This is a genomic window from Chromobacterium sp. IRSSSOUMB001 (assembly GCF_023507765.1).
Taxonomy (GTDB): domain Bacteria; phylum Pseudomonadota; class Gammaproteobacteria; order Burkholderiales; family Chromobacteriaceae; genus Chromobacterium; species Chromobacterium haemolyticum.
Genome location: NZ_JALCYU010000014.1, coordinates 113,799 through 163,128, shown reverse-complemented (window position 1 = coordinate 163,128; position 49,330 = coordinate 113,799). Strand labels below are relative to the sequence as shown.

43 protein-coding genes are annotated in these 49,330 nt (G+C 63.3%); 18 read left to right on the top strand and 25 right to left on the bottom strand.

All coding sequences use genetic code 11. The features are described from left to right. Window positions 1–131: 131 nt before the first annotated feature. The 5 genes from MOV80_RS18420 to rarD form a co-directional block, all read right to left on the bottom strand. Window positions 132–2,006, bottom strand: coding sequence for a M3 family metallopeptidase (locus tag MOV80_RS18420; protein ID WP_118268498.1), 1,875 nt, complete (start codon window positions 2,004–2,006; stop codon window positions 132–134). 254 nt (window positions 2,007–2,260) lie between these two features. After that, on the bottom strand, window positions 2,261–2,821 hold the full coding sequence (locus MOV80_RS18415) for a GNAT family N-acetyltransferase (RefSeq protein ID WP_052051843.1): 561 nt from the start codon (window positions 2,819–2,821) through the stop codon (window positions 2,261–2,263). After that, complete coding sequence (locus MOV80_RS18410) at window positions 2,815–3,006, bottom strand: hypothetical protein (RefSeq protein WP_019100418.1); 192 nt, start codon at window positions 3,004–3,006, stop codon at window positions 2,815–2,817. The genes MOV80_RS18415 and MOV80_RS18410 overlap by 7 nt, the downstream gene beginning before the upstream one ends. A gap of 223 nt (window positions 3,007–3,229) precedes the next feature. Further along, on the bottom strand, window positions 3,230–3,505 hold the full coding sequence (locus MOV80_RS18405) for a hypothetical protein (RefSeq protein ID WP_019100417.1): 276 nt from the start codon (window positions 3,503–3,505) through the stop codon (window positions 3,230–3,232). A 301-nt stretch (window positions 3,506–3,806) separates the two neighbouring features. Next, entirely contained in the window at window positions 3,807–4,721 is a 915-nt protein-coding gene (rarD, locus tag MOV80_RS18400) for an EamA family transporter RarD (protein WP_249605360.1), read from the bottom strand. Window positions 4,722–5,310: 589 nt separating this feature from the next. Here rarD and MOV80_RS18395 point away from each other — a divergent pair. The 3 genes from MOV80_RS18395 to MOV80_RS18385 all read left to right on the top strand — a co-directional run bounded on the left by MOV80_RS18395 (window position 5,311) and on the right by MOV80_RS18385 (window position 10,155). Further along, the gene (locus MOV80_RS18395; protein WP_249605359.1) at window positions 5,311–8,787 is read left to right on the top strand and encodes an indolepyruvate ferredoxin oxidoreductase family protein; all 3,477 of its coding nucleotides are present in this window, start codon (window positions 5,311–5,313) and stop codon (window positions 8,785–8,787) included. 208 nt (window positions 8,788–8,995) lie between these two features. After that, window positions 8,996–9,547: a hypothetical protein gene (locus MOV80_RS18390; protein ID WP_019100414.1), complete on the top strand. Its 552-nt coding sequence runs from the start codon at window positions 8,996–8,998 to the stop codon at window positions 9,545–9,547. A gap of 74 nt (window positions 9,548–9,621) precedes the next feature. Continuing rightward, complete coding sequence (locus tag MOV80_RS18385) at window positions 9,622–10,155, top strand: DUF2059 domain-containing protein (RefSeq protein WP_019100413.1); 534 nt, start codon at window positions 9,622–9,624, stop codon at window positions 10,153–10,155. A 61-nt stretch (window positions 10,156–10,216) separates the two neighbouring features. On the opposite strand, the gene MOV80_RS18380 is transcribed toward MOV80_RS18385, so the two are convergent. The 5 genes from MOV80_RS18380 to MOV80_RS18360 form a co-directional block, all read right to left on the bottom strand. Beyond that, window positions 10,217–11,020, bottom strand: coding sequence for a mechanosensitive ion channel family protein (locus MOV80_RS18380; protein ID WP_043589154.1), 804 nt, complete (start codon window positions 11,018–11,020; stop codon window positions 10,217–10,219). Between the two features lie 263 nt (window positions 11,021–11,283). Further along, window positions 11,284–12,012: an NAD-dependent protein deacylase gene (locus tag MOV80_RS18375; RefSeq protein ID WP_019100646.1), complete on the bottom strand. Its 729-nt coding sequence runs from the start codon at window positions 12,010–12,012 to the stop codon at window positions 11,284–11,286. A gap of 98 nt (window positions 12,013–12,110) precedes the next feature. Further along, window positions 12,111–12,449 (bottom strand): nucleotide pyrophosphohydrolase, encoded by a 339-nt coding sequence (locus MOV80_RS18370; protein WP_019100647.1) that lies wholly within the window; start codon window positions 12,447–12,449, stop codon window positions 12,111–12,113. Window positions 12,450–12,645: 196 nt separating this feature from the next. Next, a complete protein-coding gene (locus MOV80_RS18365) occupies window positions 12,646–14,553 on the bottom strand; it encodes a bifunctional 2',3'-cyclic-nucleotide 2'-phosphodiesterase/3'-nucleotidase (RefSeq protein WP_249605358.1) in 1,908 nt (635 codons plus the stop codon). Between the two features lie 34 nt (window positions 14,554–14,587). Then, the gene (locus MOV80_RS18360; protein ID WP_249605357.1) at window positions 14,588–14,911 is read right to left on the bottom strand and encodes a helix-turn-helix domain-containing protein; all 324 of its coding nucleotides are present in this window, start codon (window positions 14,909–14,911) and stop codon (window positions 14,588–14,590) included. Between the two features lie 103 nt (window positions 14,912–15,014). On the opposite strand from MOV80_RS18360, the gene MOV80_RS18355 reads away from it, so the two are divergent. After that, a complete protein-coding gene (locus tag MOV80_RS18355; RefSeq protein ID WP_081575068.1) occupies window positions 15,015–15,554 on the top strand; it encodes an NAD(P)H-dependent oxidoreductase in 540 nt (179 codons plus the stop codon). An 83-nt stretch (window positions 15,555–15,637) separates the two neighbouring features. Here MOV80_RS18355 and gstA read toward each other — a convergent pair whose 3' ends face one another. The 3 genes from gstA to MOV80_RS18340 all read right to left on the bottom strand — a co-directional run bounded on the left by gstA (window position 15,638) and on the right by MOV80_RS18340 (window position 18,992). Beyond that, window positions 15,638–16,249 carry a glutathione transferase GstA gene (gstA, locus tag MOV80_RS18350; protein WP_081575067.1) on the bottom strand — a complete coding sequence of 204 codons (612 nt, stop codon included), beginning with the start codon at window positions 16,247–16,249 and terminating at the stop codon, window positions 15,638–15,640. A 123-nt stretch (window positions 16,250–16,372) separates the two neighbouring features. Continuing rightward, window positions 16,373–16,657 (bottom strand): VF530 family protein, encoded by a 285-nt coding sequence (locus tag MOV80_RS18345; protein ID WP_081575066.1) that lies wholly within the window; start codon window positions 16,655–16,657, stop codon window positions 16,373–16,375. 64 nt (window positions 16,658–16,721) lie between these two features. After that, the gene (locus tag MOV80_RS18340; protein ID WP_107732188.1) at window positions 16,722–18,992 is read right to left on the bottom strand and encodes a TerB family tellurite resistance protein; all 2,271 of its coding nucleotides are present in this window, start codon (window positions 18,990–18,992) and stop codon (window positions 16,722–16,724) included. Between the two features lie 229 nt (window positions 18,993–19,221). Between MOV80_RS18340 and MOV80_RS18335 the strand changes: the two genes are divergently transcribed. After that, the gene (locus MOV80_RS18335; RefSeq protein ID WP_019102727.1) at window positions 19,222–19,701 is read left to right on the top strand and encodes a Spy/CpxP family protein refolding chaperone; all 480 of its coding nucleotides are present in this window, start codon (window positions 19,222–19,224) and stop codon (window positions 19,699–19,701) included. Between the two features lie 183 nt (window positions 19,702–19,884). Next, complete coding sequence (locus MOV80_RS18330) at window positions 19,885–20,358, top strand: Spy/CpxP family protein refolding chaperone (RefSeq protein ID WP_019102726.1); 474 nt, start codon at window positions 19,885–19,887, stop codon at window positions 20,356–20,358. A gap of 73 nt (window positions 20,359–20,431) precedes the next feature. Here the strand turns inward: MOV80_RS18330 and MOV80_RS18325 are convergent, their stop codons facing one another. The 3 genes from MOV80_RS18325 to MOV80_RS18315 form a co-directional block, all read right to left on the bottom strand. Further along, a complete protein-coding gene (locus tag MOV80_RS18325) occupies window positions 20,432–20,899 on the bottom strand; it encodes a DMT family transporter (protein WP_019102725.1) in 468 nt (155 codons plus the stop codon). A gap of 138 nt (window positions 20,900–21,037) precedes the next feature. Beyond that, entirely contained in the window at window positions 21,038–21,382 is a 345-nt protein-coding gene (locus tag MOV80_RS18320) for a YkgJ family cysteine cluster protein (protein ID WP_198001722.1), read from the bottom strand. Window positions 21,383–21,593: 211 nt separating this feature from the next. Beyond that, a complete protein-coding gene (locus tag MOV80_RS18315; protein ID WP_043589142.1) occupies window positions 21,594–23,573 on the bottom strand; it encodes a U32 family peptidase in 1,980 nt (659 codons plus the stop codon). A 224-nt stretch (window positions 23,574–23,797) separates the two neighbouring features. Here MOV80_RS18315 and MOV80_RS18310 point away from each other — a divergent pair, with 224 nt between their 5' ends. The 7 genes from MOV80_RS18310 (at window position 23,798) to ugpC (ending at window position 33,234) form a co-directional block, all read left to right on the top strand. Then, window positions 23,798–25,495: a methyl-accepting chemotaxis protein gene (locus MOV80_RS18310; protein WP_043589133.1), complete on the top strand. Its 1,698-nt coding sequence runs from the start codon at window positions 23,798–23,800 to the stop codon at window positions 25,493–25,495. A 446-nt stretch (window positions 25,496–25,941) separates the two neighbouring features. Beyond that, window positions 25,942–27,324 carry an OprD family outer membrane porin gene (locus MOV80_RS18305; protein WP_052051841.1) on the top strand — a complete coding sequence of 461 codons (1,383 nt, stop codon included), beginning with the start codon at window positions 25,942–25,944 and terminating at the stop codon, window positions 27,322–27,324. Between the two features lie 184 nt (window positions 27,325–27,508). Beyond that, window positions 27,509–28,768: an extracellular solute-binding protein gene (locus MOV80_RS18300; RefSeq protein WP_043589132.1), complete on the top strand. Its 1,260-nt coding sequence runs from the start codon at window positions 27,509–27,511 to the stop codon at window positions 28,766–28,768. A 103-nt stretch (window positions 28,769–28,871) separates the two neighbouring features. Continuing rightward, window positions 28,872–29,735 (top strand): sugar ABC transporter permease, encoded by an 864-nt coding sequence (locus tag MOV80_RS18295; protein WP_043589131.1) that lies wholly within the window; start codon window positions 28,872–28,874, stop codon window positions 29,733–29,735. 9 nt (window positions 29,736–29,744) lie between these two features. Then, window positions 29,745–30,614 carry a carbohydrate ABC transporter permease gene (locus tag MOV80_RS18290; RefSeq protein ID WP_019102572.1) on the top strand — a complete coding sequence of 290 codons (870 nt, stop codon included), beginning with the start codon at window positions 29,745–29,747 and terminating at the stop codon, window positions 30,612–30,614. Then, the gene (gene nagZ / locus MOV80_RS18285) at window positions 30,611–32,110 is read left to right on the top strand and encodes a beta-N-acetylhexosaminidase (protein WP_043589125.1); all 1,500 of its coding nucleotides are present in this window, start codon (window positions 30,611–30,613) and stop codon (window positions 32,108–32,110) included. Before MOV80_RS18290 ends, nagZ begins: the two co-directional genes overlap by 4 nt. Window positions 32,111–32,121: 11 nt before the next feature. Then, window positions 32,122–33,234: a sn-glycerol-3-phosphate ABC transporter ATP-binding protein UgpC gene (ugpC, locus tag MOV80_RS18280; RefSeq protein ID WP_043589122.1), complete on the top strand. Its 1,113-nt coding sequence runs from the start codon at window positions 32,122–32,124 to the stop codon at window positions 33,232–33,234. Window positions 33,235–33,391: 157 nt separating this feature from the next. Here the strand turns inward: ugpC and MOV80_RS18275 are convergent, their stop codons facing one another. The 7 genes from MOV80_RS18275 to glpK all read right to left on the bottom strand — a co-directional run bounded on the left by MOV80_RS18275 (window position 33,392) and on the right by glpK (window position 42,165). Then, the gene (locus tag MOV80_RS18275) at window positions 33,392–34,072 is read right to left on the bottom strand and encodes a phenylalanine--tRNA ligase beta subunit-related protein (protein WP_249605356.1); all 681 of its coding nucleotides are present in this window, start codon (window positions 34,070–34,072) and stop codon (window positions 33,392–33,394) included. 156 nt (window positions 34,073–34,228) lie between these two features. Further along, window positions 34,229–34,603 carry a hypothetical protein gene (locus tag MOV80_RS18270; RefSeq protein ID WP_043589121.1) on the bottom strand — a complete coding sequence of 125 codons (375 nt, stop codon included), beginning with the start codon at window positions 34,601–34,603 and terminating at the stop codon, window positions 34,229–34,231. A gap of 328 nt (window positions 34,604–34,931) precedes the next feature. Next, the gene (locus tag MOV80_RS18265; protein WP_324606824.1) at window positions 34,932–36,308 is read right to left on the bottom strand and encodes a citrate:proton symporter; all 1,377 of its coding nucleotides are present in this window, start codon (window positions 36,306–36,308) and stop codon (window positions 34,932–34,934) included. A 320-nt stretch (window positions 36,309–36,628) separates the two neighbouring features. Beyond that, window positions 36,629–38,146 carry a glycerol-3-phosphate dehydrogenase gene (gene glpD, locus MOV80_RS18260; RefSeq protein WP_249605355.1) on the bottom strand — a complete coding sequence of 506 codons (1,518 nt, stop codon included), beginning with the start codon at window positions 38,144–38,146 and terminating at the stop codon, window positions 36,629–36,631. A 254-nt stretch (window positions 38,147–38,400) separates the two neighbouring features. Continuing rightward, a complete protein-coding gene (gene glpT / locus MOV80_RS18255) occupies window positions 38,401–39,747 on the bottom strand; it encodes a glycerol-3-phosphate transporter (RefSeq protein ID WP_019100342.1) in 1,347 nt (448 codons plus the stop codon). 124 nt (window positions 39,748–39,871) lie between these two features. After that, window positions 39,872–40,573 carry an MIP/aquaporin family protein gene (locus tag MOV80_RS18250; RefSeq protein ID WP_039753674.1) on the bottom strand — a complete coding sequence of 234 codons (702 nt, stop codon included), beginning with the start codon at window positions 40,571–40,573 and terminating at the stop codon, window positions 39,872–39,874. Between the two features lie 86 nt (window positions 40,574–40,659). After that, on the bottom strand, window positions 40,660–42,165 hold the full coding sequence (gene glpK, locus MOV80_RS18245; RefSeq protein WP_019100340.1) for a glycerol kinase GlpK: 1,506 nt from the start codon (window positions 42,163–42,165) through the stop codon (window positions 40,660–40,662). A gap of 731 nt (window positions 42,166–42,896) precedes the next feature. Between glpK and pyk the strand changes: the two genes are divergently transcribed. The 3 genes from pyk (at window position 42,897) to MOV80_RS18230 (ending at window position 46,475) form a co-directional block, all read left to right on the top strand. Next, window positions 42,897–44,303, top strand: coding sequence for a pyruvate kinase (gene pyk / locus MOV80_RS18240; RefSeq protein ID WP_191186150.1), 1,407 nt, complete (start codon window positions 42,897–42,899; stop codon window positions 44,301–44,303). A gap of 114 nt (window positions 44,304–44,417) precedes the next feature. Then, the gene (locus MOV80_RS18235) at window positions 44,418–45,194 is read left to right on the top strand and encodes a transporter substrate-binding domain-containing protein (protein WP_019104643.1); all 777 of its coding nucleotides are present in this window, start codon (window positions 44,418–44,420) and stop codon (window positions 45,192–45,194) included. A 69-nt stretch (window positions 45,195–45,263) separates the two neighbouring features. After that, complete coding sequence (locus tag MOV80_RS18230; protein WP_043589096.1) at window positions 45,264–46,475, top strand: winged helix-turn-helix domain-containing protein; 1,212 nt, start codon at window positions 45,264–45,266, stop codon at window positions 46,473–46,475. 5 nt (window positions 46,476–46,480) lie between these two features. Here the strand turns inward: MOV80_RS18230 and MOV80_RS18225 are convergent, their stop codons facing one another. Beyond that, complete coding sequence (locus tag MOV80_RS18225; protein ID WP_043589093.1) at window positions 46,481–46,939, bottom strand: GNAT family N-acetyltransferase; 459 nt, start codon at window positions 46,937–46,939, stop codon at window positions 46,481–46,483. Here MOV80_RS18225 and MOV80_RS18220 point away from each other — a divergent pair. After that, window positions 46,938–47,429 (top strand): hypothetical protein, encoded by a 492-nt coding sequence (locus tag MOV80_RS18220; protein WP_249605354.1) that lies wholly within the window; start codon window positions 46,938–46,940, stop codon window positions 47,427–47,429. The two genes, MOV80_RS18225 and MOV80_RS18220, sit on opposite strands and share 2 nt — an antisense overlap. Before the next feature lie 109 nt (window positions 47,430–47,538). Continuing rightward, window positions 47,539–48,108: a PTS sugar transporter subunit IIA gene (locus tag MOV80_RS18215; protein ID WP_249605353.1), complete on the top strand. Its 570-nt coding sequence runs from the start codon at window positions 47,539–47,541 to the stop codon at window positions 48,106–48,108. 311 nt (window positions 48,109–48,419) lie between these two features. On the opposite strand, the gene MOV80_RS18210 is transcribed toward MOV80_RS18215, so the two are convergent. Next, on the bottom strand, window positions 48,420–48,944 hold the full coding sequence (locus MOV80_RS18210; protein ID WP_152596969.1) for a hypothetical protein: 525 nt from the start codon (window positions 48,942–48,944) through the stop codon (window positions 48,420–48,422). Window positions 48,945–49,330 lie beyond the last annotated feature (386 nt).

Genomic DNA, 49,330 nt, shown 5'->3' with positions numbered 1-49,330 from the left:
AGACTTTGAACAGGTTCTTAGAGCGGCTAACAAAAGTCAGTTTCACGTCTGAGGCAAGGCGCGCCGACGCAGGCAGTACTTGGGTACGGCAAGTCGGCGCAACGCAGCATCAGGAGTTTTGTTAGCCGCTCTTAGTGCGCGGCGGCCGGATAACGCTCCCTCACCCAGGCTTCGAAACGGCGGCACATTTCCGCCTCCCCCGCGGCGTTGTCGGCGATCAGTTCGGCGCCGTGCACCAGCCGTATCGTCGCGTCCAGCCGCTCCGGGTAATCCCGCGCGTAGTTCCGTTCCACGGCGGCGGCGATCAGCCGCTTCGCTTCACGCCAGGCCTCGTCCACGCTGAGGTCGCAGGCCTCCGCCAGGTATCGAGCGTTGAAATGCTCGCCGGTCAGGCTCAGCAAAGTGGCGTCGTGATCCAGGCTGTTGCCCGGGGCCCAGTAATGTTCGGCCAGCAGCGGGCCGATCGCCGGGTTGTCGGTCAGGTAGCCGTATTCGCGCAGGAAGTAGGCTCGGGTCTGATACACCGCCATATGCGCCAGCAAATAGCCGTGATAAGACGCCGCCGACTCCTGGTTCAACAAATGCGGAATCGCCAACAGCGGCCGCGGGCCGCATTCGACGCCCAGGATCTCGCGCTCGCAGCGGCGCGCCAGCGCCAACACCGTCTCCGGCGTCAGTTCCGCTTCCGGCAGCCGGTACAGCTCGCGCTCGAAGTAAGCGACCACGGCGATGGACCGCTCGGAGAAAGCGAAGAAAGGCTGGGTCGCCTCGATGCGCGCGCGGATCAGCGCGTCCGGCATCGCCTCGCCCGCGGCGTTGCGGGCGTAGCGCTTCAGCCAATCGGCGTCGTTCAGCAGGCTGTCGCAGAACATGCTCTGAGTTTCGGCGTACGCCATCGAAGTGGGCGCGAACTCCTGGGAGAAGCACGGCGCGTTCTGGATCACATTGGCGAAATGAGCGGCGTGACCGCCTTCGTGGAACAAGGTATTGATCGCCCGCGCGCCGCTGCCCACCTGATCCGGCGTGGCATCGGCGGTGAAATTGATCCGGCCCGGCACCCAGCGGCCGCCGTCGTAGAAGCTCGGCACCGGCCCGTGGCAGAAGCCGTTCTGATACTTGCCCTTGCGCTCCACCAGGTCCAGCTGCATGGTGGCCTGCCGATACTGCACGCCCAGCCGGCGAAAACTCAGCACCCAGCGTTCCACCGCTTTGGAGAACGGCAGATAGGGATCCATCTGCCGAGTCACGTCGCCGCTCATATGGAAGCGCAAATTGTACGGCAGCAGCGCGTCCGCGCCTTTGTCGTCGGCCAAGCGCCGCAGCGCCCGCTGATTGGCGTCGCGGGTGCGCGCTTCGAAATCGTCGAGCACGGCGAACAATTCATCCGACGTCATCTGCTCGTTCTTGCGCACCTTGTGCTCAAAATAATCGGCGCTGCCCAGGCTGCGCGCCAGCGCATTGCGCTGTTTGACGATGTCGAGAAAGCCGTTGTCCAGCACCCAGCGCTCCAGGTCGAGCAAGGCGTCGTGCGAGCTTTTACGCGCGGCGAGATCCGGGTTGGTGGCCATATTGATGGCCAGCGTGGTGAGCGTCGCCTCTTCGCGCTCGCCGCGCTCGTTGATGTGGCTGAGCGCGAGGTCGCGGCGCTTGGCGAACAACTCGGCCTCCATCTCGATCAGCCGGCGCATCTGCTCCTGCGCCGCCGCGCTGTCTATGATGTTGCTTTCAAACAGGGCCAACCAACCCTGATAGCCGTGCAGCAAGTCGTCGCGCTCCGCGCCGGCCGGCTGCGCCTGCAAACGCTCCAACGCCGCGCGCACCGCCGCCAGCCGTTCCGGGCTGGAGATAAAGGCCTTGTAGTCGGCTTCGGCGCGGGCGAAACCGTCGTGATCGTCGGACACCGCCATATAGGTGTCCCAGAACAGGTCTTCCTTGGTTTTATGCACCACCAGGTAATCGCGGTTGAGCTGGTCGAACTCCGCGCGCAGTTCGGCAATCGCTGTCATCTTGCTACTCTCCTTTGCGCTGTCCATCAGCCGCTTTTGGCAGGCCTGGACAGTCTGTTTATGAAATTTGCATTGAGTGTGCGCGCGCGTTCCACACGGGTCAAGTGCGAGCCGCTCCCATCGCTAAGAACCTGTTCAATGTCCGCTGAGCGTCGGCGAGACGGCGTTGAAAGCCCCTTCGAAATGCTCATGTACTCTATTTTCTCAGCCGCAACGCCTTGTCTCGCCTTAGCTCGCGAGATCGTGAACTGGCTCTAACAACTGGCGGCGGCCCATTGCAGCACTTCGCGCCGAGGGCCGGGGAACGGAGGCGGCACCGCGGACAACAGCAGGCTCAGCCGCGGCTCCGCGCCCAGCGGCTGAACCACGAAACCCAGCCGTCGCGCCAATTGCAACATGGCGATGTTGCCCGGCGCGCAATCGGCCCAGATCCGGTGCCAGCCCAGCTGGCGGTAGCCGAAGTCCAGCATCATCCGCGCCGCTTCCAGCGCGTAGCCCTGGCCCCAGGCCGATTCCGCCAGCTCGATGCCGAAGCCGGCTTCGCCGCCGCGCTCCAGCCCGCGCAAGCCCACCGAGCCCAGCAGCGCCTTGTCTTCGCCGCGCACAATGGCCAGCTGCCAGCCACGGCGGGGGGAGTCGCGCTGCTGTTCCAAAAAGCGCAGCAACAATTGCCCGCTGCGCGCCGGCGTCACTTCTTCAGGCGGGTAATGACGAGCGAACTCGCGGCCGCTGCGCGCCATCGTGTAGGCCGAGTGATCATCCGGGCGGAAATCGCGCAGCATCAGGCGCCGACTGTAGAGCAAGGGGCTCAACATAAGCCGCCCTTCTCCAGCCGCAGCCGGTGAATGCGCTGTTCCAGTTCCTGGCGCTGGTATTGCCTTTGTTGATCTTGGTGCTGAGCCTGGCTTTCTTGCCATGCCTTATCGGCCGACGCCGCGTGGTCGTCGCCGAGGATGTCGCGCAGCAAGTGACGCGACAGGGGAATAAAGAACAATGCCATGATGGCGTAACCTGTAAAGAACGATAAAGATCATGGACGGCTGGCCCGCGGGGAGCGGAAAGACGTCCGGCATGCGCCGTCAAGCTTGTGGGGCCTGGCGACGCTGCGCAGTCTGCTACCGGGCCGGCATGACGTCAAGCATAATCTGCGTGAAACATTCTAATGGCATTACAAAAAAACAGCAGCGGCCACGCCCTCCGACGCGGCCGTCCAGCCTAGTCGCTCAGCGCCACCAGCCCAGATAACGGGCAAGGCTCGTGGAAATGGCCGCGTCGGTCAGCCCCAGTTGCAGGCCCACCAGCGCCGCGTAAATCTGCATGCCGTGCTCGTCCGGCATATAGGGCAAGGCCCAATCGCTCAGCATCGGATACAGCATGCAAGCCAGCAACAAACCCGCCGCCAAGGCCGCGCCCACCCAGGCGCGGGAACGCGCGCGCAGGGCCAAGCGGATCAAAAGGTCCGAACCAAAGAAAACCACGCTAACCAGATAGAGCGCCATGACGCGCCTCCTTGCAAAATATTGACCATGTCACTCCGCCGCCGGCAGCACGAAGGCAGCTCGGTGCGAATGCTTGTTTTTGGGGCAATCAGGGCGGCAACGGCATCATAACGATGCATGGGCGGCGCGGTGCGGCCGCGCTCGGTGCTATGGAACTGCGGACACGGGCCGGATTCGGCTCGGCAATGGGCCGGAACCGGAAGTGCCCGGCGACGGCCCATTGAGTGGTTTATAGCAAACTCTCCTAATGAAAACAGCCCGCGTTTCTTGCGAAACGCGGGCTGCTCTGGCGGGGGAAAACTCAGGCCGCTGCGGCGCGCCGCCCCTGCCACATTTGCAGTAATCCGGCGATGGAGTACAACAGCAATGCCGCCCAGATCAGGCCGAAGCCGATGGCACGACCGCTATCGAACGCTTCACCGAACAACAACACGCCCAACGCCAATTGGATGCTGGGGCCGATGTACTGAATCACTCCCACCGTAGCCAGCTTGAGCCGGCGCGCGCCGGCGGCGAACAGCAACAAAGGCACCGCGGTCACCACGCCTGCGCCGATCAGCAAGCTGGTCTGCATGGCGGAACCATGACCGAAAGTCCCCTGTCCCTGCCATTCGAACCAGACCAAGGCTCCTGCCGCCAGCGGCGTCATCAGGAAGGTTTCCAACGCCAGCCCCTCCAGCGAAGCCAGCGGCGCTTTCTTACGCAATAGACCGTACAGGCCGAAGGTGGCCGCCAACGACAGCGCGATCCACGGCAAGGCGCCGGCGCTGTAGGTGATCCAGGCCACGCCGCCCGCCGCCAGCAGCAAGGCGGCGTTCTGCAAACCGCTCAGACGCTCGGACAGAAAGAGCCTGCCCAGCAGCACGTTGAACAACGGGTTGATGAAGTAGCCCAGGCTGCCCTCCACCACGTGGCCGGCGTTCACCGCCCAGATGTAGATCAGCCAGTTCAACGACAGCAACAAGGAAGACAGGCCGAAAATGCCCAGCTTGCGGGGTTCGCGCACCGCCGCCGGCAGCCAGCCCCAATGATTGCGCACGGTCAGCACCGCAGCGACGAACACCGCCGACCAAACAATGCGGTGGCACAGAATTTGCAAAGCCGGGACTTCGTGCAGCGGCTTCCAGTACAGCGGAAACAGACCCCAACAGATGAAGGCGGCAACGGTGAAAGCGACGCCGCGGCCGCTTTCGGAAGTAGAAGAATTTGAACTCATGGAATTTCACACAGCAAGGGAGGGGGTCAGGATGACAGCTTAACCAAATTGCCACAGCGGAAAAACCGCTATTCAATCAACAGATTGTTCATTATTCAAAACAATGACTTTCCAGATGGCAAGCATGCTGCGCTGGCACAATCGCCGCAGTCGACGTCCACATCAGTCAATCTCTTTGACGTTGACGTAAACGTAACTTATAGTCCGATCAAATAGAGAAAAGACTCTAGAATCCAGCCCCGGACCAGGGACCGCGCCGACATGCCAAGCAGCCGGCGATCAAAAACAACACCGGCTGGAGATGGAGCTCAACCGCTGACAACAAAGGAGAAGCCGTCGGCGCCGCACAGACCGCAACCATGCGGCGGGCGCAGACACACCGAGCCGCCGCCCAGGGTAGAAGCTGTTTACGATCGTAAATATGTTCTTAGGGGCGGTGGCGTCGGGCCAGCGGGTCTAAAACTTAAGGAGAAGGCCGGCCGCACGCGCCCACAAGGCGCAGGCCGGCCCATCGCCACAAGCGATGGGACGTCCACAGCGCGGCGCTGGCGCCCGCGGGACGCGCCCGAGAATGACAGGAGGAGAAATCATGTCGATCCGCCACGCAGACCTGGAAGAAAAATACACGGCCCCCACCGGCCAGGTGCTGATGACCGGGATTCAGGCGCTGGTGCGCCTGCCCATGCTGCAACAACAGCTGGACCGCGCCGCCGGGCTGAATACCGCCGGCTACGTCACCGGCTACCGCGGCTCGCCGCTGGGCAACGTAGACCAAACCATGCAGAAGGCCGGCAAATACCTGCAGGAACACAATGTCGTGTTCCATCCCGGCCTTAACGAGGACCTGGCCGCCACCGCGGTCTGGGGTACTCAGCAAGTGAATATGTTCGATGGCGCCAAATACGACGGCGTCTACGCGCTGTGGTACGGCAAGGGCCCGGGCGTGGACCGCTCCGGCGATGTGCTCAAGCACGGCAACGCTGCCGGCACCAGCCGCCACGGCGGCGTGCTGCTGGTGGCCGGCGACGACCACGCCGCCAAATCCTCCACCTTCCCGCACCAGTCCGATCACATCCTGGCCGCCAGCATGATTCCGGTGCTGAGCCCGTCCGGGGTGCAGGAAATCATAGATTACGGCCTGCACGGCTGGGCGATGAGCCGCTATTCCGGCTGCTGGGTGTCCATCAAGGCGATATCCGACACGATTGAAAGCTCGGCCATCGTCGACATCTCGCCGGAACGGTTGCAGTTCAAGATTCCGCAAGACTTCCCCTTGCCCGAGGACGGCCTCAACATCCGCTGGCCGGACGCGCCGCTGGCGCAGGAAAAACGCGTGCTGCACCACCGTCTGTACGCGGCGCTGGCCTATGCCCGCGAAAACAAGCTGAACCACATCACTCTGGACTCTCCCAAGCCGCGGCTGGGCATCATCACCTGTGGCAAGAGTTATCTCGACGTGATGCAGGCGCTGGACGATCTGGGCATAGACGAGACGCTGGCCGCCGACATCGGCCTGCGCATCTTCAAGGTGGGCATGGTGTGGCCGCTGGAGCCGGAAGGCGTGCGCCAGTTCGCCGAAGGGCTGGAAGAAATCCTGGTGGTGGAGGAAAAACGCCAGATCATCGAATACCAGCTGAAAGAGCAGCTGTACAACTGGCGTGACGACGTGCGGCCGCGCGTGGTGGGCAAATTCGCCGAAAAAGGCGAATGGGCGCTGCCCCACGGCGACTGGCTGCTGCCGGCCGCCGGCGAACTGACCCCGGCGATGATAGCGCGCGCCATCGCCGGCCGGCTGGCCTTGATCTTCGACAGCCCCATCATCCACGACCGGCTGAAGTTCTACGACGACAAGGAAGCCCAGTTGGTCAAACCGCGCGAATCCATCGCCCGCGTGCCGCACTACTGCTCCGGCTGTCCGCACAACACCAGCACCAAGGTGCCGGAAGGCAGCCGCGCCGTCGCCGGCATCGGCTGCCACTACATGGCGCACTGGATTCAGGCCGACAGCACCAAGACCTTCACCCAGATGGGCGGCGAAGGCATCACTTGGGTGGGCCAGGCGCCGTTCACTCACACCAAGCACATCTTCACCAACCTGGGCGACGGCACCTACTTCCACTCCGGTCTGCTGGCCATACGCGCCGCCGTGGCCGCCAAGGTCAACATCACTTACAAGATTCTGTACAACGACGCGGTGGCGATGACCGGCGGCCAGCATGTGGACGGTTATCTGGACGTGCCCATGATCACCCGCCAACTGGCGGCGGAAGGCATCAAGCGCATCGTGATCACCAGCGACGACCCGGACAAATACCAGAACGTCCAGGGCTTGGCGGCCGGCGTGGAAGTATTCCACCTCCGCGAGCTGGACCGGCTGCAAAAAGAACTGCGCGAAGTCGAGGGCACCAGCATCCTGATCCACGATCAGACCTGCGCCGCCGAGAAGCGTCGCCGCCGCAAACGCGGCGATTTCCCCGACCCTGCCAAGCGCGCCTTCATCAACCAGCAGGTATGCGAAGGCTGCGGCGACTGCGGCCAGAAATCCGGCTGTCTGTCGGTGCTGCCGGTGGAAACCCCGCTGGGCCGCAAACGCAAGATCGATCAGTCCAGCTGCAATAAGGACTACTCCTGCGTAGAAGGCTTCTGTCCCAGCTTCGTCACCGTGGAAGGCGGCCAACTGAAGAAATCCGCCGGCAGCAGCGCCAGCCTGAGCGCGATGCCCACACTGCCGGAACCGACGATCCCGCCACTCCACGAACCGTTCAGCATCATGGTCACCGGCGTGGGCGGCACCGGCGTGGTCACCATAGGCCAGGTGCTGGGCATGGCGGCCTATCTGGACCGCAAAGGCGTCACCGTGCTGGACATGGCCGGCCTGGCGCAAAAAGGCGGCTCGGTGTGGTCGCATGTGCGCATCGCCGACAGCCAGGACAAGCTGCACGCCGTGCGCATCGCCGCCGGCGACGCCAACCTGGTGCTGGGCTGCGACCTGGTGGTGACCGCCGCCGAGGAGGCGCTGGCCAAAATGCGCGACGGCTTCAGCCACGCCATCGTCAACAACTACGAATCGCCAACCAGCGCTTTCCTGAAGAACCCGGATGTGCGCTTCCCCAGCAAGGCGATGAAGGACGCCATCGTCGAATCTGTCGGCGCCGGCCGCTACAGCGAGGTCAACGCCACCCGGCTGGCCACCTCCCTACTGGGCGACGCCATCGCCAGCAATATGTTCATGCTTGGCTACGCTTGGCAAAAGGGCTTGGTGCCGGTGACGCTGGAAGCAATCATGGAAGCGGTGCGTCTGAACGGCGCCGCGGTCAAGTTCAACCAGGACGCCTTCAGCTGGGGCCGTCACGCCGCCCACGATCCGGCGCGCATCGAAGCGCTGGTCAGCCCGTCGGCGGTGGTAGCCTTCGTTCCACGTGAAACCCCTGACGCCGTGCTGCACCATCGCGCCACCGCGCTGACCGCCTATCAGAACGCGGCGCTGGCCGAACGCTACAAGGCGCTGGTGGCGCGGGTGCGTCAGACCGAGGAAGCGTTGAACCCGGCAAGCAGCGCGCTGACGCTGGCGGTGGCCAAAAATTACTACCATGTGCTGGCGTACAAGGACGAGTACGAAGTGGCCCGGCTCTACACAGACGGCGGCTTCCAGCGCGAGCTGGCGCAGCAGTTTGACGGCGATTACCAGCTACGCTTCCACATCGGCGCCGGCTGGATCACCGGCGGGCAGCCGCGCAAAGTGGCCTTCGGCCCCTGGCTGCTGACCGGCATGAAGTGGCTGGCCAAACTGCGCTTCCTGCGCGGCACCCTGCTGGACCCGTTCGCCCGGCAGGCCGACCGCAAGCTGGAGCGTCGGCTGATCGGCGAGTTTGAGCGGCAGGTGGAAGACTTGCTGAGCGGACTGACGCTGGACGCGCTGCCGCGCGTGGTGGAGCTGGTGAAAACCTGGGAAGGCGTGCGCGGCTTCGGCCACATCAAGGAGCGCAACTACCAGCAGGCCAAGAGCAAACAAACGCAGCTGCTGAGCGAGTTGAAGCCGGGCGGCAAGAACCGCCAGGTCGCCTAAGTCAAAGCAATGAAGTTGCTGTAAACGTAGTACCCGAGTGTTCCTACAGCTTGCGGGCGTCGACCATGTCGACGCCCTCTTTTTTCGCCTGTCCTTTCTGCCAGCCGCCCCTTTCTCCAATTGAAAATGCCAAAGGCATTTTCTAGCTTCAAGACTGGCGCGCTCCCGCGCCGCCCCATCCCAAGCTTGTCCGCATAGGAGATTCCGTATGTCCCTGAACTGTCGCCATGGCTTGCTCGCCTTCGTCTGCGCCCTCTTGCTGGGCTGCGCGTCCACGCCCGGCAGCGACCGCTGCGCCGGCCAGACCCAGCCGCCGATGCCGGGCATGAGCACGGTCGACAATCCCGCTTTGCTGAACAGCGCGCTGGGCCAGCCCGGCAAAGGCGGCCTGTGCACCGGCCAGGTGCGGCGCCAGGACGCCGCGGATCAAACCGTGACGGTCTACCGGGTGTACGACAGCGGCAAGGCCAATTCGCGGCTGGGCCGCTGGTGGTCGTTCAGCGCGCCGCAAGGGCCGGTGGCCGCCTACCGCGCCGCCAACGCCATCTGCCCGAGCTGGAGCCAGCTCAACCGCGTGGTGCGCTGCCAATTGAAAGTGGGCGCCCAGGTGGCGGTGGGACCGGGCCAGAGCGCCGATTGCGCGCCGGACCCCAACTACCCGCCGTCGCCGGTCAACCAGGTCTACGTTCCCAACGCCAGCCCGGACAGCTTGCTAGTGGAGCGCTGTGAGGATCTGGGAGATTTCCCGCCGGCCTCTTGAGCAAGACTCCACTCAATTGACGCCAATCATCAGAGCCATCAGCATGGTCGTTTATTCCAACAAGAGAAACGACCATGCGCCTTAAGCCTCTTCTCGCCGCCGGTCTGTGCGCCGCGCTGTTCCACGCCGGCCCGGCGCTCGCCGCCGAAGACAGCGCCGCCGCCGCCAAAGCGTTGCTGCAGGCGATGCGTTACGACGAGATGATCGTGCAGACGATGCAGCAGATGGAAGCCACCATGCAGCAGCAAATGGAGCAGCAGCTGTGGCAAAGCCAGCCGAACTGCGCGCAGACGCCGGCTTGCAAAGACAAGGTCGGCGCTTTTCTGCAACAGCTGCGGAAAACCCAACAAGCCTATTTCCAGTCCGCCGAAACCCGCAAGTTGTTGCAAGAGGTGCAGGTCCAGGCGCTGAGCAAGCACTTCAGCGTCGCCGAGATCCGCGAGATGAGCGCTTTCTATCAAACCCCCACCGGCAGCAAGATGTTGCGGCTGATGCCCAAGATCGTGGCGGAAACCGGTCCGGCGGTGATGCAGGACCTCAACCAGCGCTTGCTGCCCAAGCTCAAGCGGCAGATGGACGAGTTCGCGCGTCAGAACGGCGTCCGCTGAACCGGGAAGCGGACAACAAAACGGGGCCGTCGGCCCCGTTGTCGTCTGGCGTCCGCGGCGCTCAGCTCTGACGCACCACCATCGCCTGCTCCGGCGCCGGGAAGCCGCCGGCAGCCAGGGTTTCGCGAATCACGCGGTTGCTGTCGAAATACACCTGCCAGTAGTCCTGCGGCTTGCAATACGGCCGTACCGCCAACACCGGCCCCAAGGGCGTGAACTCTAGCAGGCCCACGTCCGGCGCCGGGCTGGCCAGCACATTGGGCACCTTGGCCACCGTCTCCCGCAGCAAGCTCATCGCCGCCGCGTGATCGGCGCTGGCGGCCAACTGGGCTTTCAGGTCCACCCGTCTCTGCTCGGTGGCGCTGAAGTTCTGGATGGTGTCGGAAAATATCTTGTTGTTGCCGACCAGGGTCAGCACCCCGTCCGGCGTGTCCACCGCGGTGGCGAACAGGCCGATGTGCTTGACCGTGCCGACGACGCCGGCCACGCCCACCAGATCGCCCACTTTGAACGGCCGCAGCACCACCAGGAAGATGCCGGCGGCGAAGTTGGCCAACAAGCCGCTCCAGGCCATGCCCACCGCCACGCCGGCGGCGGCGATCACCGCGGCGAAGGTGGTGGTCTGCACCCCGAAGAAGCCTAGGATGCCGATCACCAGCACGATGGTCAGCGTCACGTCCAGGAAAGACTTCACGTACTGGCGGATGGTGTGGTCCAGAGATTTGCTGGCCAGCTTGGCGTCCAGCAGGCGGGTGGCGAAATTGATCAGCCAGCGGCCCACCAGCCACAGCAAGATGGCCGACACGATGTTGAGGCCGATTTTCACCGCCAGATCGGACCAGTGACTCCAGTTGATGGCATCCATTTGTAAATTCCCCTTTTCAACGGTTTTGCAACATGTTTAAAGATAGGAGCTTGCCACAGAAATACCAAATGAATTTTTACGCGAAGCTTCGCCGCCCTGCTTCTGCCGCCCGCGCGCTCAGCGCCTAGTCAAAGTCTCGCGAGCAAGGGCGAGACAAGGCGAAAACTGGCGAAAAAGCGGAATGTACACGTGGTACATGAGCATTTTGAGCTCGTACTCGCCGTGCAACGCTTCACGACGCGCAGCAGACTATGAACAGGTTCTCAGGCCCCGGACAAGGCGCGGCAGGTCTCCCCTATGCCGCCCAGGATGCGCAGATCGAAGGCGTGGTCCATGCGCGTGGGCGTGTAATTGATCAAGGCGGTGGCCACGCCGGCCTGCGCCGCTTCCAGCGGAATCAGGTTGACCGGCGACACCTCCAGCGACGAGCCCATCACCAAGAGCAGATCCGCCTGCAAGGCGGCGTCGAAGGCCAGCTCAATCAAGGGCACCGCCTCGCCGTACAGCACCACGTCCGGCTTGAGCACGTCGTGGCACAACCGGCAGACCGGCAGCGGATGGTGCAGCACGTAATCCAGCGCGTGGGTGGTGTCGCAACTGGGGCAGCTGGCGGTCAGCAAGCTGCCGTGCAGCTCCAGCACCCGGCCGCTGCCGGCGCGCGCGTGCAGGCCGTCGATGTTCTGGGTCAGCACCGTCACCCGCTTGCCTTGCTGCTCCAGTTCCGCCAGAAACTGGTGCCCTTCGTTGGGCCGGTAGTCGCCGATCAGCTTGATGCGGAATATTTCGCGGAACGCCTGCCAGAACGCCTCCGGATCGCGGCGGAAATAATCGATGGACACCACCTCGGCCAGGCTCATGCCGCGCGACCATAGGCCGTTGGCGGAACGGAAGTCCGGGATGCCGGACTCGGTGCTCATGCCGGCGCCTGTCAGCGCCACAATGGTTTCCGCCTGCTCCAGCATCTGGCGCAGGCGGTTGATTTGCTCGGACATCTATGCATTCCAGCTATTGATTGAATCCACTATAGAAGCTGGCCGCGTCGTGCACTCGCGTACCGTGGCTTCAGCTTAGCCGTTTTCATGACATACGCTCAGCCGGCCGTTGGCACAGGGTATTTGACGGCGTTCTTGGCCATCTTGTCGCGTACCGCCGCGTCAAGATCCACGCCCGTCACCATCGCCAGCCGCGTCAGGTAAAGCAACACGTCGGCGATTTCTTCCTGCAGATGGGTGAAACGCGCCGGGTCCTCGCGCAGCGAGGCGGCCTCCTCGTCGCTCAGCCACTGGAAGATTTCCGCCAGTTCGCCCACCTCTCCCACCAAGGCCAGCATCAGGCCGCGCGGCGTATGGTGGCGATTCCAATCGCGTTCATCGGCGAAACGCTGCAATGCGGCGGAGAGTTTTTCAGTAGAAATCAGGGTTTCGCTCATCGTTCTATCCGGGTTTCACGTGGAACATCAGGCGCTTGCCGCCTCAGAGCTTATGGAAAGTCTCGCGAGCACGAGCAAGACAAAGCGTTGCTGCTGAGAAAGTGGAATGTACACCTGGTATATAAGTATTTCGAAGTTGTTTTCAACGCTATCGCCGCAGCGCAGCAGACTATGAACAGGTTCTTAAACCTTTCTCTTATTCCACCAGCTCCAGGCTCACCGAACCATCGCCATGCTCCGCCGCCAGGCGGAACTGGGGCTGGCGCGCCAGATAGCGGAGCGCGCCGGCGCCGGTGTCGAAGCGCATGGCGACGCCGGCCACCGGCTGAATGCGCCAGGCTGGCTTGGCCGCCGGGTCCACCACCTTGCGCTCGGCCAGATAGCCCGCCACCGCCGCGCGGTTTTCGTCCGGCGAATCCACCACCACGCGGCTGGCGTCGATGCCGGGGAAATGGCCGCCGCCGGAGGCGCGGTAGTTGTTGGTGGCCACCAGAAAGCTGGCGTTCTCGTCTATCGGCTTGCCCTGGTAGCTCAGCTTGACGATACGATGGCTGGCCGGCGCCGCCAGCTTGCCGTCGGCGTCGTAGCGCGCCGGCTGGCTGACGTCGATCTCATAGCTGACGCCGACGATGCTGTCGAAGTTGTAGGAGCGGAATTCCGGGTTCAGCAGCGGCTGGGTCTTGGGCCCCTTGGGATCGATGCGCAGAAACTGCCCGGCCGACATTTCCAGCCATTCGCGCACTTCGCGGCCGCTGACCTTCACCGCCTTCAGGGTGTTGGGATAGATGTAGAGATCAGCCAGATTGCGGATCGCCAACGGACCGGCCGGGATGTCGGTGTAGTAATTCCAGCCCTGGCGGCCGCCGGCCTTGAACGGCGCGGCGGCGGACAGTACCGGCAGGCCTTCGTACTCGGTGCCCTTGACCGCGTTTTTCACATACCAGGCCTGGGCCTCGGCCACGATCTGCACCGAGGGATCGTCCGCAGCCTGGGCGAAGTAGCTGTAAATCGGCGCGCGGGTTTCCGCCACCTGGCCGCGCACATAGTCCAGCGTCCGGCGGTGTTCGGCGGCGATCAACTCGGCCACCTTGGGCTCGGCGGCCGCCAGCGGCCGCTTGGCTTTCCTGTCGTAGATAGCGCGCAGACCGGCCTGTTTGCCGCTCACCTTCCAGCCGGCGTCCCCGCGCTCCAGCACCAGGTCCACCACGCCGATATGGTCGCCCCAGCGGCCCGGCATCACCGCCGGCACGCCGTTGATGGTGCCGGCGGCCAGATCCACCTTGGGATAGCCGGCGAAGGCGGCGGACGGGAATTCGGCGTGGGCGTGGCCGAACAGGATGGCGTCGATGCCGGCCACCTCGGCCAGCCCGGCCACCGAGTTCTCGGCGAAACGCGCGCTCTCCCCTTTTTCGAAACCGGAATGCGGCACCGCGATCACGATGTCGGCGCCCTTCTGCTTGAGCTCGGGCAGATAGCGGCGCGCGGCGTCGACAATGTCCAGCACTTCCACCTTGCCCTGTAGATTGGCCTTGTCCCACTGGATGATCTGCGGCGGCACGAAACCGATCACGCCGATGTTCAGCGTCTGCGGCTGGCCGTCCTCGTCCTTGAACTCCCGCTTGAGCAGTACATAGGGCTGGAAATACGGCTGGCCGGTCTTGGCGTCCACCACATTGGCGTTGACGTAGGGGAAGGCGGCTGTCTTCAGCGCCTGGTCAAGGAAGGGCAGCCCGTAATTGAATTCGTGGTTGCCGATATTGCCGGCGTCGTAGCGCAGCCAGTTGAGCACCTTGTAGGCCGGATGCGTGTCGCCGGCGCGCAGCGGCTGGATCTTGGCCACCAGATCGCCCAGCGGATTGCCCTGCAACAAGTCGCCGTTGTCTATCAGCAGGCTGTTGGGCGCCTCTTGCCGCGCCGCGCGGATCAGCGTCGCCGCGCGCGCCAGGCCGAAGTCCTGCGTCGGCTTGTCCTGGTAGTAGTCATAGTCCAGCAGGTTCATGTGCACGTCTGAGGTTTCCAGCACCCGCAGCTTCAGCGGGGCGGCCCAGCCGTTGACGGCCGTCGCGGCCAGCAGGGAGGAGACGAGGAGAGGCGCAAGTTTCACGGAACAGCCCTTTTCTGGTTTTATCGCGCCCGCATTATACGCCCGCCGTCGGCTGCTCCAGATAGAAAGCGCCCCAGGCGCACATCGCGTCTATCACCGGCCGCAGCGTGTCGCCCAGCTCGGTCAGCCGGTAGTCCACCCGCGGCGGCACCTCGGCGTACACCGTGCGCGCGATCAGGCCGTCGCGCTCCAGTTCGCGCAGCTGCTCGGTCAGCACCTTCTGCGACACTCCCCCCAGCAAACGGCGTAGTTCGCCGGTGCGCCGGCTGTCTTCGGACAAGTGGCACAGTATCGCGCACTTCCATTTGCCGCCCACCAGCCGCACGGTGGCGTCGATGGGAAAATTCAGTTCGCTCATGCGGACACAGTTACCTTTTGGTGCTTATGAAACAAAAAAGTGCATACTTATCAACAACTTGATCCATTGATAGCATGGCCGTTCCCATTTTACAGGAAGCGCCATGAAAACCCTGATCATCGTTGCCCATCCCGATCTTGAGCAATCCCGAATCAACCGCCGCTGGATGGCCGCGTTGAGCCGGCATCCGGAGCGCTATACCGTGCACGCGCTGTACCAGGCCTACCCTGACGGAAACATCGACGTGGCGCGAGAACAGGCGCTATTGAACCGCCACCAGCGCATCGTGCTGCAGTTTCCGCTGTACTGGTTCAGTTCGCCGCCCTTGTTGAAAACCTGGCAGGACCAGGTGCTGGACGAGGGCTTCGCCATCGGCGCGTGGCCGGAAGACTGGCGCATGCGGGACAAGCGCATCAGCGTAGCGGTGTCCACCGGCATCCGCGAGCGGGACTTCGCGCCCGACGGCCGCTATCTGTACCGGATGGAGGAAGTGCTGCGGCCGTTCGAGCTGACCTGCCGCTACCTCCGCGCCGAGTGGCTGCCCGGCTTCGCGCTGCACGGCGCCGAGCACGATCTGAGCGACGCCGAGATCGAAGCCAGCGCGGATGCTTATCTGCGGCACCTGCAGGCCGAGGCAGTATAAATCCACTCGCCATGAAAAATGCCCGGCCGGTGCCGGGCATGATCTTGTCTGGAACGGAGAATGTATTCCCGTTCCAATTGGAATTACTCCAGCAAGCCTTCCGCCTTCAGCGCCTGCTGCACGAAGGGCAAGGCCGCCACGCGTTTCTGGAAGTCGATCAACGCCGGGAAATCACCCAGCGAACGCTGTACGAACTGCGCCCAGTTCAGGCAGGTGAACAGGTAGGCGTCGGCCACGCTGAAACGCTCGCCCAGCAGATAGGGCGTTTTCGCCAGTTGCTGCTCCGCCAGCGCCAGCCGGCTCGTCAGCTTGTCCCAGGTCTGCTGCTTGAGCTCGTCGCTATTGGGATAGAACAGCGGCGAGAAGCCCTTGTGCACCTCGGTGGAGATATAGTTCAGCCACTCTTGCAGCCGGTAGCGCTCCAGCGTGCCGTTGGCCGGCGCCAGCTGTTTGGCCGGCGCCTGATCCGCCAGGTATTGCACAATGGCCACGCCCTCGGTCAGCAGCTCGCCGTTATCCAGCTGCAAGGCCGGCACATAGCCGCGCGGATTGATGGTGGAGAAATCCACCCCGCCCGCGGTCAGATGCGGCTGGACCTTGAGATTCACCTTCTCGGTGTCGAACGGCAGGCCGCTGGCGAACAACACGATATGCGGGGACAGCGAGCAGGCGCCGGGGGAAAAATACAGTTTCATCGCTTTTCTCCAGTTCAGGATGTCTCGGGACAAAACACAGGAATGCGGAAAACCCGGACAGCCTGAGCCAAATCGATGACAGTTGCAACCCTGCGCTCAGCAGGGCCGTTGGCCGGCGGGCGCTCAGGGCGACTTCTTGGCGAACAAGCGCGGCCGCTTGTCCGGACCGGCACCGGCGGGCGCCTGCGGCCGGGTCTTCAGCGCCACGAACAAGTCCTCCACCTGCTGGCGCGCCCACGGAGTGCGGCGCAGGAAAGCCAGGCTGGATTTGACGCTGGGATCGTGATTGAAGCAGCGGATCTGGATGCGCCGACCCAGTTCCGGCCAGCCGTAATGGCCGACCAGCTGATTCAGCATCTGCTCCAGCGTGACGCCGTGGGTGGGGTTGTTGGGTTGCGGTGCGCTCATGGTCGTGTTTTCTGGCTTGGGCGGGCGCAGTGTACCTTGCGCCCGCCGCGCCGCAAAGCCGTCCTCACGCGGCCGGCTTGGGCTTGCGTTGCCGCGGTGCGCGCTTGGGCGCGGGCTTGACCGGCGCCGGAGCCTCCGGAGGCGAGCTGTTCCGCTGGGCCAAGCCCATCGCCAGCGCCAGCCGGCCCAGGCGCTGCTGCTTCTCGCCGCTGATGGGCCCCGCCGCTTGCAGCAGCAGAATCGCCAGCTCCAACGCGAACTGTCGCTGTTGCTCGGTGGGCAACAAATGTTCCAGCGTCGCCAGCGCGCGCTTCTCGTCGTTGCGCACCAGCCAAGTCTGGCGCCGCACCGCCTGCTTGAACTGCTCCAGCGTCAAATCCTCGCCCAAGGCGGTTTCCTGCATCACCCGGCGAATAGCGTTGAACGGCCTCACGTCCACCACGCCGTTGCCGATGGCGACATAGATCAACAAGCGCAAAAAACCGTCCACCGGCCCGCCTTCGGCGTAATGAGCCTCCAGCTCCTGGCGCTTGAGCCGCAGCATCTCGCTGCGCTCCCAACTGCCGTCCGCCTTGCGCACTCCGTATTCGCGCTGCGGTTTCAAACCGGTCAGCGCCGCGCTCCACGGCGATTCGAACAAAGTTCGGAAACTCAACTCCTGCCAGGCGTCGCGACCGTCGCGCCAACCGTTCAGCGCCGTCTCCATCCACTGCGCGTAGCTTTGCTGCCATTGCCAGAACGGATTGTCCTCCGCCGCCGGCCGCCGTTGGTCGCGCACTTTCTCCGCCCATTGCCGCAGCCCGGCCAGCCAGGGGTTGCGGCTGGAAAACCAGCGTCGCTCCAATCGCGACGGATGCATTTCGCGCCACCAGCGCGCGGTATGCTCGTTGCCGTATAAGCGCAGCCAGGGAGAGACGAAGGTATCGTACAGCTGCTGGTTGACCTCTCCCACCCGGCGCACCACTTCGAAGGCGGCCTCGCCCTGGCGGCCGTCGCCCAAAGCCAGAATATCGTCGATGTCGCGCGGCTCGAAGCGGATCACGTAGCGGCCTTGCAAGTATTCCAGCCCGGCCATTTCCGGGTGGGTATCGGTGATGATGGCTTCGTACAAGCCGGGCGGCAGCACATCGATCAAGTCCAGCGCACTGGCCAGCTCGCTATGTTCCTTGTTGGCCACGCCGGCGGACACGAAAATGCCCAGGTGGCCCACCTGCTCGTGCAGGCAATAGACGATGGTCTGCTCGTTAACGCGGATGTCCTCCACGCTGTGGTACAGGTCCGCGATCCAGAACAAGGCCTGCTGCGGCGGAGTGATGTTGTCGCCCCAGGAGGCGAACACCACGATGGGCGAGCGGATGTTGCGCAAGTCCACCGCCTGCCGTCCCTGCTCCAGCGTCACTTCGCCATGGCTCAGCCGGTTGCCGACGAACAGGTTTTGGGTAATCCATTCCATCTCGGCCTTGTTGAGCAGATAGTGGCCGCCCCACCAGCGCTCGAACTCCAGGAAGCGCTCACGCTCGGTATCCACCTTGGCGTACAGTGAGTAAGGCTTTTTCCAGTAGGTGTTGGCAGGGTCCAGCTGTTCGAAATTGCTGACCAGATGAGCCCCGTCGAACTGGCCGTGGCCCAGATCGCCCACTAGCGAGGCCATCCAGGTGCCGCCGTACAAACCGCCGGAATAACGCATCGGATTCTTGCCGGCCACGCCGGCCCAGTAAGACAACGGCGAGCCGGCCAGCAGGATGGGGCCCACCAGCTCCGGCGCGGTAGCCGCCAGCATCGCCAGCGCCCAGCCGCCCTGGCAATTACCGATGACGAAGGGTTTGCCGGCGCTGTGCGGATGCAGCTGGTTCACCTTTTGCAGGAAGATCTTCTCGGCGCGCCACACACACTCAATCGTCTGCTTGGGCTCCGGCACCGGGAAAAACATCACGAAATAACAAGGATGGCCTTGGCGCAGCGCGATGCCGATCTCGCTGTCCATCTTGAAGCCGCCGATGCCTGGGCCGTGGCCGGCGCGAGGGTCTATCACCACGAAGGGCCGCTTGGCCGGGTCCGGTTTCGGACAGCCGTCCGGCGGGCGAATCGCCGACAGCGCGTAATTGACCGGCTGCTCCAGTTCGCGACCGTCCACGATGATGTCGTAATCGAACACCAACACCGGGGGGTGGCCGGAGGCAGCGTGCTCCAGATAGGTGTCCCCGCGCTGGCGCAGAATGTCGCAGTACAGCACAGAACGCTGCCAGGCGTCGATCCAATACTCTACCAAGGCGCCGTTCAAACCGCCGGCGCTCAGCGCGGAGAACCAAGGAAAGGAAGAATCAGGCTGGCTCATGCGAAAACGCTCCGGCGACGATAAGGGAATGCCGCAATTCACTCTAGTCCAAATCCCCGCCCCGGTCGGGAAAAAACCCATCGGCAAAACGCTTGCCGGCGAGCTTTACATTTGGTAACAATTGATCCCGACCAACTCACACTTAATTGACAGTCGCCATCCAGAATAATGGAGTGATCCTGCCGATGTCGCCCGCCCGCATCACCGCCATCAATGGAATGGCCTCCCTATGAAACCGCAGATACCCTTTATATTCGCCAGCCTCGCCGCCGGTGCCGCTCTGGCCGCACCGCCGGAACCCGCTTGCCCGCCAATGGGCAATTTCGCCGGCCGTCCGTGGAAGATAGACCCGGCCAAACGTGACGCTTTCATCGCCCAGCACCAGAAAGCGCTGCACGACAAGCTCAAGATCCAGCCGGCCCAGGAAGCCGCGTGGCTGGCCTTCGCCAGCGCCACCCGCCCCGGTCCGATGCCGCCTTGCGAGAACGCGTCCACCGCGCCGGAACGCATGGAACAGCGCGTGCTGATGGCGCAGCGTCACCTGCTGAATCTGCAAAAGCGTTTGGAAGCGCTCAAATCCTTCTACGGCCAGCTCACGCCCGATCAGCAAAAAATCATGGACCAGGACAGCCCGCCGCTGATGGGCGGCCGGGGCCAGGGTCCAATGCGCAAACTGCAGGCAGGCCAAGGCAACGAGCCTCACAACTAAAACCCGTTACGATCTGCGACGATTCGTGAGCCGCGGCACGGCGAGCCCCGCGCATTGTTGCAAACTGCTAAGCGGGCCGGCCCGGTTAACACTCGATAACAAGCCCCGCCCTAGCCGCAACACTTGCCAGACATCCGTGGTCAATACTGGCTGCATGATCAACCTCCGCAGGAGTCTTCAATCATGACCAAGCTGTTCAAGCCCATGCTGATCGCCACGCTGCTGGCTGCCGGCGTTGCCGGTTCCGCGCTGGCCGCCGGCGACGCCCCGACGCAAAGCCCGATGCCGATGATGGAAAAAGGCCGCCACATGGACCCGGCCCAGCGCGAAGCCATGGCCGCGCGCCACCTGCAAGGGCTGCACGATCAACTGAAACTGCAGGCGAACCAGGAAGCCGCCTGGAAAACCTTCGCCGCCTCGATGAAGCCGGGCGAACGGATGATGCCGCCCAAGCCCCAGGCCGGCGACACCGCGCCGCAGCGCATGGAGCGCATGCTGGACATGATGAAACAACATCAGGACGCGATGCAGAAGCGCCTGGACGCGCTGAAAACCTTCTACGCCCAACTGACGCCGGAGCAACAGAAGGTGATGGACCAATGGCATGGCCAGATGGGCCGCCGCATGAGTCCGATGGCCAAGCCGCAACCCAAGTAAGCGCCACGCGCCGGCCAAGAAAAACGGCAGCCTGAGGCTGCCGTTTTTAGCATGTTGACTCCGCACCCATCATTCAAGCGCGTCCAAACCACTTGTCGCCGAAGTTGACCAACAACACCCCGCCCACCACCAGCGCCGCACCCAGCAGCCGAGGCAGATTCACCTCTCGCAGCGGCATCGCCAGCCAGCCGAAACGGTCGAACAGCAGCGACACGCACACCTGGCCGGCGATCACCAGGGACAGCATGGCCGCCACGCCCAGCCGCGGCGCCAGCAAGGTGGTGCCGAACACGAACATCGCCCCCATCGCACCGCCCAACAGCATCCACCACTCCACCCGGCCGAGAGCCGCCAGATCCTGCCATTTCTGGCCGGTGGCGACGGCCAGCCCGGCCAGACACGCGCTGCCCACGGAGAACGACACCAGCGCCGCCAGCAGCGTGCTGTTGCCCAGCACGCCCTTTAGCTGGTTGTTGATGGCGGCTTGCAAGGGCACCACCACGCCGATGGCGAAGGCGAACAAGGGGTAGATTGGATTCATCACTATCCTGTCGAATCAATTAAGAGCGTGTTTACGGTCTCGCGAGCTAGAGCGAGACAAGGCGTACTCGCCGTGTCACGTCTCACGACGCGTAGCAGATCGTAAACGGCTTCTAGGGCGTTTCACGTGAAACCGCGTTCACGCCGCGGTGTTGCGGAGGAAGGCGATCTTCTGCGGATTTCGGGTATACGCGCAGAAGCCCGGCTTGGGTCCTACCTTGGGGTGGTTGCGGCAAGTATTGGGACGCCGCTCGTAAATGGTGCACAAGCGGGTCTTCTGATCCAGATGCATGCAATCGCCGTTGGCGCGCCGCGCCAGCGTGAACAGCTCGCGCTTGAAATTGAAGTGCTGGATCAGCCGCTGCTTTTCCAGGCGCTTGGCGATGTTCTTGATCGGCTCTTCCAACTCGAACTCATCCACCACGCCCATGCGCACCAGATCCGGCAGCCGCACCTCCACCGGCATGGAACAGCAGCTGCCCATGCAGTCCTCGCACAAACCGTTCTTGTATTTGACCCAGGTGTCCAGGCGCTCGATGTCGGCCACGTTTGATTCCCCGTGATGCCGGCGTGGCCGGCGATAACGTATTAAAGGATTGTTCCGGATAGGAAAAAAGGAAAGAGGCGCATTTTACGCGCCTCTCCGCCGCCGCCGCAATCGACTCGCCGGCCGTTTCAGATCGGCAATCTAGCGCTCAAGACTGCGGACGCTGCTTGAAGAAGGTCAAGGGCGCGGTGTACGGCACCTCGCTTGGCGGCGGGGCCTTCAGGATGTGCTTTTTCATCTTGCCCATCACATGCATCTCGCAAGGCCGGCATTCGAACTTCAATGTGTAGGTTTCGTTGCCGGACTTCAGCGTCATCGGATCGGCGCGCACCTGGCCCATCACGCCCTTCACCCCCTTGGCCTGCTTCGGGCACAGGTTGAAGGAGAAGCGCAGGCAGTGCTTGGTGATCATCAAGCTGACCTCGCCCTCTTCCTGATGCGCCTCGTAGGCGGCGTCGATGACCTCCACCCCGTGCTTGCGGTAGAACTGCCAGGCCAGATTGTTGTAGACGTTGGCCAGATAGCTCAGCGTCTTTTCCGGATACGGCGCCGGCGGCTCCAGCGCCGCCTTGCGCGGCTGGCGCGGCCAGGCCTGCAAGCGCGCGGCCTCCAGCCGGGCGATGGCGTCTCGGCGCAAGGCGTTGATCGCCGAGGCCGGCGCGAACCACGGCTGAGAGAGTTGCAGCGTTACATCGTGGGCAACGAACATGGTATTGCCCAGCTTCGCCAGATTGTCTCGCAAACCTGCAAGCGCCTTCTCCGCGTCCTTGGCCGGCTCCAGCGCCAGCGGGCTGCGGGCGACGGCGCTGACGCCGTCCTCGTCGGTGATGCTCAGTTCCAGGCCGTCGGCGTTTTCGGCCAGCGTCATCCACACGCCCACCTTGCGCTCGGCGGACTTTTTCAGCAGCGCCAGTTCCCAGGCGTGGTCGCGGTTGCGGCTGATGTCCACGCCCGGCTTGAGGCCGACCAGCACCGAAGCATCGTTGGGGAACACCCTCCACAACAACTCGCCGTCCGCGGTCTTGCCCACTTGCTGCACGGTATTGGCCTGAACGCCCACGACTTCCCGCTTCTTCATGAAGTTGATGCCGTCGCCGTTGCTCATAGTTTCTCGGGTGGCGATCTCCAGCCAGTCCGGCCCCACTTTGCTGACCACGCCCAGGCCGACACCGACGAATTTGGGCGAATCGAAAGCGCCGATGTCGATCTTGCGGCCAGTGGCGAAGTAATCGGTGCCGCCGCGGTGGAAGGTCTTGTCCGGGTCCGGCGCGAAGAAGATTTCGCTGTCGCCGCTGGAGGCGCGCGCCAGCTCCGGCCTACGTTCGATGATCTCGTCCAGCAGCAGCCGGTAATGGGCGGTGATGTTCTTCACATAGGACACGTCTTTGTAACGGCCCTCGATCTTCAGCGAACGCACGCCGGCGTCCAGCAGCGCCTCCAGATTGGCGCTCTGATTATTGTCCTTCATCGATAGCAAATGCTTGTCGAAAGCCACCACGCCGCCGTCCTTGTCGGTCAGCGTGTACGGCAGTCTACAGGCTTGCGAGCAGTCGCCGCGGTTGGCGCTGCGTCCGTTGTCGGCGTGGCTGATATAGCACTGGCCGGAGAAGGCCACGCACAGCGCGCCGTGAATGAAGTATTCAATGGTGGCGGCGTCGCCCACCGCGTCGGCCGCCTGGCGGATTTGCGGAATCGTCAGCTCGCGCGCCAGCACCACTTGGGAGAAACCGGCATCGGACAGGAAACGCGCTTTTTCCGGCGTGCGGATGTCGCACTGAGTGGAGGCATGCAGCTGGATAGGCGGCAGGTCCAGTTCCAGGATGCCCATATCCTGAATGATCAGCGCGTCCACGCCTGCGTCGTACAACTGCCAGATCAGCTTGCGCGCCGGCTCCAGTTCGGCATCGTGCAAGATGGTGTTGAGCGTGGCGAAGATGCGCGCGTGGTAGCGGTGCGCAAACGCGGTCAGGCCGGCGATATCCTCCACGCTGTTGCAGGCGTTGTGGCGCGCGCCGAAGCTGGGCCCGCCGATGTACACCGCGTCGGCGCCGTGCAAGATAGCCTCGCGGCCGATTTCGGCGGTCTTGGCGGGCGAAAGCAACTCGATCTGGTGCGACAACAGGCTCATGGCGTTTCCTGACATTTAGTATAGGTGGCCGCGTTGGGCGATGGCGGCCGCAAAGGGGCGGAATTATAACGGAATCATGGAGTTATAGGTAGTAATTTACAGCAGCGGCTTTTAAGTTCAACCTCGGGATCACGGCTTTGCCATGCCACCGTCACATGCCGCGACTACACCTCCAAATAGTCAAAATCGGTTTTATGCACGTAAAAACCAATTCGGAGAGCGTCATGTTCAACCGCCTGACCATCGCCCAGCGCTTAAGCGCGCTCGTCGCGGCCCTGTTGGCCATTACCATCTTGATCAGCCTGTTTGGCCAACATGCGCAAAAAGGCATACTCGACGACTTCGCCACCACTTACAACGATAGAGTGGTGTGCCTGAAGCAGCTGAAAACCGTGGCCGACAGCTACGCGGTTGGCATAGTAGATGGCGCGCACAAACTGCATGCCGGCGCCCTCGACGCCGCCGGTTTTCTAGGCGGCATCGACACCGCGCAGGCCGCGCTGAAAAAACAATGGGGCGACTACCGCTCCACCTATCTGACCGCCGAGGAAAAAACCCTGGCCGACCAGGCCGAGGCGGCTATGCGCCACGCCGACGCCAGCGTGGCCCGGCTCAAAAGCCTGGCCCAGTCCGGGGACCGCGCCGCGATGCAACTCTTCCTGGACAAGGAAATGTACCCGGCCATCGATCCCATCGCCAACCGCATCGCCGCGCTGATCGACTTGCAGTTGCGAGTGGCGGCGGAAGAGTTCGCCAAGGCGCAAGAACGCGCCGCCGCCAGCCGCGCCGTCGCCATAGCGCTCTTGATCTGCGGCGTGGCGCTGGGCGCCGTGCTGTCGCTGATCATCATTCGCTCGCTGATGGCCGAGCTGGGCGGCGAGCCGCGCGACGTGGTGGCGCTGACCGAGCGCATCGCCAACGGCGACCTCAGCCAGAAACTACAGGCCAAGGCCGGCGACCAACACAGCATCGTCGCCTCGATGGCGCGGATGCAGAGCGGACTCATCCAGATGGTGCGCGCCATGCAGCAGATCATCAGTCAGCTAAGCGCCAATGCCACCGAGCTGGCGGCGGCGGCGGAACAGGTGGCCGCCAGCGCCGAGGAACAGACCCGGGCCGCCTCGTCGATGTCCGCCTCGGTGGAACAATTGTCGGTCAGCATCTGCTCGGTGGACGATAACACCACCGATGTGGCCACCGAATCCGTCTCCACCGGCGACCTGGCCACCCGCGGTGAATCCATCATTGACCAAACCCTGCACACCATAGAGTCGGTGGCCGACATGGCGCGCGCCTCGCAGGCGCAAGCCGACCTGATGAGCAGCCGCTCGCAGCAGATCTCCAATGTGATTCAGGTAATACGCGACGTGGCCGACCAAACCAACCTGCTGGCGCTGAACGCCGCCATCGAAGCGGCGCGCGCCGGCGAACAGGGCCGCGGCTTCGCCGTGGTGGCCGACGAAGTGCGCAAGCTGTCCGAGCGTACCGCCCAGTCCACCTCCGAAATCGGCGCCAGCATTCGCGAAATGCTGGATAGCAGCGCCCACGTGGTGCAGAACATCCACCACACCGTGGACCACATGGAAGTGGGACTGCGGCAGGCCAGCGACGCGCGCGCAGCCATCACCGGCATCAACGACAAGGTGGCCAGAGTCAAACAATCGTTGAGCGCGATCTCGGTATCGCTGCACGAACAGCAGGCCGCCGGCACCGGCATCGCCGCCAATGTGGAGAAAGTGGCGCAAATGTCCGAGGAAACCAGCGCCGCCGCCAGCCAGACAGCGGACTCCGCCAGTCAGATGGAACAGATGTCGCATGAGCTGCAATCCAGCATCAATTACTTCACCCTGCCGCAGGCCGGCCAAAGCCAGAACGAAGAAACGCCGCTGCAAACCGGCCGTTCGTTGGCAGCCGCCAGCTGAAACCCGTTTACCCCCTCTCCGCACTTGGCCTGGCGCTTGCCAGGCTTTTTTTTAGTCTGGCAATGCCCCATGGCCTATGGGTCAGCCGGCGCTTACCTTCGCTGCAACGCCATGCCGCAATGCAGCAATGTCGATAAGCGAAAATATCGCGCACACGCGGCCGCTGTCTCGATTGAAAACGCGTGTTCATCCCGGCCAATCCTTCGTTGGCACTCCACATTCTGTTCGGAAAAACAAAAAGTAGATGCCTTTCATTCGCATTCTGCAGCGATCTGGCGTCATGACGCACTTATTTCCGACAAAACCATGTGCATGGCAGCATTGCAACAATATGACGAATTATTTTGCAATACCAATGAGATACCAATTGAGAACCAGTAAAAGACCAGATAGTTTTAGCGCAGGACATCCAACAGAGGTGTCGCCACGTGATTGGAGTGACTGAAATGCCTAAGCCGACCAAGCTTGCCCTACTACTGTTGACCGCCCTGCCCTGTGTCGTCATGGCGGCGGAAGACTCGATTCCGACCAACGACACCTCGCCCACCCAGGGCGCGCCGGCCACTTTCGAACCGGTGGACGTCTACGACTTGATCACCAAGTCCGAAACCACCGTCAGCGCCATTTATTACGGCCGCAACCGCCAAGCGGATTGGCCCGCCCCGCCCAATGGAAAAAACCGCGACGACATCACCGTCAACGCGCTCAACCTGGGCCTGAACTTCCGTTCCGGCTACGCCTGGAACAAGCTGGGCTTCGACGCCGCCGCCCACGCCGCCATCCGCCTGGACAGCGGCAAGGGCTGGTCGGAAGTGCTGAACCACGACGTCAACGACAGCTCCCAGCCCGGCGGAGTGGACAAGAGCGCCGCGGTGCTGAGCCAGGCGGCGTTGAAATTCCGCCAGCACGAAGACGGCCAGGGCTTCTCCGCCCGCGCCGGTTACACCCCGATAGGCATCGGCACCCTGGGCACCTCTGGCGGCCTGCAATCCCACGCCTACCGCGGCGTGGAAATGAAATACAAATTCGGCGACTTCGAAGTGGGCTACGGCTGGGCCGACCAGTTCCGCAACGAATGGGACACCCGCTTCCGCGACATGACCAACTCCTGGGAACAGGGCCGCAGCAACGGCAGCGCCGCCAAACGCGTCGATTACGTCAACAGCCTGGGCTTCCGCTACGCGCCCAAGAACGGCTTCGTCGACGTGGGCGTGGGCGAAGGCAAGGACTACCGCCGCAACGCCCAGATCGCCGGCTCCTATTCCTGGCAGCTCAACGGCGACGACAAGCTGACCGCCACCGGCTACTACTTCACCGGCAAATACCAGACCCAGCTCTCCGGCATCCAGAACCCCAAGAGCGAATACCACGCCAGCGGCAGCGTCAGCTACGCCACCAACGGCTGGACGCTGATGGGCGGCCTGGGCTACACCAAGGCCCCGGACTCCGGCGAGCTGAACTTCCGCATGACGCCGTGGGGCAACAGCGACAACCGCAACTTCATCCAGACCTGGGGCCAGCTGGACGACTTCGTCTGGGACGGCACCACCGTCTACAAGCTGGGCGTCAACTACGACCTGGCCAAGGTGGGCGTGCCCGGCCTGACCGTGGGCCTGTCCGGCAACTACGCCACCGGGATGAAAAACCCGGGCAAGGCCGACACCAAGGCGCACGAGGTGGATTTCAGCATCGGCTACAGCGTGCAAAGCGGCATGTTCAAGGGCGCCAGCATCGGCGTCTACCCGGCCTGGCTGCGCACCGACGGCTTCTACGGCAAATCCGACCGCAACGACGTCAAGGTGATCGCCTCCTACAGCAAGACCTTCTGATCCGCGCGGCCGGCCGGGGCACTCCCTCCCCCGTCCGGCCGCCGGCTCACTGGCATTGAACTGGTCTCGCTTTCATTGACACCACTTCAATGCCACAATGCGGCAACAAGACATTCAAATAGCATAACATTGCACCCCGGCCGCCACGGTTGACGCCGACGTCGGCCCCCATGGAGAAACCATCATGAAACTCAACGCCTTCGCTCGCGCCGCCCTGCTCGCCGCCGGCTGCGCCGTCGCCCTGCCGGCTCTGGCCGCCGACAAACCCGTGCTGGAAGTGTGGACCATGAGCCTGTCGCCCAAATTCGACGGCTACTTCAAGGATCTAGTCGGCAAATACAACGCCCAGAACCCCAATGTCGAAGTTAAATGGACCGATTACCCCTGGGACGTGATCCAGTCCAAGTTCACCGCCGCCGTCGGCGCAGGCAAGCCGCCGGCTCTGGTCAACCTGAACGTGCCGTGGGCTTACGACTACAAGCAAAGCGGCCTGCTGCAGCCGCTGGACGGCGTGATCAACAAGGGCCAGTACGTGGACGGCGCGATCAAGGACGTCACTTTCGACGGCAAGGTTTACGCCTTCCCTCACTACAACGGCGCCAACGTCATCGCCTACAACGCCGAGCTGTTCAAGAAAGCCGGCCTCAATCCGGCCAAGCCGCCCAAATCGCTGGACGAGCAGCTGGCTTACGCCAAAACCATCAAGGCCAAGACCGGCGTCGCCGGCTTCGCCCCGGCGCTGGGCCCCACCAAGATCGAGGGCTTCCTGATCCAGAACGGCCTGCCCTTGCTCAAGGACGGCAAGCCGGTGTTCAACAGCCCGGCCCACGTGGCCATGCTGAAAAAACTGGGCGACGCCTACAAGTCCGGCGCGCTGCTGAAGGACAATCTGTTCGCCCAGGACAACTTCCAGGTGTCCATCGCCGCCTACAACAGCGGCCGCATGGCCATGCTGGTCACCACCCCGGCCTCGCTGACCCGAGTGCGCGACGAAGCCCCCAAACTTTACCAAGCCACCCAAGTGGCTCCGGCGCCCATCGGCCCCACCGGCATCGCCGCCGGCGGCTGGATGTTCAACTTCGGCGTGGCGCGCAACGTCAACAAGGCGCTGTTGCCGGAGATCGGCAAGTTCGGCAACTACCTGACCAACGCCGACAACCAGCTTGCCTTCGCCAAGCTGGCCGGCACCCTGCCCACCGCGCGCAAGGCGGCGCAAGACCCCTACTTCCAGAAAGTGGCCAATGACGCCGGCGCGGCGGAAAAAGCCGTAGGCGTAGCCGCCGCCAGCCTGGACAAGACCCGCACCATCTACCTGGCCGGCGTCAAGGACCCGGACGTGCTGTCCGCCCGCCTGGCCGCCGCGGTGGAAAAAGCCGTCACCGGCCGCCAGGACCCCAAGGCCGCGCTGGACGAGGCGGCGGCGTTCTGGAGCGGCAAACTGTAAAACGCGCTTGACCGCGGCGGAGTCTCAGACGCCGCCTCCCGCAACCCGCAGGCCGTCGCCGCATTCCGGCGTCGGCCTGCCGCTACGTCACAAGGTTCTGCCCATGCGCACCAAGACCACGCTGCAAGCCTATCTGTTCCTGGCCCCGGCGCTGTTGCTGATGCTGGCGTTTTCCTTCTGGCCGGTGGGCTTCGGCAGCTTCATCGCCTTCACCCAGTACAATCTGATCGACAGCCCGCGCTGGGTGGGCCTGGACAATTTCCGCGAGCTGTTCGCCGACGACTTGTTCCTGGCCTCGCTGAAGAACTCCGCCATCTACCTGTTGGTGGTGCCGGTAATCCAGATCGTCGCCATGCTGCTGGCGGTGCTGGTCAACAACCAGCTTCCCGCTATCAAGTGGTTCCGCGCCGCCTACTACCTGCCGGTGGTCACTTCCGTATCGGTGATCGGCATCATCTGGAACTTCATGTACACCGAAGACGGCGTGATTAACGCCGCGCTGCACTGGCTGCGGGTGGTCAACGAACCGGTGGGCTGGCTCAACGACGACCGCATCGCGCTGTTCGCGGTGATGTTCATCACCATCTGGCGCGGCCTGGGCTGGTATATGGTGCTCTACCTGGCCGGTCTGCAGGCGGTGCCGGCCGACATCTACGAAGCGGCGCAGCTGGACGGCGCCAACGCCTGGCAGCGTTTCTGGCGCATCACCGTGCCGCTGCTGGCCCCCACCATCCTGCTGTGCTCGATGATGTCGGTGCTGGCCGCGGTCAAGGCCTTCGAGGAGGTGCAGATCATGACCAAGGGCGGGCCGATGCAATCCACCTACACCGCGCTGTTCTACGCCTACGAGTTCGGCATCAAGTCGCTGAACTTCGGCCGCGCGCTGGCCGCCAGCCTGGTGATGTCGGTGTTCTGCGTGGCGCTGGCCTGGTTGAACTTCCGCTATCTGCAGCCGCGCGAACCATAAGGAAACGCCATGCAAAACACCGCCACCCTCGCCGCGCCCGCCGCCCGCCGCCACAGCGCCCGGCTAAGCAAGCTGGCCGGCCGCGGCCTGCACTATCTGGTGCTGAGCCTGATCGCCGTGGTCACCGTCTACCCGTTCTGGTGGACGCTGGTCACCGCGCTGTCCACCGAGGGCGACGTGTTCGCCTTTCCGCCGCCCTTATTGCCCAGCGCCCCCGGCCTGGACAACTTCAAGGAGGCGGTGTCCAGCATCGACCTGCTGGCCTTCTACAAGAACTCCGTCGTCATCGCGCTGGCCACCGTGGCCGGCACCCTGCTGGTCAGCGCGCTGGCCGCCTACCCGCTGGCGCGGATGCGCTTTCCTGGCCGCAAGCTGGTGTTCGGCGCCATTCTCGCCACCATGATCCTGCCCAGCGAAGTCAACTTCCTGGTCAACTTCATCACCGTGTCCAAACTGCAGCTCACCGACAGTTACAGCGGCGTGGTGCTGCCCACGCTGGCCGGCGCGGTGGGCATCTTCCTGATGAAACAGGCCTTTGAGGCCGTGCCGCAGGACTTGATAGACGCCGCCCGCGTCGACGGCGCCGGCGACTGGCAGATCTTCTGGAAAATCATGTTGCCGCTATCTCGTCCGGCGCTGGCGGCGCTGACCATACTCACCATGGTGTCGGCGTGGAACCAATACATCTGGCCGTCCATCGTGATGTCCAGCCCGGACAAATTCCCGCTGTCGGTGGGCGTGCTCTACCTGTCCGGCGCCTTCAGTTTCAAAACCCGGGTGGTGGCCGCCGGCGCGGTGCTGACCGTGCTGCCCATCCTGCTGGTCTTCCTGTTCACCCAGCGCTACTTCCTGCGCGGATTCGATGGAGCCGTCAAATGAGCGATACCCTGCAACAACTGGCCGGCCAGGCGCTGATGGTGGATGTGGCCGGCCCGCGTCTGGGAGAAGACGAAGCCGCCTTCCTGCAACAACTGGGCACGCGCGCCATCTGCCTGTTCCGCCGCAATGTGCCGGACGAGGCCAGCATCCGCCGGCTGATCGCCGATCTGCAATGCGCGCTGGGCGAGGACATCCTGATAGGCATGGATCAGGAAGGCGGCGCGGTGATGCGCACCCTGTTCCTGCCGACGGCGCCGTCGGCGATGGCGCTGGGCGCGGTGGACGACGCCGAACTGGCCGAGCAAGTGGGCGCCGCGGTGGCGCGCGGCCTGGCCAGCCTGGGCGTTAACTGGAATTTCGCCCCGGTGCTGGACCTCAACAACAACCCCGCCAATCCGGTGATCTCGGAACGATCCTTCGGCGAGGACCCTCTCAAGGCGACGCGGCTGGCGCGCGCCTGGATCAGCGGCCATCTGTCCGAGGGCGTGGCCTGCTGCGTCAAGCACTTCCCCGGCCACGGCGACACTCACACCGACTCCCACCTGGACCTGCCGGTGGTGGACAAGCCCAAGGCCGAGCTACGCGATTACGAACTGTCGCCGTTCGCCGCGCTGGCTAGCCTCACCCCCGGCATGATGAGCGCCCACATCCGCTTTCCGACGCTGGACGCGGACTGGCCGGCCACGCTGTCGCCGGCCATCCTGCAGCAACTGCTGCGCGAGCAGCTGGGCTATCAGGGCGTGATGATCACCGACGGCATGAATATGAAAGCCATCCGAGAACGCTGGGGCCAGGCCCAGGGCAGCGCGCAGGCGCTGGCCGCCGGTGCCGACCTCAGCCTGGTGCTCCAATTCCAGGACGAAATGACGGAAAGCAAGCAGGCCTTGATAGCCGCCGTCGCCGCCGGCCGGCTGAGCGAGACGCGGCTGCAAGAAGCGGCCGCGCGCGTGGACGCGCTGATCCGGCGCTACCCCAGCCGTCAGCGCGATTACGACCCGGCGCAGCGCGCCGCCGACGCCGAATTGTTCGCCGATGCCTGGCGCCGCGCGCTGACCGCCCACGGCCAGCCGCAACGGCCGCCGGCCGGCGCCACGCTGCGCCTGGTGGTGCAGGACCAGGCGCCGTCCGACGGCGTGTCCGAGGCCGGCCTGTCCGCCGACGCGCTGGTCACTCGGCTGATCGCCCAGCTGTCGCGCCGCTTCAGCCTGGAAGTGATCCGCTATCAGCGGCGCGAAGAACTGGACTGGCGCCGGCTGCCTCAGGACGGCCGCTACACCGTGGTCGCCTCCACCACCCGCGGACGCTACGGCGCGCGCGAGCGCGCCGAATGGCGGCCGGACCTGCACCTGGCCTTGTGGAACCCCTACGCCGCCGCCGATCTCGACGCGCCGGCGCTGATCAGCTACGGCTTCGCCGACGCGGCGCTGGACGCCGTCGCCCAATGGCTGTCCGGCGAGATAGAAGCCACGGGCACGCTGCCGGCGCGCTTGCAATAAAAGGACTCGATATGGCCCACCTCAAGCTCAGCAATATTAAAAAAGTCTACGACGACGGCAACGCGGTCATCCACGGCGTGGACCTCGCCGTCCGCGATGGCGAATTCATGGTCTTCGTCGGCCCGTCCGGCTGCGGCAAATCCACGATGATGCGCATGATCGCCGGCCTGGAAGACATCAGCGCCGGCGAACTGTGGATAGGCGGCCAGCTGGCCAACGACATCCAGCCGTCCAAGCGCGGCGTGGCCATGGTGTTCCAGAGCTATGCGCTCTACCCGCACATGACGGTGCGGGAAAACATGGCTTTCGGCCTCAAGCTGGCCGGCAAGAGCAAGTCCGAAATCGCCGCCGCCGTGCACCGCGCCGCGCTGACGCTGCAGATCGAACACCTGCTGGACCGCAAGCCCAAGGCCCTGTCCGGCGGCCAGCGCCAACGCGTGGCCATCGGCCGCGCCATCGTGCGCAAGCCGGAAGTGTTTCTATTCGACGAACCGCTGTCCAATCTGGACGCCGCGCTCAGGGTGCAGATGCGCATCGAACTGGCGCGGCTGCACAAGGAATTGGGCAGCACCATGATCTACGTCACCCACGACCAGGTGGAAGCGATGACCATGGGCGACCGCATCGCCGTGTTCAACGCCGGCCGCATCGAGCAGGTGGGCACGCCGCTGGAGCTGTACCAACGCCCAGCCAACCGCTTCGTCGCCGGCTTCATCGGCTCGCCCAAGATGAACTTCCTGCCGGCGGCCATCGTCGCGGACGGCCCGGCCGGCCTGACGCTGGAGCTGCCCAGCGTCCACCGCTTGAGCCTGCCGTTTCAAGGCCGTGCCGGCGACGCCGCCACCCTGGGCGTACGCGCCGAGCACCTGCGCTTCGCCGACGCCGGCGTGCCGGCGACGGTACAGCTAGTCGAACATCTGGGCGATGTGCAAATCGTCTACGTCCAGGCAGATGGCGTGGCGGAGCCCATCGCCGTCAAACTGGGCGGCCAGGACAGCGCGCCGCCGGCCGGCAGCGGCTGCCGCCTGGCGCTGGACACCGAGCACTGTCATCTGTTCGACGCCCGTGACCAGGCCTTGCCCCGGCTGGCGGCGCAGCCGCAGCTCCAAACCGAGACCGTGTGAGCGGCGGCAAGGCATAAGCAAAAAGGACGCGATCGCGTCCTTTTTCATTTATCCACAGGATAATCTTACCCTGACGTTTTATCCACAAGCCGCCATTGCCACGCGACGATGTTCGGCTAAAAGCAGGCCTGCGCGACTTACCCACAAGCCGGCGTCTTCACGCCACTTTATCCACAGCAGCCAGCTCAAAGCTAGTCCGCGCCGCGTCCAGCTCGAAACGAACCAGCCGCCCGGCATGCGGCCGCAGCTGTTCGGCCAGCCAGTCCATGCCCGCCGCACCGGAAGGAAACCCCTTATCCGGCCGCTCGCTGACGAAAACCACGTCGCGGCTGCCGGCGTCCAGCTTGAACAAGTCCGACTCCAACCAGTTCAGGCAACGGCACACCACCTGCCGTTTCCCGTTCAGCCATACCGCCTCGCCCGGCTGCGGCGTTTCCGTCTGGTCCCGCCCCAAGGGCAGAAAAGGCTCGCCGCCGGCGGCCAGGTCCAATTGCAATACGCCGCCCAGTTTGGCGATGTCCTCGCCGCCAAATGGGCTCAGGCTGAGCAAGGACGCCTGGTTGTACAAATCCACCAGCGGCAGGATGCTGCGCAGCTTGTCCTTCTGCGCCGCCTTGACCAGGTATTCCAATGAACAGCGCGCCTTCTTGTCGCCGGGCAAATCCTTGTACAACTGTTTCCAGGCTTGCAACAACTCGTCCAGATCGCGTTCCGGCTCCGGCAAGGTCGGCAGCCGCGCCGGCAAAGCGGCGGCGTTTATGTCCAACGCGATCAGGCCGCTCATCTGGATCTGAGGCAGGCGGGACAATAAGGCGGGGCTCAGGACAATCTGCATCATCGGGCTTTCCTCGGTTTAATCCGTGTCAGCATAGGCCCGCCGCGGACAAAGGGGAAACGCGTTTTTTTGCTGGGGTATTAGCGCGACTGAATCGCCTCGCGGCAATGCGCGAGGCCCCGCGAACGGGGCCTTGCTCAAGCCGGCATCGGCGCGGGCTCAATGGATGTAGCCGCCCGCCTTGCCATCCGCGTCCAGGCACTCGGCGGCGCTGAGCACCGCTTCTTCCAGCAGCGAGAAGAAACCGGCCCAATACTCGCCCTCCAGACCTTCCGCGGTGAAATCGGCATGCTCCGCCATGCGCGCCAGCAGGGAATCCTCCGCAGCGCAGGGATGGTTCGCCACATGTGCAATGTAGTGGCCGGCAAATTCGCGGCCCATCCGGTAAGCCTCTTGATCGCTCGCGTTGGCCGGCACCGCCATACAGTACAGACGCAAGCGCGGCGGCAGGCAGACGGCGAAGGAAGGTTCTTGGACCGACTCCGCCTGGCCGGCGGCGTCGTCATGGCGACGAAATGGACGTTTTACGGACATAAGGCCTCCCATTGTCATAGCGCCTGTTCAATGCCTTGGCACAAGCTCAAGAGCGTAAACAGGCTTTTGCAACGCGCCTTGCCTTCAGGCGTGGAGCGGATAAGGTAACAGCTTTTGCGGACCAAGGCCCGCGCAAGACTAGATCGGCGGCTCCGCCGCCGGATAAAGCGGGCGCCGCGCGCCTTTCTTCGAATCTGTTTACGATCTGCTGCGCGTCGGCGACACCGCGTTGAAACCGCCCTCGAAATGCTCATGTTCCATGAGCATCCCAAAGTGTTTTCAAGGCCGCATCGTCCTTGCTCGCGGGACTATGAACAGGCTCTGAGGATCAGCCTATCTTGATCAGCCCAAGCCCAACGGCCACCCCAAGCAAAACCAGCGAGAAGGCCCACATCGGAAGCAGGGAATAGCGAATGTGCCTCCCCATGTCCAAGCCGGCCAAACCCAGCCCCAACCACAACGCAGGGGAAAAGGGACTGACGAAAGTGCCAATCACATTGCCGATTTGCAGCGCGTAAATGGCCGATGTGGTTTCCACTCCATAAGCGGACACAATTTCCAGGATCACCGGCAGCAAAGCAAAGTAATAAGCGTCCGTGCTCAACACCAGATCCAGAGGCAGACCAAACACGCCCAGGATCAAGTGCAGGTAGGGCGTCGCCTCGCTTGGCAAAACCCGCACCAGATCCGCCGCGATCGCCTTGAGCATGCCGCTGCCGTTGAGAACGCCCAGAAATGAGCCGGCGGCCAGAATGATGGCTCCCATCAGCAGGGCGTTTGGAGCATGCGCGCGGATGCGCTCCAACTGTTCATCCACGTCCGGATAATTAATGACCAAGGCGATTCCCAGGCCAATCATGAAGATATAACCGGACGGCAGAATGCCGGAAATCAGAGTACCTATCACCCCCAAAAACAGAGCCATATTGACGAAAAACAGTTTGGGCAGCGGCTGCGTGTCATTGAGATCCTCCAGCGGCTCCGCCTCGTCCGCCGCCTGCAAAGGGCCTTGCTTGCGCAAACGTCTGGCCTCGAACACGCCCAGCACCGCCGCAAGCACCACCAGCAAACCCGCGCCGATCAACTGCAAGGGAATCAAAGGCTGCCATAGCGCGGCCGGATCCAGATCGGTCACCGCCGCCGCGCGGCCCAGCGGGCCGGCCCACGGCATCATGTTGAGGATGCCCGCGCCCAACGCCAACAGCAGCATCATCAAATAGGGATTCATGCCCAAGCGCCGATACAGGGGCAGCAGCGTGGGCACCGTCAGCAAAAAGGTGGTGGCGCCCACGCCGTCCAGATGCGCCAGCATGCCCACCACCGCCGTGCACACCGCCACGGTAACGACATTGCCTCTGGAAATCCCCACCATGCCGTTGACAATGGGACGAAACACTCCTGTGTCCTGCATCACGCCAAAGAAGGTAATGGCAAAGATGAACATGGTCGCCACTTGGATGACGGAGTTCAGGCCGGCGCTATAGAACTTGCCGATATCGGCGAATCCGAAACCGGCCAGCAGCGCGCCGATAAAGGGAATCAAGGTGAGACAGACAACAGGCGCAAGCTTGCGCAGGATCAACAGGGACACCACCATGACGATGATGGCAAGGCCAGCAAAAGTAAGCATATGCTTCTCCGGGAGGCTGAATCGGATGATTCCGGAATTCAGTCGCCAACTGGACTGGCTATCGCCGTATTCCATCAGACGCTGAACAGACCGGGTGCAATGAGGTTTTTTTTATGGTTCGACTTTTGGCCAAACTTGCTTGCACAGCGAGCGGAGCTTTTGTGGGAGCCCTTCCGCTTGTTGAAAGCCAAACAAAGGGACTGGGCGGAAAAGCCTACACGGACAGCGGGATTATTGTCTATACATTTGCGATTGGGATACGAAGCTCCCTGATACCGTCTTGCCCGGCGCAAGACGCGGAAACGACAAAGCCCGGCATCGCCGGGCTTCTACTTCAGAACCTGTTCACGTCGCGGAACCTTACACGGCGAGTGCCGCTTCGGTTTCATTGTCGCTCAGGCGGTCAGCCGTTGTTCCCGCGTGGCGCTCTGGCCCTGCAACCAGGCGTCGATCACCTCGGCGGCGTGCGCCGGCAGGTGCAGCTTGAGCTTGGAACGGCGCCACAGGATGTCCTCGCTGCGCGTCGCCCATTCTTCGTCCGCCAGGTAGCGCAGCTCGGCTTCGTACAAACCGGGCAGCAGCTCCTCGCCCAGTTGCTCCAGGCCGGCGGCCGCGCCGATCAGCCTGACCACGCGAGTGCCGTAGGCGCGCGCCCAACGCCGCGCCAGCGCTTCCGGCAGCCACGGGTACTGCTGACTCAGGCTTAGCAGAAAACGCTCGAAATCCGCGCCAGGCATGTCGCCGCCCGGCAGCGGCGCGTCGGCGGTCCAGGTGGTCTTGCTGTTGCCCAGCAGCGGCGCCAGTTTGTCCACCGCTTCTTCCGCCAGTTTGCGGAAGGTGGTGATCTTGCCGCCGAACACCGATAACAGCGGCGCACCGTTCAGGTCCATTTCCAGCGAGTAATCGCGGGTGACGCTGGCGGCGTTGCTGGCCTCGTCGTCCAGCAGCGGGCGCACGCCGGAGTAGGTGGACAGCACGTCGGCCGGGCTGATCTGGGTCTGGAAGTAACGGTTGCTCATCTGGCACAGATAGGCCACTTCTTGATCGTCTATCGCCACCTTGGCCGGGTCGCCGCGGTATTCCACGTCGGTGGTGCCGATCAGGGTGAAATCCTGCTCGTAGGGGATCGCGAAGATGATGCGCTTGTCCGGATTCTGGAAGATATAGGCATAGGGGTGGTCGAACAATTTCTTGACCACGATGTGACTGCCCTTGACCAGACGGATGGACTTGCTGGACGGCAGCGCCAGCGTGTCCTTGATCAGGCTTTCCACCCATGGACCGGCGGCGTTGACCAGGGCGCGGGCGCGCACCTGGCTGCGGCTGCCGTCTTCGGCCTGCAGCTCGCACAGCCAGTGTTCGCCGTCGCGGCGAGCACCAACGCAGGCGGTGCGGGTCAACACCCGTGCGCCGCGCTCGGCGGCGTCCTTGGCGTTGAGCACCACCAGGCGCGCGTCCTGCACCCAGCCGTCGGAATAAACGAAGCCGCGCTTGAACGTCGGCTTGATCGGCTGGCCGGCCGGATGGCTGGCGAAGCTGACGGTTTCGGAGCCGGGCAGCACTTCGCGGCGCGCCAGGTGATCGTAGAGGAACAGGCCGCAGCGTATCATCCATTCCGGACGCTGGTTCTTGTCGTGCGGCATCACGAAGCGCAGCGGCCAGATGATGTGCGGCGCGGCCTTGAGCAGTACTTCGCGCTCTTGCAGCGCTTTGCGCACCAGGCCGAACTCGTAGTACTCGAGATAGCGCAGGCCGCCGTGGATCAGCTTGGTGCTGGCGGAGGAGGTGTGCGCGGCCAGGTCGTCCTTTTCGCACAGCATCACCGATAGGCCGCGTCCGGCCGCGTCGCGCGCGATGCCGGCGCCGTTGATGCCGCCGCCGATCACCATCAGGTCGTAAATCTCCACTGCCATCTTTCGCCTCTTCCTTCCAGGGGACCCAGTTCGAGTCGTTATTCCCTCGCCTGCGCGCATCCGTGCGCCTGCGATGCCATCCTACCCAGAATAATTATAAACGAACAAAAATACAACATTTTGCTTTCGTTTTAATGTGGTTAGAACGCGTTTTTGTCTATTCATCCGTTTAAACGCGGAAATACGCAAAAAAATAGGCGGCAACCAGAGTCGCCGCCTCGTAAAGCGCCCGGCAGCGCCGGGCCCTGCGGGAACTATGCCCGGTTCAAGGCGGCGTCCTGCCCCCGCCCGTGCCAAGTGGTCAGCGCCAACAGCACGATGGCGACGATGCAAGAACCCACCATCAGCATGAAGCCGCCGTCCCAACCGAAATGATCGACGGTATAGCCCACCACCGCGTTGGCGGCCACCGAGCCGCCCAGGTAGCCGAACAGGCCAGTAAAGCCGGCGGCGGTGCCGGCGGCTTTCTTCGGCGCCAGTTCCAGCGCATGCAGACCCACCAGCATCACCGGGCCGTAGATCAGGAAGCCGATGGCGATCAGCGCCAGCATGTCCACGGTGGGGTTGCCGGCCGGGTTCAGCCAGTACACCACGGTGGCCACGGTCACCAGGGCCATGAACAGCATGCCGGTGGCGCCGCGATTGCCCTTGAACAGCTTATCGGACATCCAGCCGCACAACAGGGTGCCGGGAATGCCGGCCCACTCGTACAGGAAGTAGGCCCAAGACGATTTATCCACCGAGAAGTGCTTGACCTCTTTTAGATAGGTGGGGGCCCAATCCAGCACGCCGTAGCGCAGCAGGTAGATGAAGACGTTGGCGAAGGCGATGTACCACAACAGCTTGTTGGGCAGGATGTATTTCTTGAAGATGTCGCGAGCGCTCAGTTCCTGCTCATGGCTGGCGTTGTAGTCTTCCGGGTAGTCGTTTTTATAGGCCTCTACCGGCGGCAGGCCGCAAGACTGCGGGGTGTCGCGCATGGTCAGGAAGGCAAAGATAGCCACGCCGATGGCGGCGGCGGCCGGCACGTAGAAAGCCGCGCGCCAGTCGTTGAACCAGCCCATGCCCAGGATGAACAAGGGGCCGATCAGGCCGCCGCCCACGTTATGAGCGCAGTTCCAGATCGACACAATGCCGCCGCGCTCCTTCTGCGACCACCAATGCACCATGGTGCGGCCGCTGGCCGGCCAGCCCATGCCCTGGAACCAGCCGTTGAGGAACAGCAACACGAACATGATGCCGACGCTGGAGGTGGCCCAAGGCACAAAGCCCATCAGCAAGAAGACCGCGGCGGACAGGATCAAGCCGACGCTGAGAAAGACGCGGGGATTGGAACGGTCCGACACCGCGCCCATCAGGAATTTGGAAATGCCGTAGGCGATGGCGACACCGGACATGGCAAAGCCCAGATCGCCGCGCGAATAGCCTTGCTCCACCAGGTAGGGCATGGCCAGCGAGAAGTTCTTGCGAACAAGGTAATAACCGGCGTAGCCGATGAAAATGCCGAGGAAGATCTGCCAGCGCAGTCTTCGATACAAACTATCTTGCTCAGAGGAGGGCAATAGCGGCTGATGCGCCGCCGGACGGAACATGCTGATCATGGGAACACCTCATTTTTTAGTGTGGCAACTACGGTCCGATCTGCGCCGGCTCCGGATTACAAGCGCGGCGGCCAAAACGCCGCCGCGCGAAAACTGCGGCCGGTCTCATAGAACCGGCCAGGTATCACAAGGTATAAGCCAAGGCCGCCAGCGCGCCGCCGATCAGGGAGCCGACCACCGGCACCCAGGCATAGCCCCAGTCGCTGTCGCGCTTGCCGGGGATCGGCAAGATGGCATGCATGATGCGCGGCGCCAAATCGCGGGCCGGGCTCATCGCGTAGCCGGTGGTGCCGCCCAGCGACACGCCGATGCCCAACACCAGCAGGGCCACCGGCAGCGCGTCGATGGCGCCCAGCGACATCTTGGGCGCCACCATGCTGAGAATGGCGAACACCAGCACAAAGGTGGCGACAATCTCGGACACCAGGTTGCCCGGCAGGCTGCGGATGGCGGGGCCGGTGCAGAAAGTGGCCAGCTTGGTGTCGGCGCAATCGGTGCTGTCAAAGTGCTTGCGGTAGATCAGCCACATCAGGCCGGCGCCAGTCATGCCGCCCAGCATCTGCGCCAGCACATAGCCCGGCACCTTGGCCCACGAGAACTTGCCCGCCACCGCCAGCGCCACCGATACCGCCGGATTCAGGTGGGCGCCGCTGATCGCCGCTACGCTGAACACGCCGACGAAGACCGCCATCGCCCAACCAAAGGCGATGACGATGAGGCCGCTATTGTGGCCCTTGGTGTTTTTCAGCAGCACATTGGCCACCACACCGTTGCCCAGCAGCACCAGCAAGGCGGTGCCGATGAATTCGCCCATTAAAGGATTCATGATTGTTTCTTCCGGATTAAGGAGTGCGTCCACCCACCGCTCTTTGGCGGCGGGCTTGCCCAGTCAGCGCGCGAAACCCGCGCCGCTTACGCTTGTTCGTCGTCGGCCCAGACCTTGGCGGCGTTCACCGCGCGCTGCCAGCCCTTGACCTTGCCGGCCACTTTCGCGGCTTCCAGCTGCGGCTTGAAGCGGTGGTCCAGCTGCCACTGCCCCTGCACGTCGTCGATGTTCTTCCAGTAGCCGACGGCGAGGCCGGCCAGGTAGGCCGCGCCCAGCGCGGTGGTTTCAGTGATCTTGGGGCGCACCACATCTACGCTCAGGATGTCGGACTGGAACTGCATCAGCAGTTCGTTGACGGTGGCGCCGCCGTCCACGCGTAGTTCGGCAATATCGAGGCCAGCATCGGCTTCCATTGCCTTGAGCACGTCCATGGTCTGGTAGGCGATGCTGTCCAGCGCCGCGCGGGCGATGTGGGCCGCCTTGGTGCCCAGGGTGGCGCCGACGATAGTGCCGCGCGCGTTGGGGTTCCAATGCGGCGCGCCCAGTCCGGCGAAGGCCGGCACCAGATAGACGCCATCGCTGTCGGCCACTTCCTGGGCCAGCGGGCCCACGTCGGCGGAATGACGAATGATGCCCAGGCCGTCGCGCAGCCATTTGACCACCGCGCCGCCGATGAAGATGGAGCCTTCCAGCGCGTACTGCACCTTGCCATCCACCTGCCAGGCAATGGTCGTCAGCAAATTGTTCTTGGATTCGATCGGCGCGTCGCCGGTGTTCAGCATCATGAAGCAGCCGGTGCCGTAGGTGTTTTTCACCATGCCGGGGCGGGTGCACTGCTGGCCGAACAAGGCCGCCTGTTGGTCGCCGGCCACGCCGGCGATGGGAATTTCCACGCCCAAGTGCGCGGCGTGGGTGTGGCCGTAAACTTCGCTGGAGCTTTTCACTTCCGGCAGCATGCTGGCCGGAACGCCCATGATGTCCAGCAGTTCGGCGTCCCATTCCAGAGAGTGAATGTTGTACAGCATGGTCCGCGAGGCGTTGGACACGTCGGTGACATGCACTTTGCCGTGGGTGAAATTCCAGATCAGCCAGCTGTCCACCGTGCCGAAGGCCAGCTTGCCGTCGCGAGCGCGTTCGCGCGCGCCCGGCACATTGTCCAGAATCCACTTGATCTTGCTGCCGGAGAAATAGGCGTCCACCAACAGGCCGGTCTTGGAACGGATCAACTCGCCCAAGCCCCGCGCCTTCAGCTCGTCGCAGAACTCCGCGGTGCGGCGGTCCTGCCAAACGATGGCGTTGTAGACCGGGTGGCCGGTCTCTCGGTCCCACACAATGGTGGTTTCGCGCTGATTGGTGATGCCAATGGCGGCGATGCTGCGGCCGTCGATGCCGGCCTTGGCCACCGCCTCGGCCGCCACGCCCACCTGGCCTCCCCAGATTTCCTGCGGATCGTGCTCCACCCAACCCGGTTGCGGGTAGATCTGGCGGAACTCCTTTTGCGCCAACGACACGATGTCGCCGCTGCGATTGAACAAAATGGCGCGAGAACTGGTGGTGCCTTGATCCAAGGCCAACACGAATTGATCCTGCATGGGGTTTCTCCTGTTCAGCCGGTGGGCGGCCTAATGTCTGAATGTTCGTTCGTTGCATGCGGCGGCGGATGCCGGTTGCGGACCGTGCTCCATCGCTCAAGTTATTGATAATGTTTCTTTTTGTACTTATGACGTTCGTTTTATTTTCGAGCCATTCTAGGCCCCGGCAAAAGCTTGTCAATCGTTCTTCGTAAAAAAATCTTAATATTGCGACTTTCCATGCCATCCCAATTCATGCTGCAGGGCAATAAAGACAAGGGTTTAGCGGCTGTAGCGTCTCACTACAAATATTGCTGTTTCAGTAAGTTATCGAGTAAAAGCCCTATGCTGCAGCGCATTGACCCGCGTCATTCTCCACTGACTCTGTGTTGCAACAAAGTTTTTGTCTTTATCTGGAGATAAAATAACCATGCTCTGGTCCCAGGATCCACCCGGGGCCAGCTTTTCGTTGGCTTGTCTTGATTGCCGCCGAGGAGGGAAAAACGCGCAAAAACGAACATTTTTCCCAGCTAAGTGGCGAGATTCGCACAAAGGCCGCTCATTTTCCGGCCCTCCGCCCCGCCAGCTTTACGTAGTCAAGCCGCTACAGCCTGACTGTGGCAGCATGACAGACAGTTCCATCAAGCGCGGCGCAGCCTGGATGGAAAGAAATACGGATGTGATTGGCAAAACAACACCGCCATGTCCGGCCGCGCGCAACGCCGCGGCTGGATCGGGCATAAAGGACTGTCATGCTTCGCAACACAAAAATCCTCGCCACGCTGGGCCCGGCTTCCAGCACACCCGAAATCATCTTGGAACTGGCCCGCTCCGGCGTTAACGTGTTCCGCCTCAATATGAGCCACGGCAATCACGACGACCACCGCGCGCGCCTGGCTTCCATCCGCGCCGCCGAAGCCGTGGTCGGCCGCCCGCTGGGCGTGCTGGTGGATCTGCAGGGACCCAAGCTGCGTATCGGCCAGTTCTCCTCGCCGGTTACCGTGAACACCGGCGACAAGTTCGACTTCGTGCTGGACGAGGTGGACGGCGACGCGCTACGCGCCAGCTTGCCTCACCCGGAAGCCTTCAGCGCGCTCAAGCCCGGCCACCGTATTCTGGTCAACGACGGCAAACTGGCGTTTCACGTGGAACAGGTGGAAGAACGCCGCATCGCCACCCGGGTGGAAGTGGGCGGAGAGTTGTCCAGCCGCAAAGGCTTCAACCTGCCGCAAACCATACTGCCGCTGTCCGCCATAACAGACAAAGACCGGGTGGACGCCGAGTTCGCTCTGAAGGAAGGTGCGGACTGGCTGGCGCTGTCCTTTGTGCAAACCGCCAACGACGTGCGCGAACTACGCGAACTGGTAGGCCGGAAGCTGGGCATCGTGGTCAAGATCGAAAAACCGTCGGCGGTGGACGAACTGGATGCCATCACCGAACTGGCCGACGCGGTCATGGTGGCGCGCGGCGACTTGGGCGTGGAGTTGCCGCCGGAAGACGTGCCGGTGGTGCAACGCCGCATCGTTCACCAATGCCGTCACCTGGGTCGTCCGGTCATCGTCGCCACTCAAATGCTGGAATCGATGATCACCGCGCCCACGCCCACCCGCGCCGAGGCCAACGATGTGGCCACCGCGGTTTACGAAGGCGCCGACGCCGTGATGCTGTCCGCTGAAACCGCGGCCGGCCAGTTCCCGCTGGAAGCGGTGCGCATCATGGACCGGGTTATCCGCCGCGTGGAAGGCGCGCCGGACTATCGCCGCGTCATGGCGCTGGATTACAGCGCAGCCGACGCGCCGGACCGCGCAGACGCCATCGCCGCCTGTGTGCGCAAGGTGGGCTCCTTGCTGCCGGTCACCGTATCCGCCGCCTTCACCACCAGCGGCTCCACCTGCCTGCGGCTGGCGCGCGAGCGCCCGCACACCCCCATTCTCGGCCTTTCTCCTCGGCTGGACACCGCGCGCCGGCTGACCCTGGTCTGGGGGGTCGTGGCTTATAACGGCCCGGACGCGGAAAACCTGGAAGACATGGTGGTGAAAACCACCTTCGCCGCCACCAAGCTGGGCCTGGCGGAACAAGGGAAGCCCATGGTGATCATCGCCGGGGTGCCGTTTGGCACGCCGGGCACCACTAATTTGTTGCGCATCGTCTACCCTTGAGCGCCGGCTGAACGTCAAAGCAAACGGAACCCTCGGGTTCCGTTTTTTGTTTGCCCGCCGCCGGCCGCGACAGCGGCTATGCTTAGCTGATCAGCACGCACCGGATTCGCCTCGATGACCGCTAGCATCCGCCGCCTCGGCCTGACTTTGCTGCTGCTCTGCGCTAGCCTGGCCGCGCCCTGCCGCGGGCAGGACGCGGAAACCCTGACCGTGGCGGTGGACGCCAACGCGCCGCCGTTCATGTACGAGGAGAACGAGCGGGTCGGCGGCCTCTACCCGCGGCTGGTCAGCGCCGTTTGCGACAAAGCCGGCATTCCCCACGTATTTCGGGCTTTGACGTGGCGCCGCGCGCTGTTCGAACTGGACCGCAGCGCGATGGCGGCCGCCGGCATCTACAAAACCGTTAACCGAGAGCAACGCTACGACTTCAGTCTGCCTCTTTATCAGGAGCGCATCGTGGTGGTCTATCTCCGCCAACACCCGATCGAGTTCCGAGGCCTGCCGGACCTCGACAATAAGCGCGTCGGCGTGATGGCGGGCTGGAGCTACGGCGACGAGTTCGACCGCGCGCGCGCCGACAAGCGTTTCATTGCCTATGAGGGCGATTCGGACCGCCAAAACCTTCTGCTGCTGCAACGCGGCAATCTGGACGCGGTGCTGGCGATACAGGAGGCGATGGACGCCAGGCTGCAAAACGGCGCCTATTCCAACCTAGCGGTGGCGCCGGCCATCCTGGCCAGCAAAGCCACTTATCTGGCCATCAACAAAACCTCGCCGCAACTGCCGCTGCTGCAGCGCTTCAATCAGGCCCTGGAGAAAATGCGCCAGGACGGCAGTTATCAACAATTGGTGAAGCAGTTCTTCGCCGGCCACGCCTCCTCCAAACCCTAAGCGGATCGCCCCCCCTGAGCAAAACGGTTTTTGTTATAGTCATCCACTTGTCCTACCGATGACTATGCCATGTCCCTTTTGCACCTGTCGCCGCAGCAAGCCCGCCATCTGCAACTGGCCGCCCAAGGCCTGCTGAACCCGCCTCGCCGCAAAGCCGGCAAGGCCGACGTGCTGGCCGCCATCCGCCGCATGGCGCTATTGCAGATCGACACCATCCACGTAGTGGCGCGCAGCCCCTATCTAGTGCTGCACAGCCGGCTGGGATCTTACGACCCCGCCTGGCTGGACGAATTGCTCGCCGAAGGCCGTTTATTTGAATACTGGGCGCACGAAGCCTGCTTCGTCCCCATCGAGGACTACGGCCTGCTGCGCCACCGCATGCTGAATCCGGAAGCGATGGGCTGGAAATTCTCGCTGCGCTGGCTAGAGCAACACCGCGCCGACATCGACGCGCTGGTCGAAGGCATCCACGCCAACGGCCCAGTGCGTTCGGCGGACTTTGAACGCAAGGGCGGCAAGGGCAACGGTTGGTGGGACTGGAAACCGGAGAAGCGCCACCTGGAAGTCCTGTTCACGCTGGGGCGGCTGATGGTCAAGGAAAGACGCAATTTTCAGCGCGTTTATGATCTGGCGGAACGGGTGAAACCCGGCTGGGACGACGCGCGCGACCTGCCCACGGAGGAACAGGCGCAATGGCGGATGCTGCGCAACAGCTGCCGCGCGCTGGGCGTGGTCAAGGCCGGCTGGGTAGCAGATTACTACCGGCTCAAGCGCGGCCGCTACGACGCCATGCTGCACCAGATGGCCGACGCCGGCGAACTGATTCCGGCCCGCATCGACGGCTGGCAACACGACGTCTTCGTCGACGCCGGCCTGGCGGAATATTTGCCGCGAGCCGCCTCCGGCGAACTCAAAGCCGGCGCCACCGCCATTCTGTCGCCGTTCGACCCTCTGGTCTGGGACCGCAAGCGCGCCTCGGAACTGTTCGACTTCGACTACCGCATCGAATGCTATACCCCGGCGCCCAAACGCCAATACGGCTACTTCGTGCTGCCCATTCTCAACCGCGGCAAACTGGTCGGCCGGCTGGACGCCAAGGCCCACCGCGCCCAGGGCGTATTCGAAGTCAAGGCGCTGTACCTGGAACCCGGCGTCCGCCACAGCGCGCGGTTGACCGCCGATCTCAAGACCGCGCTGCAAAAACTGGCCAACTGGCACGGCGCGCCGCGGCTGCGCGTGGAACGCGCGCCGGGAGCGCTTGCGGCCGCGCTGATGGCCTGACGCTCCTAGATGGGCGTCAGTTGCTTGCGGTACTGGATATAACCCAGGTTCTCCGCCAACTGATCGTAGAGCCGCCTTGCCGTGGCGTTGGTCTCATGGGTCAGCCAATACACTCGCGAGCATTCCCGCTTGCTCGCCCACTCGTACACCCATTCGATCAACTGCCGCCCGGCGCCCAGGCCGCGGCAATCCTCAGCCACGAACAAGTCCTGCAAATAACAATAATCTCCCAGAGTCCAACTGCTGGGGTGCAATACGATATGCACCAAGCCCACCGCCCGATCGCCGTCCCAGGCCAGCCAGCCGCGCATCGCGTGATCCGGCAGCAAATAACGCCGCCAAGTCCCGTTGATGGTGGCTTCGTCCATCGTCACTTGGTAAAAACGCTGATAGCCGCGCCAAAGCGGCAGCCAGGCCTCGTAGTCTTCCGCCCGCAGCGGACGGATGGAAAGCGTATTGCTCATGCCGATCTCCAGTGGCGGCGCTAACGCGCCCAATACGCGCATTGTGGCTCAGCCAAGACGAAGTCATAAGAACCACTTGGCCTTGCAGCCAGGAGCCACCGCCGGAACTTCGGCCTTCGCCGACGCTCAATACAGCATTTTCCCCAACGAGGACGTTTACATGCGCGCCACGCTTTTGATCGCCGCCGCTTCCGCCCTGGCTCTGGCCGCTTGCAGCGAGAAGCAAACCAACCAATTGCAGGAATCCACCTCCAGCGCCATCGGCACGGTGCACAACTCGCTGCAGGACAGCAGCGCGCCGCTGGGCCAGCTCAAGGAACAAGCCAGCGCCGCCATCGGCGCGGCCAAACAAGCCGGCGCCGCCGCCGCGGCGCTAAGCCCGGAACTGAAAGAACAAGTGGACAAGCTTAAAGAGCAAGCCTCCGCCGTGAAGGGCGCGTTGCAGGCCCAGGAGAAAAAGGCCGAACAGCCGCAATCCGAGCAAAAATAAGCCCGGCCGCGTTGGCGGCATTTTTATGCCGCCGCGCGTTTTCTTTAGCGGATCTTTAGCTCCCTCTAACTAGGATGAGGTCGCACCCTAGCCAAAGGAGAAATCCGCCATGCTGACCCTGCCCGACCTCTGCGGCCCGCAAGACATCCTGCTCAATCAAACCCTGGCCGACAAGGCCGCCCTGCTGGAGCACGCCGCCTCCCAGCTGGCCCAGCGCCACGCGCAGCACCGCCCAACGCTGGCCGCGGCGCTGCATGAGCGCGAACAGGCCGGCAGCACCGCGCTTGGCCATGGCCTCGCGCTGCCGCACGCCCGCATAGAGGGCCTGACGGAGGCCCGCGCGCTGCTGCTGCGGCTGCAAACCCCCATCGCCTTCGACGCCCCCGACCAGCAGCCGGTGCATACAGCGCTGGTGCTCCTTTTACCGCGGCAAAGCCGCGAAGCCCATCTGCATCTGCTGGCCAGCTGCGCGCGCATGTTCGCGGAACGCCCGTTCCGCCAGGCGCTGGACCGCTGCCACAGCGCGCAGGCGCTCTATCACCTGCTGTGCGACTGGGCCGATCCGGAAGAGCTGAACGACCCGCACTTCCTGCTGGACAGCAACCGCTACTTCATGGACAGCGAAGCCAGCTTGCGGCCGGATTACACCGTGAAGCGCAAGATGGTGGCGCGTTTCTGAAGAACGTGTTTACGATCTCGCGAGCTAAGAGCCTGTTCAAAGTCTGCTGCGCTTCAGCGATACGGCGTTGAAAACGAACTCAAAATGCTCATGTACCACTCGTACATTCCGCTTTTTCGCTCGTTTTCGCCTTGTCTCGCCCTTGCTCGCGAGACTTTGAACAGGCTCTAAGGCCTTGCGGCTGAGGAAGCGGAGTTTACAAGTAGTAAATGAACATTCCGAAGCCGCACTCACCGTGCCACGTCTCGCGCAGCAGATCGTAAACCGGTTCCAACAGCCAGCCTCACCGGGCTGGCTGTCCCCTCCCCGGCTTAGCTCTTCCTCTTCTTCCGCCCCAACTTACGCGGCAAGGCTTCCAGCTCATCCAGGCTGAGATGGAGGCGGTTCACCGCCTCCACATGCCTCGGCAAGTCCACCTGCTCCACCCCCAGGTTCAACAACAACTCCAGATAGTTGAAGAAGCTCTTGCACATGCGGCGGCGGAGGCCGCGTTGGCTGAAATCCATATCGCTGGCGATGCGGAACAGCAGCCCGCGCGCGGAGTGCTGGCGGTTGAGCTTCAGCATCTGCGCCAGATGGGCGGCGTACTGATGGCCCAAGGCGCGGGCTTCAAACTCATCCTTGGCTTCGGCAGGCTGCCAGTAATGCGGATAGGTACGGCCTTTGATGCGGCGGATGAAGGGCAGGCTGAGGTCTTTGGCGTGGGGGCCGGCAAAGCGGTAACGGGAGCGCGGGCCTAGCGACGGGAGTGGAGAGGCGTCTTGATGGACGTCTTGGGTTTCAGTAGCGGACGAAGTGAGTTCGATGCCTAGCATCGGACGGACTAGCTTTACCATTTGCAACCTCCTGAGCAGAAGGGCCCAGCCGCAAAGCGGCAGGGCGGGCACATGACAAGAGTTAGCCTACCGGTGAGTTCTTACGAAAGCCGGCGCGCCCGCGAGGGCGCCACTTGCCATGGCCCGCCCGAATAGGCAAAGCAATGGCAGCGGATACGCTGTGGAAACAGCGCATCCGCGGTAAGAACTCATAAGCGGGAGGCTAATCCCGAGCGCCGCGATTGCTGCGGCGCGGGGGCTATTGTTGGGGAGGCGCGGGAGGGCGTCAAGCCGGCGGCATCCGGGCGGGATGGAAATAGCCGCGCCTAGGGTGCTGCGCGCCGCGGATGGGCCGGCTCTAAATGATCATGCGTATAGCGGGCTCAATGTCCTTGGCAATAAACCTC

Bases quoted from the DNA above. Each gene is read 5' to 3' on its own strand.
- MOV80_RS18420 (WP_118268498.1), bottom strand. From the start codon at position 2,006: ATGACAGCGATTGCCGAACTGCGCGCGGAGTTCGACCAGCTCAACCGC.
- MOV80_RS18415 (WP_052051843.1), bottom strand. From the start codon at position 2,821: ATGTTGAGCCCCTTGCTCTACAGTCGGCGCCTGATGCTGCGCGATTTC.
- MOV80_RS18410 (WP_019100418.1), bottom strand. From the start codon at position 3,006: ATGGCATTGTTCTTTATTCCCCTGTCGCGTCACTTGCTGCGCGACATC.
- MOV80_RS18405 (WP_019100417.1), bottom strand. From the start codon at position 3,505: ATGGCGCTCTATCTGGTTAGCGTGGTTTTCTTTGGTTCGGACCTTTTG.
- rarD (WP_249605360.1), bottom strand. From the start codon at position 4,721: ATGAGTTCAAATTCTTCTACTTCCGAAAGCGGCCGCGGCGTCGCTTTC.
- MOV80_RS18395 (WP_249605359.1), top strand. From the start codon at position 5,311: ATGTCGATCCGCCACGCAGACCTGGAAGAAAAATACACGGCCCCCACC.
- MOV80_RS18390 (WP_019100414.1), top strand. From the start codon at position 8,996: ATGTCCCTGAACTGTCGCCATGGCTTGCTCGCCTTCGTCTGCGCCCTC.
- MOV80_RS18385 (WP_019100413.1), top strand. From the start codon at position 9,622: ATGCGCCTTAAGCCTCTTCTCGCCGCCGGTCTGTGCGCCGCGCTGTTC.
- MOV80_RS18380 (WP_043589154.1), bottom strand. From the start codon at position 11,020: ATGGATGCCATCAACTGGAGTCACTGGTCCGATCTGGCGGTGAAAATC.
- MOV80_RS18375 (WP_019100646.1), bottom strand. From the start codon at position 12,012: ATGTCCGAGCAAATCAACCGCCTGCGCCAGATGCTGGAGCAGGCGGAA.
- MOV80_RS18370 (WP_019100647.1), bottom strand. From the start codon at position 12,449: ATGAGCGAAACCCTGATTTCTACTGAAAAACTCTCCGCCGCATTGCAG.
- MOV80_RS18360 (WP_249605357.1), bottom strand. From the start codon at position 14,911: ATGAGCGAACTGAATTTTCCCATCGACGCCACCGTGCGGCTGGTGGGC.
- MOV80_RS18355 (WP_081575068.1), top strand. From the start codon at position 15,015: ATGAAAACCCTGATCATCGTTGCCCATCCCGATCTTGAGCAATCCCGA.
- gstA (WP_081575067.1), bottom strand. From the start codon at position 16,249: ATGAAACTGTATTTTTCCCCCGGCGCCTGCTCGCTGTCCCCGCATATC.
- MOV80_RS18345 (WP_081575066.1), bottom strand. From the start codon at position 16,657: ATGAGCGCACCGCAACCCAACAACCCCACCCACGGCGTCACGCTGGAG.
- MOV80_RS18340 (WP_107732188.1), bottom strand. From the start codon at position 18,992: ATGAGCCAGCCTGATTCTTCCTTTCCTTGGTTCTCCGCGCTGAGCGCC.
- MOV80_RS18335 (WP_019102727.1), top strand. From the start codon at position 19,222: ATGAAACCGCAGATACCCTTTATATTCGCCAGCCTCGCCGCCGGTGCC.
- MOV80_RS18330 (WP_019102726.1), top strand. From the start codon at position 19,885: ATGACCAAGCTGTTCAAGCCCATGCTGATCGCCACGCTGCTGGCTGCC.
- MOV80_RS18325 (WP_019102725.1), bottom strand. From the start codon at position 20,899: ATGAATCCAATCTACCCCTTGTTCGCCTTCGCCATCGGCGTGGTGGTG.
- MOV80_RS18320 (WP_198001722.1), bottom strand. From the start codon at position 21,382: ATGGGCAGCTGCTGTTCCATGCCGGTGGAGGTGCGGCTGCCGGATCTG.
- MOV80_RS18315 (WP_043589142.1), bottom strand. From the start codon at position 23,573: ATGAGCCTGTTGTCGCACCAGATCGAGTTGCTTTCGCCCGCCAAGACC.
- MOV80_RS18310 (WP_043589133.1), top strand. From the start codon at position 23,798: ATGTTCAACCGCCTGACCATCGCCCAGCGCTTAAGCGCGCTCGTCGCG.
- MOV80_RS18305 (WP_052051841.1), top strand. From the start codon at position 25,942: ATGCCTAAGCCGACCAAGCTTGCCCTACTACTGTTGACCGCCCTGCCC.
- MOV80_RS18300 (WP_043589132.1), top strand. From the start codon at position 27,509: ATGAAACTCAACGCCTTCGCTCGCGCCGCCCTGCTCGCCGCCGGCTGC.
- MOV80_RS18295 (WP_043589131.1), top strand. From the start codon at position 28,872: ATGCGCACCAAGACCACGCTGCAAGCCTATCTGTTCCTGGCCCCGGCG.
- MOV80_RS18290 (WP_019102572.1), top strand. From the start codon at position 29,745: ATGCAAAACACCGCCACCCTCGCCGCGCCCGCCGCCCGCCGCCACAGC.
- nagZ (WP_043589125.1), top strand. From the start codon at position 30,611: ATGAGCGATACCCTGCAACAACTGGCCGGCCAGGCGCTGATGGTGGAT.
- ugpC (WP_043589122.1), top strand. From the start codon at position 32,122: ATGGCCCACCTCAAGCTCAGCAATATTAAAAAAGTCTACGACGACGGC.
- MOV80_RS18275 (WP_249605356.1), bottom strand. From the start codon at position 34,072: ATGATGCAGATTGTCCTGAGCCCCGCCTTATTGTCCCGCCTGCCTCAG.
- MOV80_RS18270 (WP_043589121.1), bottom strand. From the start codon at position 34,603: ATGTCCGTAAAACGTCCATTTCGTCGCCATGACGACGCCGCCGGCCAG.
- MOV80_RS18265 (WP_324606824.1), bottom strand. From the start codon at position 36,308: ATGGAATACGGCGATAGCCAGTCCAGTTGGCGACTGAATTCCGGAATC.
- glpD (WP_249605355.1), bottom strand. From the start codon at position 38,146: ATGGCAGTGGAGATTTACGACCTGATGGTGATCGGCGGCGGCATCAAC.
- glpT (WP_019100342.1), bottom strand. From the start codon at position 39,747: ATGATCAGCATGTTCCGTCCGGCGGCGCATCAGCCGCTATTGCCCTCC.
- MOV80_RS18250 (WP_039753674.1), bottom strand. From the start codon at position 40,573: ATGAATCCTTTAATGGGCGAATTCATCGGCACCGCCTTGCTGGTGCTG.
- glpK (WP_019100340.1), bottom strand. From the start codon at position 42,165: ATGCAGGATCAATTCGTGTTGGCCTTGGATCAAGGCACCACCAGTTCT.
- pyk (WP_191186150.1), top strand. From the start codon at position 42,897: ATGCTTCGCAACACAAAAATCCTCGCCACGCTGGGCCCGGCTTCCAGC.
- MOV80_RS18235 (WP_019104643.1), top strand. From the start codon at position 44,418: ATGACCGCTAGCATCCGCCGCCTCGGCCTGACTTTGCTGCTGCTCTGC.
- MOV80_RS18230 (WP_043589096.1), top strand. From the start codon at position 45,264: ATGTCCCTTTTGCACCTGTCGCCGCAGCAAGCCCGCCATCTGCAACTG.
- MOV80_RS18220 (WP_249605354.1), top strand. From the start codon at position 46,938: ATGCCGATCTCCAGTGGCGGCGCTAACGCGCCCAATACGCGCATTGTG.
- MOV80_RS18225 (WP_043589093.1), bottom strand. From the start codon at position 46,939: ATGAGCAATACGCTTTCCATCCGTCCGCTGCGGGCGGAAGACTACGAG.
- MOV80_RS18215 (WP_249605353.1), top strand. From the start codon at position 47,539: ATGCTGACCCTGCCCGACCTCTGCGGCCCGCAAGACATCCTGCTCAAT.
- MOV80_RS18210 (WP_152596969.1), bottom strand. From the start codon at position 48,944: ATGGTAAAGCTAGTCCGTCCGATGCTAGGCATCGAACTCACTTCGTCC.